The organism is Bradyrhizobium sp. (genome assembly GCF_016213215.1).
In the GTDB taxonomy this organism is placed as follows: Bacteria; Pseudomonadota; Alphaproteobacteria; order Rhizobiales; family Xanthobacteraceae; genus Bradyrhizobium.
Map to the genome: position 1 here is coordinate 1 of NZ_JACRAW010000006.1, position 56,064 is coordinate 56,064.

Sequence of the window (56,064 nt, forward strand, 5' to 3'; positions counted from 1 at the left end):
CCTCGGGGGACGTCTGCTAGTCGGCCTACATGCTGTCGTGGAAGCTCGCGCTCAAGGCTAACGCGCTCGACCGCGACGGCTCGAAGCTGTCGCAGCCGCTCAACTCCCAGCTCATCAGCGACGATGAGGACGAGGACGATGCAGTCGAGCAGCTGTTCGAGAAGCCGATGGCCGCGCGTGCCGCCCAGGTCTCCGAGAAGGTGGTCGAGAAGCTCGTCGAGCGCATCATCGTGATGCGCGAGCGCGAGAAGATGCCCGACCGCCGCAAGGGCTACACCCAGAAGGCCGTGGTCGGCGGACACAAGGTCTATCTGCGCACCGGCGAATATGACGACGGGCGCCTGGGCGAGATCTTCATCGACATGCACAAGGAAGGCGCGGCGCTACGCTCCTTCATCAACAACTTCGCGATCGCGGTCTCGCTCGGCCTGCAATACGGCGTGCCGCTCGACGAATATGTCGACGCCTTCACCTTCACCCGCTTCGAGCCCGCGGGTCCCGTGCAGGGCAACGACTCCATCAAGTACGCGACGTCGATCCTCGACTACGTCTTCCGCGAGCTCGCGGTAAGCTATCTCTCCCGCTTCGACCTCGCCCATGTCGATCCCAACGAGACCGGCTTCGACGCGCTCGGCAAGGGCGTCGAGGAAGGCAAGGAGCCGACCCAGCAGGCGGCGAAATACCTGTCGCGCGGCCTGACCCGCTCGCGCACCGATAATCTCGTCGTGGTGCGCGGCGTGCCGCAGGGCGGCGACGCCCGCAGCGGCGGCAACGTCACCGCCCTCTCCTCCCACGGTGCCACCTCCCGCGCCGGCGACGCGGTCGAAGGCGCCGTCGCGCTGAAGCAGGAAGCGCAAGCCGACCTCTCCCCGACCGAGAAGCTCGAGGCCCTATGGAGCAAGGCCGGCACCGCCATGACCGCCGCCCCGACCAAGGCCGAACGCCGCGCCGAAGCGAAGGCAAAGGGCTACGAAGGCGAGATGTGCTCCGAGTGCGGCAACTTCACGCTCGTCCGAAACGGCACCTGCATGAAGTGCGATACGTGCGGGTCCACGACGGGGTGTTCGTGAGGGGGCGCTGAGGAGGACGACGACGAAATCGTCATGCCCGGGCTTGACCCGGGCATCCACGAAAGGGCGGCCAAGAGGCCGCCCTTTTTCTGGGAACATATCCACAGTTGTGTTACAAAACCTTTCTCCTGATGCTTGAACAAGGAACAAAACGGGCCCATAAACGGCACATCCGTTCACCCCAATGATGCTGTCCCGCAGCCCAAAATGGCGAAAGCATTCATCTCCTATTCCCATCGGGACGAAAAAGCGCTCGAGCGTCTTCATACGCATCTCGCTACTCTGCGTAGGGAGGGCTCAATCTCTGCATGGTACGATCGAGAGATCCTCGCTGGCGACGACATTGATCGAAAAATCGATGCCGCACTCGCTGAGAGCGAGATCTTCCTGGCCTTGGTAAGCCCCGACTTTCTCGCGTCGAACTACTGCTATGAGCGCGAAATGGCGAGCGCTCTTGAGCGCCACGCCGACGGTTCGTTGCGTGTGGTCCCAATCATACTTGAACCGTGCGACTGGAAATCCACTCCTCTCGCGAATCTTAAGGTGTTGCCGAAGGACGGGAAGCCGATCTCAACATGGACGAACGAGAACGTAGCGTATCTGGATGTAGTAACTGAATTGCGCCGCATTACGTCAATCCAGACAGCCAACACTCCGCAAGAGGGAACCCGTGGGCAACGGCCAATCCCTGCAAAGCGCGAAGGGCGGCGATATCGGATCAAGAAAGAATTCGATTCAATCGATCGGGACGAGTTTCGTCACAAGTCCTTTGAGACGATATGTGAGTTCTTCCGCGCCTCGATCGACGAGCTTAACGAAATCGGCGAGTTGATAAGGGCGAGATTCGAACGAATCAATGGATCCGCATTCTCCTGTACGATCCTGAACAAGGCGAGCAGCAAAGAGGCGCATATAACAGTCCGGGCTGACGCCGGAGAGCATCTCGGTGGAGAGATGTCGTTTTCATTCGCGCGACGAGCTTCACCAAACACGGCCAATGGCTTTGTCCATGTCGAGGCGAACGACTACGAGCTCTATCTGCGGCTCGACAATTTCGCATCTAGGGGCCGAGACAAAGAAGCCCTGTCGGCCGAACAGGTGGCAGGTGAACTATGGCGCGAGTTCACTTCCCACGCGGGGATTGATCATGAGTAAGAACCTCACCTACCAGTGCCTGAACTGCGGCGAGAAATTCATTGCAAGCATACTAAGTGAACAAGAACAACGGGAGTATCGAGAACAGAAGCTTCCTTATAAACCGGTAAGATGCCCGAAGTGCGGACGATCCGACCTCAGGCAGCAATAAAGTATTACAATGAGTGATTTCGCGTCCCCTGAGTTGAGGCGGAGCGCTTATTACCAAAAGGTAAGTCTGGCCGGATTAGCGGACGCGATCACATCGGCAAACGTCGACAGTAGTCGTCAAATATCCCCCATCCCCACGGAACGCGCGTTCTGTAAGTTTGAACGAGAACGTAGTTAGGCAACCCCTCCATATGACAACGATTGAAGATAAAGCTTGCGACACGTGGGCGGAGGATCGCCTGGGCCGGGCCGAAGATGCCACCTTTCTGAAGTCCTTTCTCTTAAGTCGAGTGAACGAACGCAAGCAATCTAAGCTTCCATCATCCTACGTGCTCAATATCGATGCTCAATGGGGACAAGGTAAGTCCTTCTTTCTATCGAGGTTCGCTCGGATGCTGCGAACAGATGGCTTCCTTGTCGCCGAGGTGAACGCCTGGCAGGACGATCACGCCGATGATCCGCTTCTTTCTGTGATGGACGCCATCGACCAAGCCGTGGCACCCTTGGTGAAGCGTGAAACGCGCGCTCGCGATCGTTGGAACGAAGCCAAACGAGCTGGCGCGGCGATTGCTGTTGCCGCCGCGAAAGGAGCGACCGTCCAAGTAGCAAAGCGAGTAATCGGGTCCGGCATGGACGAAATCGGAAAGATTCTGTCGGGCGAAGGTCCGAATCTGGACAAAACAGCGGAAGATCTCGCAAAATCCTTTGGCGATATCATTGACGAGCAGGGGAAGGCTCTCTTGGCTACCTTTCGCGAGGGCAAACGGACCATTGCGCGATTTCGACAGAGCCTAAGTGAATTCCTTGAGGTGGCTGCTTCAAAAAATCAACCTTTGCCGCTCTTTGTCCTAATCGACGAACTCGATCGATGTCGGCCTCCCTTCGCAATTGCGATGCTTGAACGAGTCAAGCATCTCTTCGAAATGGATCAGGTTGTGTTCGTAGCTGCCACTGACACCGTGCAGCTCAGTTATTCCGTCAGTGCAGTTTATGGCGCCGAGTTCAATAGCCAAGGATATCTGGCACGCTTTTTCAATCGAACCTACTATTTTGATCGCGTGTCAAAGAAGGATTTTCTGGAAGGACTCTTTGCCAAAATGCCTCTAGACCCAACAAAGATCTCTCTTCCAGCACAGACGAATCTGGCCACTTACTTGAGTGAAGGGTTTGACTTTTTCGGACTTGCACTTCGAGACATCGAGCAAGTCTACGACATCCTCCGCAGCGTAACGACCGCCTGGAGCGGTCGTCTTAAAATCGAGATTTGTCTGTTGTTTCCAATCGCTGTCGCTCACCAACAACGGTATCCGGTTGCATTTGACGGCGATTTTGCCGCCGCGCTCAACAGACTTAGCCAAAAGCTCGGTGGTACCGCTACATGGACAATCAAATTTGGCTCAGATGATTACGGACGTCAGTCCGAATCGATTCCCGCAGTAATGTTGGCTACTGAATTCGTCAAACAATCAGAGCGGGGTTTGAATAAGATCAACCACGAAGTAACGGCAATGCACGCCAAGTGGGTTGTCCAACGTTTATCGGAGGAGTTTGCCATCGACTATGGAAATACATATCAAACTGGTTCCAAGCCGGAGTCGATAATTCGTCGATATCCCGATTTTGTCCGGAGCGCCGGCAGATTGATTCATCGCCACTAGCTTGCCTTGGACCCGTCCCGCCAGAAGCGATACGCATCAGCTGCTACAAATGGACGGAGCTATGGGTCACGCTAACCCGCCCTACTCACTGCAAGGGTCTTCACAAGACTTTTCAAGGGTGTCGCACATTCGAGTAGGCTGAGGTCATGATACGAGCCACCCGTTATGGAATTTGCTCTTGGTTAAGGATTACGGTGACAGTGCACTTAATCTGCCGATGGGTGAAGTGTAGTTTGGTGCACTGTCACCGTAAGCCGGGCGTAAGCAGGACAGTAGGCCGGATCAGCCGAAGGCATAATCCGCCTTTCGTTTGCAACAAATCGGCGGGTTACGGTGGCGCTAAACCGCCCTACGCGCTTGATGCTTTAGGGGCGATCAGCCCGTACGATGGGAGGGGCATACCCGCACCGCGCCAGCAAACCATCTGGAGCTTCAAGATTGCAGCCAATGGTTGCGCTGCCTATATCAGCCCTAGAGGACGCCGACCGATGGGCGAATTGATAATTAGTGTTCTACAGGTCGTTGGCCTGTTCACCGGAAGATGGTTGCTGCCGAAGGTGTCAGGCGGCCGGATAATCCTTATGCCGGATGATGCTCCGATCGGGTTGTTTCCCCTTGCTCCTTATGCGCGGTTGCCTAATGGCAAGATCGGCGTGGATGGTGTTTTCGTCGGCACGCTACTAGCGATGCTTTTCCTGATTGCTATGGTTGGATTGTGCTGCCTAATTCTTTAGCAAGCCCGTAGGATGGGTGGAGCGAAGCGATACCCATCAATTGCGGTGGGCAAACGTCAACGGGTTCCGCAACGGCTCACCCCACCCTATCCAAGGCAAGACCAGGTCACGGCTGTTCTTGCAGGATCGGTGAACCGAGTTCATCGAAACGAAAGAGCTGAAAGATCCGCTGGCCGTTGAAGTCGAGGATTCTCAAATCATCCGTCTCGCGCAGATTGCTCTCGACCGCCTGAAAATGCCCGCCGTAGCGCTCCCTGGCGAGCGACAATGGAACCTCAAGCGCGACGAACTTGCCGATCCCTTTGTCCTTAAGCACCTCAAGGAGTTTCTGATTGTGTAAGGACTCGTGCGACGTGAGGATGAGCAGCGGACCGCTCGCCGTGAGCAGCAAAAGCGATTTCATCGGACCCTCCTTCGCGGTTAGACGGAACTCACGCGTCATCTCCGCTTTAGGTAGGATCGGTTGAGCGCTCGCGAAACCCATCACCTCTGCCACTCGGCAGCAGGCGCAGGGCGATTGGCGTAATCCGCCGTTTACGCAGCCCTTAGTATGGGTGGAGCGAAGCGATACCCATCACTTGCGCCGCACGAAGATGGTGGGCTTCGCTAGCGCTCCACCCACCCTGCGCGCTCGAAACACAGTGGCGGGTTACGATAACGCTAACCCGCCCTACTCACATCATGTCGATTACGTCACGCCGCCTTGGCGACCTTCTCCGGCTGCTCCGCTTCCATCGCCCGCATATAGAGATCGAGCAGGGTTTCGCGCTCGTCGCGCTCGTCCTTGTCCTGCTTCCTCAGCTTGATGATCTCCTTGAGGATCTTCACATCGAAACCCTCGGCCTTGGCTTCCGAGAAGACTTCCTTCTTCTGCTCGTTCAACTCCTGCAATTCGGTGTCCAGGTTCTCGATCCGCTCGATGAAAGAACGAATACGCCCGCCGGGAATGGTGATGTCAGACATGGTGCCTCTTTGCTGAATGAGGTCGTGAAAATGACCGCAAAGAAATTGCCAATGTCTTAACCGAACAGCTCCGGCGATGCCGCGCTCGCGCGGCCGCATGCCGCTCCGCGCAGTCGGCCAATTCAAATCACAATAATTTGCAGAGCACTCCGCAGCCGTAGGATGGGTGGAGCGAAGCGATACCCATCATCTACGTTGCGCGGAAGACGGCGGGTTTCGCTTTGCTCAACCCACCCTACGCGCTCCGGATAGCCCGTAGGGCGGATTAGCGCTAGCGTAATCCGCCGTTACGGATTTGAGGCGGTGCAACGCGGCCTGCCATGGTCGGCTCTGCGCGCTGGAAGGATCACCATGAACGGAAATCGGTACTACGGGGTTCGGGTCGAGGGCGCGAAATATGGCGTGGGCTTCGGCTCGGCGCTCGCCATCGCGATCTCCTACACCAACAACCATTCGATCCTGTGGGCGATCATCCACGGCATCCTGGGCTGGCTCTACGTGATCTATGTCGCGCTGTTTCCGTGATATCTGCGCGTACGGTGGACCAGCGGAAGGCGTAATCCGCCACTCCCGCGCGCACAAGTCGAAGGGTTACGCTCCACTAACCCGCCCTACGCCCTGCGCGCCAATCCCGGACATCCACGGATAGAAAGGAGTGGCCGCAAGGCCGCCCTTCTTTACCGCTGCTCCCCGCTCATCGCGGCGAGCGGATTTCTCTTGATTTACCCGAACTCGACCCTACGGTGCGCCGCATCTGGAAAGGACGAGGCCGATAATGGACGACGCAATGAAGTGCCCGAAATGCAATTCCGAGCATGCCTATCAGGATCGCGATCTGTGGGTTTGCCCTGAGTGCGCCCATGAATGGAGCGCTTCGGGCGAAGCGTCCGCGGAGGCCCCGGCGGATGAGACGGGCGTGCGCGATGCCAATGGCAATTTGCTGACTGACGGGGACAGCGTCATCGTGATCAAGGACCTCAAGGTCAAGGGATCGTCCTCGGTCGTCAAGGGCGGCACCAAGGTCAGGAACATCCGCCTGCAGGAAGCGACCGACGGCCACAACATCGCCTGCAAGATCGACGGCATCGGAGCGATGAATCTGAAATCGGAATTCGTGAAAAAGGCGTAGCCCGCAGGATGGGTGGAGCAGAGCGATACCCATCAACCGCCACACACGGAAAGTGCGATGGGTTTCGCGTTGCTCAACCCATCCTACAGCTCTGCCGCCCTCACCGATGTGCGCCCGCCCTTAGTCCGTGAATCGATACGACGCCGTCGGCCGGTGTCGGGCGCCTGCGCAGCACGCGCGCGATGACCGAGGGACGGAACAGTGCGGCTGGCGGATCGATCATGTGCATGACGCGATAGAAGGCGAGCGCGAGAGAGGTATCGTCGGCGCATCGCTCGTGGAGCCGGCCGGTGTACCAGTGAATCAGCGCCGTCCCCCAGGGACGTTCGCCCATGGCCTCCTCGTGCCGGAAATCCTCCCCTGTCGTCGGCCCCCACGCGCTGTCGATGATGCCGACGATCTTTTTGTGGAAACACGCGGGCAAGCCATCGAGACCGGCCCCTTGGCGGGTTCGCTCCCGCAGGAGTTCGTCGAGCACCATTGCCTCGCGTGCACTGACCGTCATGCCCTGGCCGTAGATCGGATTGAAGCTGCACGCTGCGTCTCCCATGATCAGGAAGCGCTCGGGAAACGGCTTCACGCCATCATAATGGCGGCGAATGTTGGCAGGAAACTTGTGGGTGGCAATCGGCGTCAGCGGTTCTGCGGCCGCGATCGCCTGATAGACATCCGGCACCGCAAGCGTTCGCGCAAACTCCAGATATCCTGCTTCGTCGGTCGGCGGCTGCACGCCGTGCAAACCGCCGAGCGTGACGAGCCAGCGATTGCCTTCGACGGCAAATACGGCTGCCATCTTCTTGTCGGCGGCACGGGGCGAGATCATCAAAGCTTTCCAATCTCTCCTTCCAGCCCCCGGACGATAGAGCCTCGATGCGTACATGACGTCGACCTTCACGATCGACTCGGCGGGCCTGCGATATCCGTAAGCCTCGAGCCACTGGGGAGCGTGCGAGCCGCGCCCGCTGGCATCGACGGTCAGGTCGGCGGTCAACAGCGAGCCGCCATCCGCCTGAGAGCGAATTTGAACGCCGGTGACGCGGTTGCCACCGGGATCGAAGGCAAGCCCGTCAACGGCGGCCTCCAGGATGCGCACATTCGGCAGGACGCGCACGCGTTCGGCGATGTGCCATTCCAGGAACGGCCGCGTGAGCAACGTGCCGCCGATGCCGCTGTCGAAACGCGCCTTCCAGACTCCGAAATGATGCCAGTGGAAGTCGCGGCCCATGTCACCGGGAGCTGCGCCGCCGGCCACGAGCGCGGGGACCAGGTCAGGAAAGAGCCGGGACAGGATCTCCTGGCCCTTTGCCAGCACGCCATGCACGTGGTTGCCCTGGGGTACGCCTTTGCGCGCCTTCGGCTCCGTTGCGATCCCGTCACGCTCGATGAGGGTGACGCTCTCGAAGTGATCGGCCAGGACGCGCGCCGCGAGCAGGCCGGCCATTCCTCCGCCGATGACAATGGCCTGTTGTCTTGCGTCAGAAGAATTCCTGTGAGCCATCTCACCCTCCCTTGCGAACCGCTGACGAGCACGGCTGAGCGGCAACATCCGCTCCGGCGGCTGATCGCTGCTGTGGCGGTGATCGAGCGTGCAGCTTAAGCGTTGCCGGCTCGGGCGCGTGTGAGACAATTCACATCATGCAGGACAATCGAAGTTCCGCCGAACGTAATGCCGGTTCAGAAGGCCGTAGGGCGGATCAGCCGCAGGCGTAATCCGCCGCTCACGTGCGACAAGTCGGTGGGTTACGCTGCGCTAACCCACCCTACACACTACTCGCTACTCGCTGAATCGGCCGTTTGCCTCGTCGTTGCGAGCGAAGCAAAGCAATCCAGACTGCGTCCGCGGCGACAGTCTGGATTGCTTCGTCGCTGTCGCTCCTCGCAATGACGCGCCTGATGACCTCAGATGTTGGCTGTGGCAGCACGTAGGGCGGATTAGCCGAAGGCGTAATCCGCCACTCACGTGCGACAAGTCGGTGGGTTTCGCAAGCGCTCAACCCACCCTACGCACTACTCGCTACTCGCTACTCGCTGAATCGATCGTTTGTCTCGTCATTGCGAGCGAAGCGAAGCAATCCAGACCGCGTCCGCGGCGACAGTCTCGATTGCTTCGTCGCTGTCGCTCCTGCAATGACGCGACTGATGACCTCAGATGTTTGGCTGTGGCAGCAACGGGTTTCGCAGGCTCAACCCACCCTGCTGCCTGCCGGCGCTCAATCCACCCCGCCTCGTCGGGCAAATCACCCTGTCAATCCCCGTCGGCAAAAATATTTCTCTTTATCCGAATTCGGATTTCACGTATACGCATCTCGTCCCGCCCGACACGAGGGGCGTATCGCGATCGTCACGAAACGCGGGCCGGGATGCGGTGGACGCGGGTGCGTCGGCGCGATGTGTGAACCACGGGGCGGGCTTCCGTGAGTGGTTCGCCGCGCGCGGGACGAACGGCGCAAACGCGTACGGCAAAACCGTGTGGTCCTGGCTGCCGTTGCTGCAGTCAAGCCTGTGGAGGCAGCGTCGAACCGACCGGTTCGACGAGCCGTCAATTCGCGGGCGACGGAGGCAAGAACGAATTCGTCTCCGGGGAGATCACGGCATAAGCCGTAAGACCACTGCGCAGGGAAGGCCGGGATGTCCTCGGCTGTACCTGTGGTTTTCCTGCTGTGCATCGTGTGCACTTTGCAGCACAGCAGGCCATGGGTGCAGCGGGCACCCGGCCTTCCCTGCACCCTCTTCCGGCAAGTCTTCCGGCAAGAGGGTGATAAGGACAGCACAACTCGGGCGCATGGCGCCGCGGGAATGCGGTGTCATGTCCCCTCGGCTCTTGAAAATTGATCGGAGAAATTCTCGGGCCGTCATTGAACGAGCGCAGCGACCGAAGTGCCGCGCTTCGCGCCGGTCGAAAATTCCGCTTGAACATTGTTCAATTTTCGCCTACACGCATATTTGAACAATGTTCAAATTATGATGGAGCCGGAAATGCAAACCTCCTTCTCCCCTCTGGACGCCCGGAGCAGCGGCTCGGGCCTGCCTATGAAGCCGTGGAGCAAGCACGCACCGACGATCGTCACCATCGGCATCATCGTGATACTGGCGGTGCACGGACGCATCGCGCAGCCGGTCCACTACAACGAATTCGCCGACCTATCGGTCGTCTTCGGTATCCACCGCGCAGCCGACGTCCTTTCCAACGCTGGATTCGCCCTGGTCGCCGTCTGGGGCTGGCTGACCCTTCGGCCCAGGCGCGCCAGCGACCAATTGCGCGCCGGATGGCCCGGCTACAGGCTGTTTCTGATCGGACTGTTCCTTACCGCTTTCGGGTCTGCCTTCTACCACCTCGCCCCCGACAACGTCCGCCTGATCTGGGACCGGCTGCCGATCGCCCTGGCTTGCGCCGGCCTGCTCGTCGGAGTCCGCGGAGACACCCAGCCGGGATTGAAGACCGAAATCGAAGCGATCGTTCTCGGGTTTTTCGCCGTCGCCAGCGTCGCGTGGTGGGCCTACACCGACAGAAGCGGCGCGGATGACCTGCGACCGTACCTGCTGTTGCAGGGACTCCCGCTCGTCCTCATCCCGCTATGGCAGGCGATCTATCGCGCTCCGGGCACCGATCGCATCGCGTTCGCCGGCGCGATGGTGCTCTACGTCCTGGCCAAGGTCGCCGAGGTGCTCGACCACGAGATCGCGAACGCTCTCGGCTTCGTCAGCGGACACACCTTGAAGCATCTGATCGCGACGGCGGCCACGGCCGCCGTCGTCTGGGGATTGACCCGGCGGTTCTCCGCCCAGAGACGGTCTGGCAATGCTGAATGATCGAGACGCTCCTACGCGGCCCTGGTCCGCGCAAAGCGCGCGATCACCCCACCCAACGCGCTATTTGATCGTCGCGTTCACAGTGATTACCGACGTGCCGGAGGCCGTCGGCCCCTGACCCGTTGCCTTGATGACGAACGTATCGCTTCCCTTATATCTAGCCTTCGCCGTGTATTCGAAAGTCGAAATGTTAAGCCTTTTCAACTTGCCGTGTGCCGGCTTTTGAGAAATCTCCGAGGCATTCACCGTGCCGCGCATCCTGATTGGAAACAGGCAACTCCCCCCGGACACGAGGTCAATGTGGCCGGTCGAGTTCTCGCCCCAATCCGCTAGCGTTCCTGATATTGAACAATCAGAGGCGGCCCGCGCGAAAGACACGGACATCAAGCTTGATGCTCCAACGACAAGCGCAAGAGCGGCGATTTTAGACAACCGCATAGTAGCCATGACATGCAATCCAACCCACAGCTCACGCTGCGCCGGACAGGGTAGTGCCAAACGTGGCCAATCTTGTACCTATCATGCTGATCTGTAGGAAGAGGGTCAAAAAATAGGTACCCAATCGAACCCTCCCCCGCCGAGGCGGCAGGAGCAAGCGTAGCCCGAATGAGCGCAGCGAGATCCGGGGTGTTTGATCATACCGGTCCCGGATGTCGCTGCGCTCATCCGGGCAACATCCTACCGAGTCGTTACCTCGTTTGTATCGTCCTTGAGAGCGAAGCGAAGCAACCCAGACTGCGTCCGCGGTGACGGTCTGGATTGCTTCGTCGCAGTCGCTACTCGCAATGAACGAGACTGATGACCTCAGATGTTTGGCTGTGGTCGTGATGGATTTCGCAAGCGCTCAACCCATGCTACCCGCTCCCACCCTACGCGCTTGCCGCACATCATCACCTCGGTCCGAGGCGCATCGCTGCCGGCAGGGCCGAAGGCAATTTCCCCTCGCCCTGCAGCGCGGCCTGCATGGCAACGATGTAGCCATAGGGCCCCAGCCCCGCGATCACCGCCTTGACCGCAGCCGAAAGCCTGGAGTGCCGGTGCAACTCGTCCCGCGCGTGGATGTTGGAAATGTGGACCTCGAAGATCGGCCCTTCCAAGATCTTCAAGGCATCGAACATCGCGACGGAAGTGAAGGAATAGGCAGCGGGATTGATGATCAACGCGTCGGCTTCGGTACGCGCCGACTGAATGAGGTCGACAAGCACGCCCTCGTGGTTGGACTGGTGAAAGGCCAGTTGCGCGCCGGCGAACTTGGCGAACTCCTCACAACTTGCCCTGATCGCATCAAGCGTGGTCGACCCGTAGATGTGGGGCTCGCGCACGCCCAGGAGGTTCAGGTTGGGACCGTTGATGATCATGATACGCATGTGGGCTCCATGGCTGCTTCGATGTTTCCGACGGCGAATTCATCCTCGGTATCGCCAGGATGGCACACGACCGGCCCGGCATCCAAAACGCCGCCGCGACGAGGCGTCGCGGTGAAACCGTCCTTAATCGCGGGCGCTTGCCGTCATCGGGCCCGGCGGCCGGCCGACTTGAGGCGAACATTCGCCCGGAACATTGCTCTGGCGCAATCTCCTCACCTCGCCGGCCTCCTATCTGGCAGCAAAGCAAGCAAGATCAGATCAGATCAGAGGAGATCCGGATCATGTTCCTGGGAAAGTCGTTCATGGCGGCCATCGTCGCACTCGGCCTTGCCGTGGGCCCGCCTGCCCTCGCCGCCGAGCCGCACGCGCATGGCGGCGCGGCTGCGACCGTCCAGCTCCGGCTGGACCACGGCAAGAAATGGCAGACCGACGATGTCCTGCGCCGCGGCATGAGTGAGATCCGCACCGCCGTCGCGCAATCGCTGACGCCCATCCACAAGAAGACGTTCACGCCTGCGCAATACGACGCGCTCGCGGGGCGCATCCAGACCCAAATCGACGACGTGGTCGGAAACTGCAAGCTGCCCGAGGAGGCCGACCAGCAACTCCACATCGTCCTCGAGCAGATCATCGATGGCGTCGCGGCGATGAAGGGCGCGACCGGCCGCGATAAAGGCGCCGTGAAGATCGTGCGTGCGCTCGCTCAATACGGCAAGTATTTCGACCATGCCGGCTGGCGGCCGCTGGAACATTGACCGCAAGCGTAGCCCGAGCTTCGCTGTGTGATCCTGCAAGAGAGCCGGAGGGCGGATCAACCCATCGAGTCGGCGCGAGCGCGGCCCGGCTCCGGCGCAATCCGGCCTTCGCTCGCAACGCAAAGGCGGGTTGCGCGGACGCCAACCCGCCTGCGCCCTGCCCGCTTAATCGCGATCGTCGTCGTGCCCGTGCTCATGCTCGCGAGCTTCCTTCCGCTCGTGGTGCCGTTCACGGCTTTCGTGCCAACGATGGTGGCGGGATGCGGAGACGCGCTCGGAGCCCGGACGGGAGTGTTCCGTCATCTCATGAGAGCTATCCGGGGCCGGCCTCGCCCTGTCTTCGCTCGCCTGGGCAGCGGTCATCAGTCCGACCCCGGCGAGCACGGCGGTCACGATCAAGGTCTTTCGCATTTTCCTGCTCTCCTTCGTTCAAGCCGGCCGGACCTCCGGCCGCACGCCCGAAGATGGCACAGGCGCGCTGATCCCCGCCTGTCGATCCATGTCAGCAAACTGTCAGGGAACGCAGGGCGGACGGTAAAGCGTGATCCGCCGCGCGACAAATCGGTGGGTTACGCTGCGCAGAACCACCCTACCCGCTCGCGCCAGGCCGCATCGCTGATCGGCTGACCATCAGCAGGATGCCGCCGATCTGCGGCAGCAGCGCCAGCAGGACGAGGCGAAGCATGGCGAAATCGTCGCCCGATGGCCGCAGCACGCCATGGCTGAGCCACGCGACGAGCTTGATGGCGGCGTCGGTCTGGGGGTCCGCCGTCTGCCCGACCGAGACAATCGCGGTGTCGAGGATCTGGCGACGTTCGGCGACCGCCGCCTCGCGTTCGCGGCAGAACCTGCCGACGCCGTGCCCGCACTCCCGATCCCGCGCCCACATGGCGTCGCTCAATGCCGATTGGGCCGCCGCAACGGCGGGCGTCACGCGCGCCGCCCGCGCCGCCGCAACATCGGTGATGTTGACCGACGCGAAGCCGATGCCGGCGGTGACCGCAAAGACGAGGGTCATGGCCCAAACGGCCCATCCTGCAAGACAGGTGACAGGCTGGCGGGCGTGCCAAAGCGCGGCGGCACATGACGGCAGGACCAGCGCGGCGAGATCGGCGGCAACCCCGATCGCCATGAACAGCCACCCGGCGATGTCGCTCGATCCAAGCGACCGGGCAAACCAGCCGTTCGTGATGATGCCGACTGCAGCGAGCGCGAACGCCGCGACCGCCAGGAGGATCGCGGCGACCGGCGAGCGGGACGGCGCGATGGCGCGCAACGCGACGGTCGGGGGCGGCGTGTCGGGCGATTCGGCAACGGTGCAATCCGGCGCCGGGAAGTCCGCCGGTATCAGCAGTTCGGAAGATACTGATTCGGGATCGGGCGAGGCAGCGGGCCTGGCCCTTTGCCGCTTGCGCGGCTTGGAGGCGCGGGCACGTCTGGCGCGTGAAGCGCCGCTCCTGGCCCTTTTTGGCCGATGCAGGGCGATAATGGACGCAACAGAGTCTTCAGCCATTGGAAACCGCTCATTCGGTTGCGGTGATCAGGCGCGGCGGCGTGGTGCGAACACGCTCGTCGCGCCGGTTTGATTCATGTTCGATTCACGGCGCGCGATTCATCGCAGAACGGTGACACCGTTGACGCACGGGATCAAATCGCAGGACCGAGTTCCATGGGGATAATCGCTGCGGCAATTCCTGTGGCGGTGACCCCATTGCGTCTTCCGGCCACAACAGATCGTGGGATGGGTGGGGCGAAGCGATGCCCATCAATTTTGATTTTCGTCGTGATGGGTTTCGCAAGCTCGACCCTCCTACGCGCTGCGAGCTCATTGAATTGATATTGAAGGCAAACACTAAGTCATTGTTAGCCGTACTGGCACGCACGTTCGAAAGTGAATTTGAATTTGATCCCCTGGCTGCATAACATTCGCAGCATGGCCGGCAGCATCTGGACAACTGAACAATTCACCTGCCCCGGTTGCGGGATGAACTACACTGCGACAAGAGAGGAACACCCGGACAAGCGGTCTGGTCGTTTCCGATGCAGCATTTGCAAGGCCGAAGTCCACGCCTGGTCAGGCCGTCAAAGCTTCTTTAAATGGGAAGCGATCAAGACAAAGACGCCCGTATTCGGAAGACGGTTTGGTCCGAGCGATTGGTAATTCGGGCTCGCCGCGCCGGCATTGCTCAACCTCCGGGACAAGAGCTACTCAATCGGCGCGCCGTTCGTCTCGTCATTGCGAGCGAAGCGAAGCAATCCAGCTGCGCCCGCGGAAACAGTCCGGATTTGCTCCGTTCGCTGTCGCTCCTCGCAAAGATGGGGTGGACGGCCCCCGACGGGATCAATGTGCCAGACTGGTGTTGTTGTAGCCGCGGGACCGGCGCCCGCCGGGCGAATCGCCCTGTCAACCCGCGCATGCGAAAACATTTCTCTTTATCAGAATTCGGAATTTGCCGTATATACGCCTCTCCCGCCCGATTGAAGAGGAGCGTATCGCGATCGTCACGAAACGCGGGTCGGGACGCGGTGGACGCGGCAGCGTCGGCGCGAGGCGGTCGCGCAGGGCGGGCGGAGGATTGAGCCGAACCCCGTGAGCGCCCCGGCAAAGCGCAGGACGAACGGCGCTCAATCCGTTTCGCTTTGAGGCTTGGCGCGGCTTGCCGCGCCGAAGCCCTGGCGCAGGCGGGTGGCTGCGTCCTCGAGCAGCCATCGAACGTGGTGTGGTGAAGGCCGCTCACGCAGCCAATCAAATCAAACGAACCTGTAGCCGTTTGGTGAACCGTAATCGTCCTCACGACCACAACAGATCGAGCGCCTGATCATGACCGACCGCCGGAGCGGGCCGTGGCCGCAAGCCCTGGAGAGAGCCTGATGTTTTCGAGAATCCTGACGGCCAGCCTTCTCTTGTCGATTTCAGCAACGGTTGCTTCGGCGACCGCCGTGGAGTGGACTCTAACCAAGGCCCCGCTTGAGCTGGTCGGCATGCCAACCGACCAGGGCGAGGAGCCTGACTACGTCATTCGCCTGACCTGCAAGAAGGGCGCGGTGGTCCAGATCGGCCTTGGTGCCTACAAGGATCTCGGAAATGGAAAGGCAGAGCCCTTGTCCGTGACGCTCATCAGCGCGACGCAAACCGTGGCCCTGAGCGGAAAACCAGCCCCCAGCAAGAACTGGAACATGACAGCCTCCAGCGAACTGCGGACAGAAATGCCCGTGAGCAGCATGGACAAGCTCTCGGCCGTGTTCGCTACGGGAGAGCCGATCACGGTGTCCGGCGCAATCACGGACGTGTGGACCGTCAGCGCAAAGAGGAAGAAGAAAGCGGCTCTGAAGAGTCTTTATCGGGCCTTTGGTGAAGGGTGTTCAAAGAAATAGGACCGCGGGCAACTAGCCCGCCGGATCCGCGCAGAGGCCCCTTGACCGGCCACGGCGTACTTCGCCATCGCCTACACACGTCGGCGGGTTGCGCTTCACCAACCCACCGATCACCGGGGTCCGAGGCGCACCGCTGCCGGCAGGGCCGACGGCAGTTTCCCCTCCCCCTGCAGTGCGCTCCATGTCTGCCTCGATGCCAGGATGGTCCAAGCGACGGAATGAGCAAGCGTAGCCCGGATGAGCGCAGCGATATCCGGTACCACACTCGATCATCACCCGGATGTCGCTTCGCTCATCCGGGCTACTCGCTAGGCCGCTCGCTTAGTCCGCAGACCTTCATGCGGGTGGCGACGATCACCACGTCGGTTCGACTTGCGAACATACGTGATGAATGCCTCGGGGTTCTCAAGTTTGATTTTGAGAGCCGCGAGTAATGCGTCCTCGGCTTCGATCGTGAGCGCCTTGGCGCGCGTCCCGAGTCTTAATCCGACCGTGTAAGTCGTCATGGCAGTTTCCTTGATCCGGGATTTCACCGTACCTCAAACGGCGTTCTGCCGAAACAGCAGGCGTGGCCGGATGAGCGCAGGACCGGTCGGCGGATCAGCCGAAGGCGATCACCGCAGAGGAAACGATATCGCGGCCGCTCATGGAACCTCCATGCCGCACAGATTCCGAGACATTTCGGGCCCAAATCATCAAGGCCCCGAACTCGCAGATCGGGCGCGATTTATCGCACGATGACGTGCTTGAAACCCAAGGCAGGGGTCTCCAGTTGTTCCGGGTGCGGTGCGGTGGCTTTGCGACCGCGGGCATCGTTGTGGGGGCGTTTAAAGGCGGCACTTCACCGATACCGATCGAGATTTCCACATGACCAACAACACCCGGTTCAACGTCGGCTACGCAATCGCCGCGATCTTCGCGGTCTTGTTCATCCAGTACCTGATCTCGACGGCCAACCAGGTCGCTGTGATCCCCTACAGCGAATACCAGCAGCTGTTGCGCGAAGGCAAGGTCGACAGCGTCGGCGTCTCCGATCGCACATTGCAGGGCACGCTGAAGGAGCCGCTGTCTGGCGGACAAAAGCAGTTCGTGACCACGCGCGTCGATCAGGACATCGCCCAGGAACTCGAGAAACACAGCGTCCGCTTTACCGGGCGGATCGAGAGCACCTTCCTGCGCGACCTTCTCTCATGGGTCATGCCGGTGCTCCTGTTCTTCGGCCTGTGGTGGTACATCGGCAAGCGCATGGCGGAAGGCGGGGGTCTAGGCGGCGGCTTGATGTCGATCGGCAAGAGCAAGGCCAAGATCTACGTGGAGGCCAATACCGGAGTTACCTTTGCCGACGTCGCAGGTGTCGACGAAGCCAAAGACGAGCTTCGAGAGGTCGTCGACTTCCTGAAGAACCCCACCGACTACGGCCGGCTCGGCGGCCGCATGCCGAAAGGCGTGCTGCTGGTCGGCCCGCCGGGTACCGGCAAGACCTTGCTGGCGAAAGCCGTGGCGGGCGAAGCCGGGGTGCCGTTCTTCTCGATATCCGGCTCGGAGTTCGTCGAGATGTTCGTCGGGGTGGGCGCGGCACGCGTGCGCGACCTTTTCCAGCAGGCCCACGAGAAGGCGCCCGCGATCATCTTCATCGACGAGCTCGACGCTCTCGGCCGCGCCCGCGGCATCGGCCCGTTCGCGGGCGGGCACGACGAGAAGGAACAGACGCTCAACCAGTTGCTGGTCGAGCTCGACGGCTTCGACTCGCGCTCCGGCCTGGTCATCCTCGCTGCGACCAACCGGCCGGAAATCCTCGATCCTGCGCTGCTCCGCGCCGGACGTTTCGACCGCCAGGTGCTGGTCGACCGTCCCGACAAGAAGGGGCGCATCGAAATACTGGCCGTTCACATGAAAAAGGTGCGGCTCGGAAAGGATGTCGAGCCGGAGGCCGTGGCCGCATTGACCCCGGGATTCACGGGAGCCGATCTCGCCAATCTCGTCAATGAGGCGGCACTGCTCGCGACGCGCCGTGGAGCCGAGGCGGTCAGCATGACCGACTTCACAAACGCGGTCGAGCGCATGGTCGCCGGGCTTGAAAAGCGCAACCGCCTGCTCAATCCCAAGGAGCGCGAGATCGTGGCCTATCACGAGATGGGCCACGCGCTGGTCGCGCTCTCGTTGCCGGGCGTCGATCCCGTACACAAGGTGTCCATTATTCCGCGGGGCGTCGGCGCGCTCGGTTACACGATCCAGCGCCCGATCGAAGACCGCTTTCTGATGACCAAGGAGGAACTCGAGAACAAGATGGCTGTGCTGCTTGGCGGCCGGGCGGCCGAACTGATCGTATTCGATCACCTGTCGACGGGCGCGGCCGACGACCTGCGCCGCGTGACCGACATCGCCCGAAGCATGGTGACGCGCTACGGAATGTCGGAAAAGCTCGGTAGCGTCGCCTACGACCGCGATCCCGGCAATTTCCTCGCCGGAGCCGACCGGCCCTATCCCGTTCGCGAGCGCGACTATGCGGAAGAGACGGCAGCGGCCGTCGACCGTGAGGTGAGAGCCATCGTCGACCGCGTTTTCCAGCGCACCCAGGGTATGTTGAACGCACGACGGGCGATTCTGGACCGCGCGGCGAAGAAGCTGCTGGAAAAGGAGACGCTGGAGCAGAGCGAGATCGACATGCTGATCCGGGAGATGCCGAGGGAAGGTCTGCGCGCGATTTGAACGCGACGTCTTCGCCGCGCCTTTCGAGCGCATAAGCCGTAAAGCCGCCGCGCAATACAGGCGGCCCGGCACACAGCCCCCGCCGAAGGTGTGCCGGGCCTAGCCAGTTTGCTGGTCGAGTACCGAACCGGCGTGCAGCTGTCATAACGCACGCCCGTCATCTTGAGAACATGCATGGCTGCAACACTGTCGAATTATCGTTTGCCAGTCTGGAACCACGCTCGTGGTGTGGGGCCGCGGCAAGCCTTTAGCATGAGTCAAGCGAAGTCCGGGACCACTCTCGTTCTCACCCCCGGGATGCCGCTCATCGGCGAAACTCGATCATTTCCCCGAAGACTCTGTTCCAGGCGCGTGATCGGCCGTGTCGATCTTCAGGGCCTTGAATACGTCGGCTGCGATCTGGTTCAGTTTGGCCAAACTCCTTTCAATATCGCTCTGCATCCGAGCAAGCTCACGGGATTTCTGGTACTTTCTGAATTGGAAGATCTGTGCCGTCATGGGACAATTCTCCGGGATCGGAATTCTCTCGATGCCGTGCCAGAGTAGTCGGCAAAGAAGCGACTACCTATCCGCCAATTCAGGTGGGATGATTGCACCCTTTCCGGCTACATCCGTCCCATCCACCAAACAGTCGCGGGCAGCCCCGTGACCCGCCGCACCGCTACTGAATTGGCTGATCATCGGTTGGCGAAGGCTTCTCTTGCGACGAACAGACGTCATCGGCGTCACAATCTTCTTCCGGCTGCAGCGCATGCTGATGGCGCAACGTGGACGTCCACGCGGAAGTCATCGCAGCGATCAGCAAGCGATTGACGGCCGTCATTGCGAGCTCTGCTAGCGACGAGGCGTAACTCATTACTCACTCCGTCCCGCTGATTGCGAATGACTGAATATAGGACTTGGCGTTCAGCATGACTGTCGTCCGCTTCACATTTGCGCACGATCAGTTCAGCTGCCGAGGCGATATCGCTGCCGGCACAACGAGGCGGGCCTCACATGTTCGCGAGGATCGTCCTCGCCCATGCGCAACGGCGAAGCTGTTGTCGCTGGAGCGCGCCTCCGGCGCACGCGTCTCGAAGCGCGAGGACTCGCCGCGTGTTCCGCAAGAGTGATGCCTGTCCTGCGATCAGCAAGCGTGGCCCGGATGAGCGCAGCGACCGGGACCGCCATCAGCACTCCGGATCTCGCTGCGCTCCTCCGGGCTGCTCGCTGCTTACCCGCCCTGCCCGTTGCTTGGAGCGGCCGAAGAAACTGGCTTCAGTCGAGCGAAAAGTCCGGTGGTCTGGAGGTTCCACCGGACGATCGCAAGTACAATTTGGCGCTAGAAACCTGCCCAGTGTGGTTGGCCTGCTCGGTGCCGTCTGTACGGTAAGCGACATTCGCTGCTTGCAGGCCGCAAGCAGTTGTAAAAACGACACAGCGCGGTTCTCTCCGCACTGGGTTATGGGCACAGGCACCAGCAAACGCGGTCCCGATGAGCGCAGCGAGAACCGGGATCCGGTCCATAACTTCACGCGGATATCGCTGCGCACATCGGGCTACTCGCGGACTTGCAGGATTTCCTGCAGTCGTCGCAGCATGGTAGGGATGGTGGAAATGGAGGAAGAGCGATGGCGCGCCGAAGGGCACACGCGGCAGCAAACACCGGCGGGATGGCCTTCGGGCGAAATCTCATGGTGCTTGGGACCGCCATTCTGGCGATCGGCGCCTATGGCGTCATCCAGGGTGCGATGACGTTGACGTGGCCACGCGTCCCGGCGACCATCACCAGCGCGGAGCTGTTGCGGCAGAGCGCTCCAACCACAAGGGGCGTCGGCGGCGCCAGGGAAGAGAGCTGGAACAGCTTTCATGTGCTGTATCGCTATCGGGTCGGCGATCGGGAATACGTCGCCGGAGGCGTTGAGCCTTACGACTACGGAATGCAGAACTCTGCCGGCGCGGCGAGGATGAAGGAACGTCATCCGATCGGTTCGACCAGCGATATCGCCTATGACCCGGATGATCCCGCCATCGCCTATCTGGAGCCGGGTCCGAGCTCGTTCGCGTCAGTGCTGGCCGGCATCGGGGCGTTCATTACACTGGCCGGCTTCTGGGTACGTCGCAAGGCCGCAGCAGGCATCGGCACCATGAACGAGCCGGGCGCAACCGAGGCAATCGCCAGGAGCCGCCACGAGGGCGAAGCACTCTAGTGCAGAAGGAGCCGATTGGCGTTAACGGGGCTTCTCGCTCATGATGCGCCGACCACCTTGTTGCCCAACAAGCCGGGCGCAAACGCCAAGGCTGTCATGTTCAAACAGAAGTTCGGTGCCGAGCTCCTTGGCCAGCGCTCGCATGAGCCGAAAGCCCAGCCCTCCATCCGTGGAGGGATCGAAGTTCTCGGGGAAGCCGACGCCGTCGTCACTCACTTCCACGACGAAGGAGCCATCCTCTTTCGTCTCGCAGCGGATATGAACCTTCACGGGCAAGCCCGTCGGATGTGCATATTTGGCAGCGTTTGTGAGCAGCTCGGCAGCAATAAGCGAGACGCAAAGTGCATCTCGCGGGTTGATATAGCCCTCGCACGAATTGGCGACTTCCACCTTCATCCTTCCTTGCGGAACGAGCTTGCCGATCAGTGAAGAAACTTGTTGCAGGAAATCGCCAATATCTATGCCGTTGTTGTTGGCAGCGGTCGCCAGATACTTGTGGAGTTTCGCCGTGACCTCAATGCGTGCCGTGACTTCGCTGAGCAACACGCAAACCTGGTCCGCGGTGAAGGTCTTGCCGCTCTTGCTTAAGGCCTTACGCTGAAGACCAATAACCGCGCTAAGGCTCGTCAGGTTGTTTGCTATCCGATGATCCGCCTCAGCGATGCGAACCATCCCATCTTCAGCAGAAATTGACATTTGTCGCTCCCCTCAGGGCTCAGGGTGCGCCTCATGAAATCGGCAATCAATAACGCAATAGCTAGTTCAATGAGTTACCCGGACATTCGACTGTTTCTGGGCTTTGATTGCAAAAGGTCATCATTGAGACTAATAGGTGTAGACAGTAAGAAACCTCATTCTAGGGCGGTCACGGCGCTTCAGGTCATTTTTCCAAAGGGACAGTGAGATGGGAGATCTCAACCGTGGCGAGCGCCTCCAAATCATGCTCACGCAAGAAGAGCTCCGCACGATCGATACGTGGCGTTTTCAAAAACGGATGCCGAGCAGAGCTGCCGCGATCCGGGAGTTACTCAAGCGAGGACTTGCTGCCGATGGCTTTACAGAAATCGAAGACGGCCAGAAGTCCAAGGACTTCTCCGTTCTGTCGGAGAAACCTGCCAAGTAGCTGCCAAGTAGCTCGCCGGCAATTCCGTGCTGGGTTTCAGGTCCAACTCAGCCCACCGTGAACGCTTATTCGTCGCAAGAGAGAGTTTCGGTGGAGCAGCGCGCAGGTTGAACGCGAGGAAGCCGCGCCGCGACCAATGCACGACCCGCGCGCCACTACGCCTGCCGCTTCTCGCGCTGATGAAAGCCCGCCTCGCCAAGATCCTGCTTGCCTGCGCCTTGCTGCTCGCCGCGGTTTCCTGGGCAAAGCCCGGCTATATCGATCTCGACATTCGCCTGGCGAACCAGCAGGGCGGCGGTGCGTTCTGGTGGGAGCAGCACTATTCGGAGCTCGCCTATGCCGATTCACCCGGCGTAAGCTACGTTCACCGGCAGGTCGGAACGGCCTACACGGACCGATATGGCTGGAAGACGAGCGAGGATGCGCTCGCCTTTTTTGAGCAGCAGCTCGCCACGCGCGGCTGGCGCCGGGTCGAGCCCGCCGGCAGCGATCCGTCGCTCCCGGAAAGTCGGCTGCTTTCTCCGGCGAACCTCCGCCGCTACATCAGCACTGACCGGCCGGACGCCGGCGTTCTCGTGGCGGTTTGGCCCGTCGGCGGCTCGGTCGAAGGTTTCCATGTCGTGCTGACGACGACGAACACCTCATTGCTGAAGCGCTTGTCGGCCGGCCTGGACTGAGAGCTTTGCTGTCCGATCCTGCCCGCGACGAGGCGTCGCGGTGAAACGACCAAAATCTCGCACCTTTCTTTTTGCGAATCGTTCGCAATTTGCAATGATGTGCCCCGGTCGCCCACACAGTTCACCGGAAACACCAATCAATGCGCCTGCTCCATTCCTTGTCTGTCTTCGCGCTGATCTGCGCCACCCCTGCCGTCACATTGGCCGCCGGCAATCTGGCCGGCCAGGAGCCCATCGTGGTCACGGTTGAACTCGGCCGTCCGGGAGAGCATGTCTTCGTCCCCAGCAAGCTGCGCTTCGAGACCGGCAAGCTCTACAAGCTCGTGCTGAAGAACCCCAGCAACGATCCGCACTATTTCACCTCGCATGCTTTCAGCCAGATGGTCTTCACCCGCAAGGTCCAGGTCACCCAGGCGCGCGACGGCAAGACCGTTACCCTGGCCGAGTTCAAGGGCGCGATACGCGAGATCGAAGTCTATCCGGGGCAGTCGGCGGAATGGTGGTTCGTGCCGGTGGCATCCGGTCGAGCAACGGATTTACGCTGCGGTATCACCGCCAGCGATGGCAAGAGCCACGCCGATCATGGCATGGTCGGCGAGATCGTCATCGAGTAACTGTCCGCAACTTCGGACCGGAACGCGGCCCGGTGACAGGCTCCGGCGTAATCGATCATCGATTGCGGCACGTCGGCGGCTACCCTGGCGACAACCTGCCCTACCCGCTCACGTCTTCAGTTTCATCCTGCCCATGAAATCGCGTTTGCCCAGCGGCGCGCCCTTGTTACGCAGAATGGCGTAGGCAGTTGTCGCGTGGAAGAAGAAGTTCGGCAGCGAGAATGACATCAGAAATCCTTCCGCCGTGAACGGCAACGAGCGGTCGCCGAGCTTGAAGACGACGTCGCGGCCAATGACCGCGTCGACGGCTTCGGGAGTCCATCCTGAGAGTTCGTTGCGCGCTTCCGCTACCAAAGCCTGAAGCGCGGCATAGTCTTCGGATTTGGGAGATGGTGGAACGAATACACCGTTCCTTGCCGCCTCCATCGCGCCGCGCGAATGATGCGCGAGCGAGACGACCTGGAAGCGGAATGGCAGCATGTCGGGCGCCAGCCGCGTTTCGACCACCTCGGCCGGATCGGTGCCCGTCTCGCGGAAATGGGCGAGACTCTTGTCGAGGAAACCACTGACCGCCCCGAGGATTTGAAGATAGTTGGCGACAGTTGCGTCGTAGAGCGAAAAGGCCATGGGTCCCCCATTCCGTCGTTGTTCTTGTGCGCTACATTTCTCTTAAATTCGGCCGATTGCAAGCGGCGCGCCTGCCGCGAGAACTCGGCCGACGACGCGGAGACAGCGTCGGGCCGAGATTCACGCGGACGTTGGCCAATCCGAGGCAAACGATATGACATACAGGCCGCGATCGATGGATGGTTGCGCCGATGCTGGGGAGACGACAGACCGATCTCCCGCAGCGTCCTTTCGCTGTTGTTAACCGAGCGGCCGGCTGTTTCCGCGTAAGGCGTAGAGCTTTCTTAACAACTTACACGCGAACATATCGCAATTACAGCAAGTGACTTATGGCGCGCCATAACCATGGCGCGCCGCATGGAAGTTGTTTTTTGCGCTCTGGCGAAGTGAGCCAGAGAAGGAATACCCGACGTTCTCACGGCTGGTGGCGTTGTGCGATGCTCGGTCAGCAATCACTTCTGACAGAATTGGAAGAGACGGCATCCAGGGGAACACCTGAAAGCCGCCTGCGCGCTCTTTGGCATGCGACCGATCTTCTGATTGCCGGCACCTACTCCGAAGAGCAGATCTGGATTTTCGGAACGGTCATCGATCGACTTGCGCACGAGATCGAGACTGTTGCACGCGCCAAGCTTGCGAACAAGCTGGCCACCAGCAGGAACGCTCCCCTTCAGGTCATCGAGCGCCTGGCTCTGGATGATGACATCGAGATCGCCGGACCTGTCCTGATGCACTCGGAGCGGGTCGATGTCAGGACGCTCATCGTGAGCGCAAGATCGAAGGGTCAGCCGCACCTGCTGGCCATATCGAAGCGAAGATCCGTTCCGACTGCGGTCACCAACGTTCTGATCGTGCGCGGCTCCGGCGAGGTCGTCGGCACCCTGGCGGCCAACAATGGTGCGAGCTTTTCCGAGTTCGGATTTCTGAAGCTGGTGCAGCGCTCGGAAGGAGACTCGGTCATCGCCGAACAGCTTGGGCTTCGCAGGGACATTCCCCGCCACGTTTTCCAGCAATTGATAGCGAAAGCTTCCGAGGAGGTCAGGACAAAGCTCGAGCGCGAGCGTCCGGAAATGGCGACGGAGGTCGGGGATGTCGTCACCCGTCTCGCCGGGACCATTCACGCGAAATTTGGCCCGGCATCAAAGAACTATTTCGCGGCGAAGCGGATCGTGGCCAAGCTTTATGAGAGTGGCGGACTGGACGAAGACAAGGTGTTTGAATTCGCTCACTCTCTCAAATTCAACGAAACCGCCGCCGCGTTGTCGCTCTTGTGCGGACTACCCGCTCACGTTGTCGAGCGTGCCTTGATCGACAAGAACAGGGAAGTCGTTCTGATCCTGGCGAGAGCCATGACCTTTTCATGGCAGACGACCATGGCGTTGTTGTTTCTGGGAGCTCACAATTGTCGCATAACCGCCGGCGATCTGGACAGGTTGCAGAAGGACTTCCTGCGCCTGACGGTTGACAATTCCAGGCAAGTGCTGGCTCTCTATCGCTCTCGCAGAGAACTCGGTAGCGAGTGACGCCGCTTGATGTGCTCGCCAGTCCTGACGCTACTTGCCGAGGTGCTGAATGAGACCCTACACGCGAAGTGAAAAGATGAGGATCCTCGCCGGGGCCATTACGGCGGTGGTGATGACAAGCCTTATCGCCGTTATCGCGTTGGCATTCCTGATCGCGCCTCGCCGGTAGACCGCCATCGTGGCCCTGCGTGCGGCACCGGCCATTAACCGCTCGTTAGCCCTCCCTGCCGCAGCATCCGGATTACGCATTTCGCTGCACAGCGCGTCCGGGGAGACGGGATGACGAGAATCCAGCACCTTGAGGAGCAGGCGGCCCGCGCCGAGCGCCTGGCGGCGAGGATAACAGACGCGCTGACCATCGAGAAGCTGCTGTCCTTCGCCGCCGACCGGCGCCGCGAGGTCAACGCGATCAGTGCAGGGGCCGCGATGACGAGGATGGGCGGGCGGATCAGCAATGCATAGCCCGCCACTCGTTCGGGCAGGCCGGCGCGGTTGCGACGACAAAAAAAGCCCGTCGGAGCAACCGGCACCGACGGGCTTAGGCGGTTCACTAAGCCGGCCGGGGAGCTGGAGGCCGACGGGCTTGGTTCACGTGGCCAGCCTCGCTCGCTCCCGCCGGAAGTTCAGTCCAAAACTGAACATTGCTCCAGTCCGTGCTTGGTCGGCTGAACATAAGTTAAGCGAAATCGCTGTTCGTCCAAAAGGCGTGGGCTGTGCGAGCAGCATCTTTGCTCGCCCTTCGTTCAATTCCGTGCCTGCCCGGCGCTCTCATCGGCTGACCTGCCCTGTAGCGCCGGTCCATGCCGTTCCTCAGCACGTCACCAGTTCCGTGTGACCGAATCCCTTGGAGTAGTCGAGCACGGAAATCACCGTCGGCGTCAGGCGAAACAGGCGGATCTCGGAAGGTTTCGGCATCGGCAGGTCCATCGCCTTCTGCTCCGGATATCGCGACATCAGGAGATTGATCGCCTTCTCCGCTTCGGCCGGGTCGGTCACGACTTGCGCCCGGGCGGCCATGGACAGGCCGGTGATGTCCATGACTTGGGCGGGATCATCATCGATCGCCAGCGATACCCGATCGTCCCGCGCGAGATTGTTGGCCTTCTGGCTGTCGATGCCGCACAGGAAGTAGATGGCGAAGCCTTCGTTGGCATAGCCGACCGTCGTCACCTGCGGCCAGCCATCGGGCCGCAAGGTCGCGATCCGCATGGTGCGGTGCTGATCCAATAGCGCCTGGATCTCCTGTCTGATTGCGTCATCCATCGCGCGCCTCCACGTCTCGCTGCGTTACGCAACGCGACCGGAAACTTCGCATGGCGATTTGACGCAAACAGGGCGAATTCGCGCGCCTGGCCGATCCTCTCACAGCGCCAAAGATCCAGTCGGTGCGGGACTAGAGAAAAGGCCGGCGGGAGCTATGCCGCCGGCCTTCTCTTGCAGCTGCCGGCTCTGGTCCGGTTCCGCTGCAAATTCAGCTGCCTAAGCCTGACATCGGCATGGTAAATAAAACGTTAATGACCCGACTTTGAGGTAAGTCACAGATCGCGATCGTCACGAACGCGCGGGATGGGATGCGGTGAACGCGGCAGCGTCGGCGCGGGGAAATGGCAGACCGGTGCTCTCCGAGGCCTGAGCCGGGATGCGTGAGCTATCACCGACGTACAGGACGAACGCCGCTCATCGCTGCGCTCTGACTCCTCACGAAAAACTTTCGGCAGTTCCACTGTGCAGTTTTGAACCTTCGCCGCGGTGCGGCGTTGCGTTTCGGGAACTCTGAGTCCCCCTTGCGCGACCTTGGGGAGGAAAACACTATTGCCCGATGTGCCGGTTGTTTTGGCGGTCGAGGATGAGGAACTGCTCCAGGGCATGGTCCACGACGCCTTAAAGGATGGCGGCTTTGACCTCGTGATCGCGGCGTCCGGCAAGGACGCGCTGGCGCTGCTCACGAGCGGCGGGGTGAAGTACGCGGCGCTCGTGACCGACATCAATCTGAAGGACAGCATCAGCGGCTGGGAGGTGGCCCGGCAAGCCAGGGAAATCGATCCGTCATTCCCGGTCGTCTACATGACCGGCGCCAGCGCCGACCGATGGCCGTCGCTGGGTGTGCCCAACAGCATCCTCCTGCAGAAACCGTTTGCACCGGCGCAGCTGGTGACGGCCGTGTCCCAGCTTCTCAATGTCGCAGCATCGCCTTTGTCGCCCTTATAGCTCGCAGCGTCCCTGCGCGCCCGAGATAACTAATGCACCGTTGCCCACTCAGGTGGAGCAAGGTTTGTCAGCTCATAGACATGTTGCAGCTCGGCTTCGAGCCGCTCGTTCAGCAATAGCAGCGCTTGCAGCGCGCCGTGAACATCCCCGTTGCACTCTTCAATAAGTCCGTCGATCAGGTCGTTGATTGACACGGTTGTCCCCTCTGCACTCAGGTCAATAAACCGGTCCTATGCGGCGAAACTGAGTTTACTCCCCGTAATCCACACACCCATCAAGCTGAACCGAAACTGAAACGGTACCGCAGTTCCTGCTCCGAAAGTGTCGCATTCGCATGAAGGTTGACCATTTCCGCGAGTGCACGCAGCTCCCCTCGAGGTGTCAGTCACGCCCGCTCGCAAGGCCGTCCTCCTCGTAGCCGGCGTTGCCTTTGCGCAACGACTGCCACTGCTGGTCGTCGTGGCAGCAGATGACGGTCGCGCCGGATTCCTCGATCCGCCTCACCTCCTCGAGCGACTTCTGAAGCGCTTCAACATTCCACGTCTTCGCCTCCAGTTCATCGAATTCACCGGCGATGCTGTCCGTCGTCCACGCGAATGCACGTGCCGGTGACAGCATCGGATGCCGGGCTCACCAGGTAAAGCAGGGTGGAGTCCAGTTGAGCCGGATCGCCGAGGCGTTTGCGCGGAAAGTGCTGCGTGATATCGCCCACCCGACTGAGCATGCCGTCCATCATCTCGGAAGCGAACGCCCCTGGTGCAATCGCATTGACGTTGATCCCGAACCGCGCCCACTCCACCGCGAGTGCTTCAGTAATGCGAACGACCGCAGCCTTGCTCACGGAGTAGAGTGCGGCCCCGCCACCGGAGTAGTCAAACGCCGCCGCAGAGGCAATGTTGACGATCCGCCCCGGCTTACCTGCTTCGATCAATCGCCGCGCTACCTCGCATGAGAGCACGAAGGGCGCGCGTATGTTGATGTCGATGACCCTGTCGATAAGGTCCAACGGCATCTTGTGCGCCCGTTGGGCGTCGGGAATGCCGGCATTGTTGACCAGTATGGTGACGCTCCCCAGCTCCAACTCGGCCAAGGCAACCGCTCTGATCAGCTGCTCTGCGTCGGTCGCGTCCATCTGGATTGGAACAGCTTGGCCGCCCGCTTTCCCGATTTCGTTCGCCAGCGCCTCAAGCCGTTCGATTCTCCGCGCCGCCAACGCCACTTTGGCTCCGCAACTCGCCAACACCTTCGCGAAACGGAGACCAAGCCCGGATGAGGCACCAGTGACGAGTGCGGTCTGGCCCGTCAGGTCCGTCGAAGCATTCGGAAGTGGATAGGCCATTTCTCGGGCTCTCCCTCTGATTGAGACGTTGGTGCTCTTGATCTTTCAATGTGAGGCCGCGTTCTCGCCACCTTTCATCACACTGCCCGGCCGACTCAAGACGTCAGATCACCGCCGCCAGCCGCGTCGCCTGGTCGATCGCGCGCTTGGCATCGAGTTCAGCCGCCTCGAACGCACCGCCGATGAGGCTCGCCTTGATGCCGCGCGTCTGAAGATCGTCGTAGAGCTTGCGCAGCGATGTCTGCCCCGCGCAGACGATGACAGTGTCGACGTCAAACAGTTTGAATTCCCCGTTGACGCGGGTGTGCAGGCCGGCGTCATCGATCTTGAGATAATCGACACCGCTCAGCAAATGCACGCCGCGCCGCTGCAGTACCAGGCGGTGGGTCCAGCCGGTGGTGCGACCGAGATTCCGGCCGACCGCGTCGGCCTTGCGCTGCATCAGGAACACCTCGCGACCGGAACTCGCGACGTCGGGCTTCACCCCGGTCACGCCACCGCGCGGATGATTCCTGAAGTCGATACCCCATTCCCGCGCGAAAACGTCAATGTCCAGCGCGGCCGATATCCCGGCATGTGTGATCAGCTCGGCGATGTCGAAGCCGATACCACCAGCACCGATGATGGCCACCTTCCGGCCCACTTTGCGGCGACCAAGAATGGCGTCGATGTAGCCCACGACCTTGGAATGATCGATACCTTCGATATTTGGAACGCGCGGCTCGATGCCGGTGGCCACGATGACCTCGTCGAACCCTTCGGACTTGAGCGCGTCAGCGTCGACGCGCGTATTGAGGCGGAGCTCGACACCACGCACCGCGATCATGCGCCGGAAGTAGCGGAGCGTTTCCTCGAACTCCTCCTTGCCTGGGATCTTCCGCGCAAGGTTGAACTGACCGCCAATCTCGGGACCGGCCTCGAACAGGGTTACGTTGTGGCCCCGTTCGGCCGCGGTCGTGGCGAATGCCAGACCCGCGGGTCCTGCGCCGACCACAGCAATGCGCTTGGGCACGGACGTTGGGTTGAAGGCCAACTCCGTCTCATGGCACGCGCGCGGGTTGACCAGGCAGCTGACCAGCCGCCCGGTGAAGGTATGGTCGAGGCAGGCCTGATTACAGGCAATGCAGGTATTGATCTCATCCTCCCGCCCCTCCGCCGCCTTGCGCACGAGCTCGGGATCCGCGAGCATCGGACGCGCCATGGAGACAATATCGGCGTCCCCACGCACTAGAACGTCTTCGGCCACTCGCGGCATGTTGATGCGGTTCGACGTGATCATCGGCACACCCAGCTCCCTGCGCAGCCGGCCAGTCACCTGGGTAAAGGCAGCGCGAGGCACCATTGTAGCGATCGTCGGTACGAAGGCTTCGTGCCAGCAGAAATGGGTGGAGATGATGTTGACGCCGGCGGCGACCACCGCCTTGCCAAGCGCTATAACCTCCTCCCTGGCGAGCCCGCCTTCCAGCATGTCCATGGCGGAGATACGGAAGATGAGGATAAAATTGGGGCCAACCGCTGCACGCACGCGCTTGATCACTTCGACCGGAAAGCGCATGCGGTTCTCGAACGAGCCGCCCCAGCGATCGGTTCGGCGGTTGGTCTTCTCGACCAGAAAGGTCGAGATAAGATATCCGCCCGAGCCGATGATCTCGACGCCGTCATAACCCGCCGACCGGGCGAGTGCGGCGCAATTGGCGAAATCGGCAATCTGCTTTTCGATGCCGGCCTCATCGAGCTCCTGAGGTACAAAGGCGCCGATCCGCGACTTTACCGCCGAGGGTGCGACGCACTCCGGCGTGCGCGCAAGAGGACCCGCGTGCAGGATCTGCATGCAGATCTTCACGTCCGGGTCGGCCGCATGAACTGCCTCCGTAACGAGGCGGTGCTGCGCGGCTTCCTCGGGGGTGGACAGTTTCGCGCCGTGGCCGCTCGCCTCAAAATTCGGCGGGATACCGCCGGTGATGATCATCCCGACGCCGTTCTTCGCGCGTTCGGCGAAGAAGACGGCCTGCCTGGCGAAGCCGTTCTCGGCCTCCTCGAGCCCGGTGTGCATCGAGCCCATGAGCGCGCGGTTCTTTAGCTTCGTGAACCCGAGATCAAGTGGAGAAAACAGCTTCGAATATTTCTGGCCGGCAATCGCAATCATCGGACGCATCCCCTCCCCAAGCTGCTCGTACCCGAGCATCGTACTGCGAGCTCCGCGACAATTCGCATAGGCCGGCCCCCGCAATAAGCCAGCGCATCTTCAGGGGCGCGACGACTCCTGAGCCGTGCCCCCATTGACTCCCAAACCAAAATGGCGGTCCCGCACCAGCCACACTTGCGTCTAGTAGCTGGCTATGACGCCGTTCACTTAAGGGCGGTTCATCACCGGCAGGCCAATCAACAGTCCGCATGGCGCGTTCGGCCGCGTTTGTGCACACGGCGCGAAAACAGGCGCGCGCCTGTATCAGGCGGTCGCCGCCGATATCTGTTGCCGTAATGAGTTCTGCCGCCGCTTTGCCCAGGAGCGCCGTTTCTGCGCGGCCGTCATCCCTTGGATCGGCTCACTTGGCTGCCGGCGCGCGCCCATTCGTGGAGAACCGAAGCGGCGCAGCGCGCCTTGCGACGACTGGGACGGTGATCAGGTCAGGTGGAAAGCGGACTCCTGGAGCTGCGCAGCCGCTACCCCCTTCAGCGTAATGGTGTTCAGGGCGGTTGCGTCGGTGATGATCGTATTTGGACCGGAATCGGTCGCCGCCGCCAGAATCTCGGTGATGCTGCCGAACAGGCTGTGGCTGATCTCAATCCTGTCATTGTTGGGATCGAAATCGCCTATCGTCGCGGCTCCGAAGCCGGCATTAAACACGAAGGTGTCGACCCCGCCGCCGCCGAAAATCGTTACATTGTTGCCGACGTTGTTGAAGGTCTCGTCCGCGTCAGTACCGCTGACGACGCTCAACGCCGACGTGTTCTGTGACGTGTTGGCTCCGACGATCGAGATCGTCAGCTCCTGGTTTCCGACATCGCCCTGGCCATCATTGACCTGCGTGTTGAAGCGAATGGTAAGCTCGTCACCGGACTTCAGGAAATCGAGATCGGCAACGGCGGGATTGTACGTCCACTGCAGGGTCTGCGTTCCGCCATTCGTTTGCACGGTATCAAAGGTGATGCTGGCGGCTTGGATCAGCGCCGTCACATCGGCGCCGGCCGGCAGCGTCGTCGACCCGTCGGATCCGGCGAATTCGATGGTGGCGTCGCCGATCACAGATCCGGTCAGCGTGTCTCCGACATCGGGATCGTATACCGTGAGCGCTCCCGAGATCGGCGCCAGGAGCTTTGCATGGATATCCCCGAATGATCCGGCAGAAATGTTCTCGATCTCGAATGCGTTTGCGTTGCCCGACTGCAGTACAACCCTGTCGAAGGGACCAAGGCCGGCGAATTGCACGTAACCGTTCCAGTTGAACACGCCCGGGTGTCCGCTCAAGAGTGGAAGGATATCGACGCCGGTATAGGATGCAACCAGGGTCGCCCCATCGTAGAAGGAGATGGTGTTGAACGGATCCACCGTGCCCCAATACAGGCCAAAGGCATTTTTCTCCGAGCCGAACGTGATCGTTTCGGTACCACCGGCGCTAACGCTCAAGAAGTTGGTCGTATCCGGGTTTCCCGACGGTCCGAGGAACAGGGACACGCCGACGCCGGGAATCGTTTCGTTGATGACTGCCGCAAGTCCTGATCCTGAGAATGTCGCATCGAGCACTGCGCTGTAGAAATTGCCATGAATGGCATCGGAGCCGGCCGGCAGGTTGTCGAACGTTTCGGTACTCAGGCCGAACGAGTTTGTACTCGCCCCCGCCGCCAGCACGAACGGATTGACAATGACGGACTGCTTCGGCGGGTTGATCTCATTCACGATCGTCGGCGCATCGTTGATTCCGGCAACGACCAGCGTCACGGTCGCAGTCGCGGTTCCTCCATGACCGTCATCTATCGTGTAGGTAAAGGCATCGGTCGCGGTCCCGCCGGCTCGGAGTGCCACCAGTGCAGCGGAGTCCGTTGGATCGAAGACGATATCGGGACCCGACAGCGTCACCGTCGCACCTTTGGCGCTGGTCCCGCTTACCGAAACGATCGTTGCCTGATCCCCGCTGTCCGGATCTGTATCGTTCGCAAGCAGGGTACTCGCAGCAATCGTCAGCTTGGGATCCGCGCTGGCGCCGGCCTTGACCTCGCCATCACCCGCTTGGGGCAATGGCAACACGTCATCATTCGCGGTCGGGCTGTCATTGCTTCCGCTGACGCTGATCAGCACCATCTTTGGAGTGCCGTCCACGGTGGTCACCGTGAATGTGTCGGTCAGCGTGCTGCCGACATTGATCGCCTGCACCGCGCTGGCGGCATTATTGAGCGTGTAGATCCACGCGCCCGCCGCCGTCATCGTGAAGGTGCCGAAGCCGCCCGCGCTCGCCGTTGGCGAACTGACCGCCGTGAAGGTGTCGGGCGGATTGTCGACGTCGGTACTGGTGAGAGTGCCGGCCGCGCTCGGCGTGGCGAGCGTGGCATTCGCAACGCCACCAGCCTCGATCACTGAACCGGTCGCGGTCCCGGCAATGATGGCCGCGTCGTTGGCACCGTTGATGGTGATCGTGAAGGGCTGATCGCCCGCGAGTATGCCGTCCGATACCGTGATACTGAAGCTCTCGGTCGTGGGCGTCGTCAGCGCGTTGATAGCGCCACTATCGGGAACGAAGATGTAGGCGCCGCTCGTGCTACTGACGAAAAGCGTGCCATACGAGCCAGTCTTCGACACATCATATGTCACCCCATCCATTACGGTGGCGCCCGCGGCCCCTCCGCTGATGCCGTAGGTCAGTGTGGCATCGGTCAGGGGACTGGTGCCTACGAACGTTCCGCTGGTCGCGGTGAAGGTGTCAAACACAATCGTGTCAATTTCGATCGGCCCCGCCGGCGCATTCAGTGTCGGACGTATGATCAAGAGCTCAGGGGGTGGGACGACGACCGACGGCAGCGGTGGGAGCGGATCTTGCGCCGGCGGGGCTTCGACCGGCTTGAAATTGATCGGTTGCAGCGGCAGCGGCGCAAAGAAGTCGGGTGTGCTCGACCCGGAGCCACCCAGCCCTTTCTCGGAGGTGGCATGCACCTCCTGTTGGGCAAGCTGTAACTCCTCCATTCGAGTAGAAGTATTCGCGACTTGGTTCACGCTGACCGACGAGCCAGTCCTGCTTAGGACAATCGTCTCTCCGGGGTCTTCAACAATGATGCGTCGCGGGATCGCCTCCTTGGTTATGAGCTCGAACACGCCGTGCTCGAGGTCTTTATATGTGATGCTGTCGTCATCCAGGAAAGTGACATTCGGATCCGCGGCCTGGGCGTCCTTCACGATCGAGAAGACCAGTGCTGCGAGCGACAGCATGCCGATCCCGGCGGAATTGGCCCGGCCGCGAATGGTTCCAAAAGGCGTGTCGACCCTGAGGGAACCGGCTTCTGCCGCTTGGCCGCAAATGAAAGCGAAGATCCCTCTGGTCACCGTGAACAGGACCGAATGCGAGGTGCCGTTCGGGTCGCGGACGAATTCGTCTAGCGCCACGCGACTGCTGCACGACAGGTTGAGCACGGTGCCGTCGATGAAGCGGATCCCGATCCGCCCATCGGCCGCGGTCTCGATCACGTCACCTTGGCAAACAGGATCGCCAACCATCACTTCAACGGCAACGCCGGCGGCACGCCTGAGGGTACTGCAACCGCTCGCCGTCTCGACGCTTCCGATCACTTGGGGAACCAAGGCCTCCCCGGCCTTGCATTCGTCCCCGAACTTGCCGTGAGGCCCAATCAACATTGGCTTCGACCTCGCCTGCCGAGCAACTAAAGCCTATCGCGGCGCCGCGTATTCTTCCTCAGACTTTTTGACGCGCCGTGATGTCACGATATTTGACGACGGCACTTCTACGCTGGCTCGCCGAAACGTCCTGATCCGAAACGACCCAATCATCTCAGGAAGCGAGCGCTACGTCGGGAACTGCCTCGTCGCGATGCGCCGCACTCCCATCAAGTATTATTGAGTTAATCTAAGCGTCCGAAATGTGACATTCTAGCGGCATGTGCGCCAGCACTCGGGAGAAGATGTGGTAGACGTGCGACATAGATAGGATGGACTAGTCTATAAGGACTAGTCGACCATGGTTCATAATGCGATCTAAGTTCCCCCGTGGCGGCCGTACGATCAAGATCTTCTCAGGAAGGAGGGGATCATGTGCACACACACACTTTCTGTCTTGGTGACGAGTTTCGCTTTGTTGCTGGGTGGTTTCTTGCCTGGTCCGGCTCAAGCGCAGATCAACTCTGCCAAACCCGCCGCTCAGGACGTCGCATCGAAACCCATTGGGAAAGTCGTGACCGTCACAGGGTCGGTCACAATTGATCATGCCGGTGCTGTCGTCGTTCAGGCAAGTCTCTCCGGTCAAGCCGGTCAGACGAAGGTTGGTGACCTCGTCTATTTGGGCGACATGGTCCAGACCGGAGCCGATGGACGGGTCGGCATCAACTTTACTGATGGCACCTCGTTCAATCTGTCCAGCAACGCCCGCATGGAGTTGAACGAGTTCGTGTACGACCCAAATGGAAAGTCCAACTCGACCTTGTTCAACCTCACCAAGGGAACGTTCACTTTCGTTGCCGGAAACATCGCGAAGAGTGGCGACATGAGGATCGACACGCCGGTCGCAACCATGGGCATCCGAGGCACCACGCCGCACGTCGAAATTTCGGACGACGGAACAGCCAGATTTTCTACCCTGATTGAACAGGGCAAGAGCAAACCCACGCCAAGGAGAGCACCTGCGGCGCAGAAACCCGAACAAAGCACCGACCACAAGTTAAACTTGAACATCTGTCGCGGGTGCTAGGATAGCTTCTTGGGCAAGCCTTTCACATTGGGCACACTTTTCACAACAAGGCATCTATCGGGCGTGCGACGCCCGCGCTGATCAACGACAGCACCTTCCCTAATTCCACAATCGGAACCCCTGATATGGAATTTAGTCCAAGAGCGGGCATCATCGACGGCGTGGCGTCCATGCTGATCTTGCTCTCGCTGGGGTCACCGGCGGCGGCGCAGAATGCGCAGAAGGACAGCTATTTCAGGAATATTGAGTTGTGCAACGGCTCTGATCACACCTCGCTTGAACCTCGGATCGATGGTTGCACGGCGCTGATCGATGCAGGTCAAGGCACTACGGCTGCCTTGGCTATCGCCTACAACAATCGTGGCGTCGCCTACACGGCAAAGGGGGACTACGACCGCGCCATCCAGGACTTCGACCAATCGATGAAGCTGAACCGCATTTACGCCAAGCCCTTCAACAACCGCGGCGTGGCTTACCTGAGGAAGGGCGAGTATGAGCTCGCGATCCAGGACTTCGACGAAGCGATCAAGCTTAAGCCAAACTACGGCGAAGCGTTCGCCAACCGCGCCGGCGCCTACCTTAAGCGAAATGAGTACGATCGCGCGGCTCGGGACTACGACCAGGCAATTCGCCTTGAGCCCGCTTTGGACACCGCTTGGAGCGGACGCTGTTGGACCCGGGCCGTCCTGGGTGCGCTGCAGCCGGCGCTGGAGGACTGCAACAAGGCGCTTCAGTCGCGGCCGAACAGCGCCGCCACGTATGACTCGCGTGGCCTGATCTACCTGAAGATGGGCCAAATCGACGCGGCTATCGATGACTATAGCTCTGCGCTGCGCATCGACCCGAAGCTGGCGAGCGCGCTCTATGGGCGCGGGCTTGCCAAGCTGAAGAAGGGCGACAAACCTGGCAGCGACACCGATCTTTCAACGGCAACGACAATCCAGGCCAGGATCGGCGACGACTTCACGCGTTATGGGGTGCGGTAGAAACAAGCCATCATCTTCGGGATAGTCTCGCGGCCGCCCTGCGGAGGGCGGTCCTGCGGCTCCGCCGCAGAGATTCACGATCGTCAGACGGCGACAGGAAGTCCCGGCCTCGGCTCCTGGTGAGTGAGGGTCTATTTGAACTCGACATCGGCAAGCACGGGACAATGGTCTGAATACGCGCGCGCGTCGCGGTCTGTCCACGCGGTCCGAATTCGACCTCCGCGCGCGACGTAAATCCGGTCCAGCCGCAGTACCGGAAAGCGCGAGGGAAAGGTGCGCAGCCGTGTGCGGCTCGGGCAGGTCTGTGCCAGCACCCGCCTGACGGATTTCACCCAGAACCAATCATTGAAATCGCCAACCACAACCGTTCTCGTCGCCCGGATCAGGCTCGCAAGGGCCTGGGCCTGCGCATACCTCTCATGGATGCTCAGCCCAAGATGAGTCGCAACGACCCTGACTTCTCCAGGCGGCGCCTGTATGCGCGCCGAAATAGCCCTCCGCGGCTCGCGCTCTCGATAGGAAACATCGATAACGGCTGGTGCCTCGGAGAACGGAAAGCGGCTCAACAGCATCTGTCCGTAATCGCCGTCCTCCGTGACAATCGATCTGGCGTCGATCCGGTGGTCGCCGACCGCAGTCGCCAGCCGGGCAAACGGATCATCCTTTCGTCCCCGCGAATCGATTTCCTGAAGCGCGACGACGTCCGGCGACCATTTGCGAATGACCGCGCAAACGCCGTCCAGATCGAATTTGGGATTGAGAGTGAAGGTGCCATGAACATTCCAGGTCATGAACCGCAGCGTACTCATCAGGTCTGCCGCCCTGCCAGCCATGTCACGAGGAACTGAGCTCCGAGACAAATCGCAATCCAACCTGCGATCGCAAGCGCAAGCAGCAACGCGCTGGTCCATGACGCACTTCTCGCCAGATCTGCGATCTGGGATCCCAAGGCGGCCATCGCAAGAATTCCCGGAGTCATGCCAAGGATCGTGCCGATCAGGAAATCGCGGGCACTCAACTTGCTGGCGCCTGCCACGACATTCACGATCGAAAATGGTGCGACCGGCACCATCCGGATGATGGCAACGGCTAGAATCCCTCGGCCAACAATGCGGCCCTGGACACGAGAGGCGCGTGGCCCGAGAAGTCGCTGCAACCGCCGATGACCGAGCGCCCTGCCAATCGCAAACAGGATCGCTGCACTCAGGAGCACGCCTGCGGTCGCGCTGAGAAATCCCAGCCAGGGCCCGAGCGCCGCGGCGGTCGCCGCGATGAGGACAAGAACGGGAAAGATGACGAGCCCGCCAATGACAAACGCCGCAATCGCAAGCAGCGGGGCGACGGTAGATTGCGAATACGGCGATATCAGCGAGGAAATGAAACCGACGTCGGCAAAATCGCTCAAGGAAGAGTAGTACCAAACGAGGGAGAGCCCGATAAGCGCAATGGAGATGCCCGATACTCCCAATATGGTCTTGGCAGTCCACATGCGGCTTGCGGCTCGCTCGAGATTGAGGGGTTGCTTGGGGTCGGCGACGGGCTGGACCAGACTGGCCACGCTACTTGTCGGGGGGCACGTCTCAATTGGCTTCAGTGACTTCTGTCTGCCGCTGGCTGATATCTTGTCCAGAAATGCAAAGAGGTCGGCTTCGTTGTTCTCGATTTCCTTCTCACCTGCTCCGCAGAAATGCCCGATGAGCTGCCGACGCAGACCAGCGACGAACTTCCGATGATCATCTGATGACGCCTCAAAGACGAGATCGCACTCGGTATCCGCGCCCATAGATCGATTGTTGAGGTTGGCCGATCCGATCCGCAAGATGTCATCGTCGACGATCATCAGCTTGCTGTGAACCATAACAGCGGCTTCCGATCGCTCGTCTCGCGACGACGGGTGCACAATGCGAATTCTCTCCATGACATCGGCCGCAACGAACCGGTCAATAAAACCCCCGCGCCCGTTCTGCATCGACTGCGACTCGAGCCAGGACGAATGCAGCTTGGGCGTGACGATCAGGACGCGCAGGGAGGGAACGCGCAGCATTCGCTCCGCGAGGATACGCGCCAGGTCGGTCGCACTGGTGAACTGGTTCTCGATATAGATGAATCGGTTGGCCGCATTGATGCATGCCTCGAACAGTCGTTCGACCTCGTTCACGCGCCGGCGGCTCGCCGTCTGTATCTCCGTCCTGGCCACTCCCGTCGGGATGCCCTCGGCGTGAATGGGCACCGAGACCGGCCAGCGATCGCCCGGCACCGGTCGGGGGCCCTCGATCGCACAACCAGCGGCCTGCCACCTTTGTTCAGCCAGCTCAGCCAGTGTCGCGGCAGCCTCTCCATCGACCATGCACTGGACGTCGTGGAAAGGCGGATACGCCCTGCCCTCGGGATCGCATCGAAGCGGGTGAACAGGCAAGTGCTCGCTGGTGTCCCAGCGGCGGATTGTGAGATCGAGACCACCGACGAATGCGACCGAATTGTCGATTGCAACGATCTTCTGATGCTGGGCCGAACCCAGTGGAAGGCTGGAATCAAAACAGATACGAAGGCGATCCGGAGCTCCCGACGTGAATTTTTGGACCGAGTTCCACTCGCGCTCGGCTGCATAAAGGGCGGCAAAATCCCAGATCAGAATGTTTATCCGAAGCTCGGGTCTATTCGTCAGCAGCTTCCGAAGGAAGGGACCGAGCTCTTCGGGAAAACCATCGTCGGCTCGCGCGGAGGCGCCGACGAGCCGGGTTTGGCTGTGGATGTCCCAGCCGATGATGTACACCTGCTGCCTTGCGAGCAGAAGCGAACTCCGCAAAGCCCCGAAGTACGCCGCAGCATCGTTCAGGACGGCCAGCCTTCCTGCCTCGCAACGTCTCCAGACGGTATCGCCCGGAACAAGTATAGATGAACTCTGGAGCACTCGGCACATCAGCTTGATCAGCACCAACCGCCCGAAATGGTGACGAATAATCCCGAACTCAGTGCCGCTCATCAACACTCTGACGGCATTGCTGTTCCTGATCAGCTGCCGGTTCCGGTTCCATCGCGTCCCTGCCCCAATACAGCGTTCCGCAGCGGGAACTCACGCTCGAGGATTGCCGATGGCGTCGCTGCCTCGATGTCGCACTTGGAGGGGGATTGGCTTGATCGGCACGGCACCGGGACGTTCGTTCCCAAGACCGGGCGCCGCCAACCTACGGCATTTCTAAGCGCTCACCTTCAGCTTCGGGGCCGCCTGTATTGCCTGCCAGACGCGAAAGGGCGTTGCGGGCATGTCGAGATGCCGGACGCCCAGCGGCGTTAGCGCGTTCATCAGGGCGTTCATGATGGTGGCGGGCGCGGCGATTGCGCCGGCCTGACCGCTTCCCTTCACGCCCAGCCGGTTGGCGCGGCTCGGAAACTCAGATGTCAGTCTGCCCTCGAACGCAGGAAGATCGCCCGCCCGCGGCAGCGCGTAATCCATAAGCGAGCCTGAGAGGATCTGGCCTGTGTCCGCATCGAACAACGCGTGCTCAAACAGCGCCTGGCCGATACCTTGCGCGACGCCCCCATGTACCTGCCCGAGCGTCAGGCGCGGATCAAGCAGCCGACCGTAGTCATCGAAGATGACGTAGCGGTCGAGTGTCACCTCACCCGTAGCAGGGTCGATCTCGACTTCAGCGACATGGCACCCGTTGGGAAAGGTGTATTGGTCGCAGAGATGGGTTGCCTTGTGCGCCAGACCGGGCGCGACATCGTCGGTGGTCACCTGGTATGAGGCTCGCGCCACCTCGTTAAGGCTGATCTCCTGCCCGGTCGCGGCCACGCGCAACGTGCCTGCTTCGTAATGGATGGCATCGACACTGGTCTGCAGCAGTCGCGCGGCAAGCCGCCGCGCGTTCTCGATCAGGCCCTCGGCCGCGAGCAGCAGCGCGGTGCCGCCCTGATGCATGGAGCGTGCTCCGCCATGCCCGCCCCCGCTGTCGAGATCGTCCGTATCGCCCTGCCGAAACCGGAAGCGCTCGAGCGGCAGCCCAAGCGTGTCGGCCGCGATTTGCGCATAAGTGGTCTCATGGCCCTGGCCATTGGAATGCGTACCGACCTTCAGATCGACAAAACCGTCTTCGCCGAAACGCACTTCCGCCACTTCGTTGGGCTGGCCGCGCGCGGTTTCGAGAAAACAGGCATAGCCGAGCCCGCGCAACCGGCCCCGCGCGCGCGAGCTTTGCCGGCGAGCCTCGAATCCTGTCGCCGCGGCGACGGCGTGATCGATCGCATGAGCAAAGCTGCCCTGCTCGACCGAAAGGCCCATTGCGCTGCGATGGGGAAAACGCCGAAGGATGTTCTTGCGCCGCAGCTCCAGCGCATCCATCCCGAGCTCAACGGCGGCGATATCGATGCAGCGCTCGATCAGATAGTTTGCCTCGGGCTTGCCGGCGCCGCGATAGGCATCGACCGGCGTCGTGTTGGTGAAGACGCCTCTGGTCTGAAATGCGATCAGCGGGATGTCGTAGACGCCGCCCGTCGCGCTCGCCATTGCCATGGTCGGCACCCCCGGCGCCAACGTCGAAACATAGGCACCCATGTTGGCGAGGACCCTGGTTTCGAGCGCCAGGAAGCGGCCATCCCGATCGAGCGCAACGCGAGCCCATGCGATGCTGTCGCGGCCATGCGTGGAGGCTACGAAGTCTTCGCTGCGGTCCGCAATCCACCTGACAGGCCTGCCCAGTCGGCGCGCCGCCCACAGCACCAGCACCCATTCGGGATAGAGGACGTTCTTCATCCCGAAGCCTCCGCCGACGTCGGGAATGCTGACGCGAAGCTCCTGACGCGGAATGCGGAACACGAAGTCAGCGAGCAGGTCGCGGATCATGTGCGCACCGGCTGCCGAGGCGGTCAGGTGCAGACGGCCGCTCGCGGCGTCGAACTCGCCGAGAGCGCCACGTGTTTCCAGCGGCGCGGCCACGACCCGGTTGTTGACCAGCTCGCATTCCACGACACGGGGAGCGTGACGGATCGCCGCTTCTACCGCCCCGACCTCGCCGCGGTTGAATTGGAACGCAATGTTGTTCTCGGCCTGCGGCCAGATCGACGGGGCTTCCGGCAAAACCGCTTCTGCCAGGGAGATGACCGGCTGCAGCGGCTCGTAGTCCACGACGATGGCCTCGCCGGCATCGCGGGCGCTTTCGGCGCTTTCCGCGACGACGAACGCGACGGGCTCGCCGACATAACGAACGGCGTGCCGCGCCAGCGCATGACAGGGCGGAATGATGAGGGGCGCTGCCATCGGGATGCTGGTCGCCGCGCAAGGCAGCGGGCCGATATTGTCGGCGGCGATATCGGATCCGGTGAGCACGGCCGCAACCCCGGGCTTTTGACGCGCCGCAGCGACATGGATCGCCATGATGCGCGCGTGCGCATGCGTCGAGCGGACGACTACGCCATGAAGAGCGTTTGGTGCGGCGAGATCGGCAACGTACCGCCCGCGCCCCTGCACGAAGCGCTCATCTTCAAGGCGGTTGATGCTGCGTCCCAACAACGGCGCGGTCATATGAAGGTGTATGGAACCTGAGCGCGGCAAAGGCAACAGCAGCTGCGCTGGACATTTGCGCAACACGCCAGCGCGGACTTCTGCGCCGATTTAGGCCGCAATGTCATGCAGGTTTCCGGCTATTATGGCTGAGTTGATTCGGTCGCGGATTGCGGAAGCGCGAGGATATTCGTGATGCGATTTTTCAGGCGGGAGCTCGGCCCGGTCGAGCGCTTCGAGAATGCGTTGAGGGATAAGCAGGCGGCGCGGCGGAAGCTGGTCGAGCGGTTGAATGCGGCAGAGGCGGAACTCGTAGCGAAACGCGCCGCCGCCGAGCGGCTGGCAGTAGGCGGCGCCAGCGATGCGCAGCTCGAGCGGGCCGAAGCGAAGATGCGCGCGATCGAGGACCGCGCCAGAACGCTGCGCGCCGATGTGGCGGAACTCGACGAGCAGGTCGCCTTGACCGAGCGGGCGTTGGCGGAGGCCACGGCGCAGCGCGGCCGCGAGCTGCTGGCGGACCAGATCGAGACGATGATCATGGCGATCGAGCGGGCTGCGCCCGGATTTCGCTCCGCCGCAGCCGCGCTCGTCGAGGCGGTGACTAAAAGCGCGGCATCCGTGCCGGAGGCAACGAAGTTTTCGGCGAGCGTCGACGCGGTGGGCCGTGAGATCCTCGCAGCCGCGGACCTGGTATGCTGGGAGCTGCGGACAATCGCAGTCCGCACGCGCGCGGGCAACGGCAACGTAATAGCCGGCGCGCCGGCCGAGCCGGAGCGACCGGCAGATTTGGACACCGAGCGGCAATTGGTCTACTCGCTCAACCCGCTGCTGTGGCGCGAAGGAAGCGAGCTGCGAAGATATCCGGCGTTCGCGCTGGTTGAATTGCCGAAAGCGCTGCTGCCGGTCGCACTGCAGCATCAGCACGTCGACCATCTGGGTGCCCGGCGCGTGCAGACTCTCATGCACGTCCACGGCAGCGCAGGCTCTCAAGGCGATCTGCTTGAGGACGCGCAGTTCGTCGATCTCGATGCGCTCGCTGTTGCGGACGACGCGGGTGCCCGGGTCGACGTGGCCTGAACCGCACTGATGCCGCTCGTCGCGGTGCGCGTGCTCATGGCAGCGCATCGCGGGCTTCAGATTGCTGGATGAGCAATGGGAAGCGCGACAGCAACGGCCGAAGATGAATTTGTCATCGCGCTGTGCCTGGGTCGGTCCGGCCTGCGGTTTCCTCGCAGCGCGGCGCCTCGTCGCTTCCGCTCGTGACAGCGAACATCCATTTCGACCTGAAGCGACCAGTGGATCAGGGGCCGGCACCGAATAGCCGTACCCCCGTCATCTAACCTCCCAGCTGTCGCCACGAATCGGGTTCACGCAGGCGTTACCATTAGGGGGGAAGGTGGTTATGCAGACCCACACAGGCAGCTCGACGGAGACCAAGGCAGAGATCGAACGGCTGCGGCTGGAATTGGCGGCAATCAACCAGCGAATCGTTGAGCTTGAGAAACAGCATCCAGAGGCATCGAAGTTGGACGCGTTGAGAGCAAGCGCGCTCTCGATCGCTCGGCAGATCGATGATCTTCGCTGCTCGACTACGACCGAACTGAGTGAGCTTCTGGCCAAGTAGATTGGTCGCTCCGTCAAGCCTGATGGCTTTGCCCGGCTCATCGCCGCCGGTTTTATCGATCAGAGCCCGTCGAAACCCGCGCTGTCAGTCCAAGAGCCTATGAGCCCGTCGGTTTGAAACGGAAGGCTCAAAATGGTCGCGCCATGGGGCGCCCCCATCTGAGCAACGGAGGAAAACTATTTGCGACGGCCAAGGCGCTCAGTTCGCTCGTCTCCAATGCGATCTTTTGCGCGAGCATGACATCACCCTCGACGAGACCGCCGGCAGGCACGAAACACCAGCCCATTCCGCACCGGCCTGCAGCGTCGATTTCGTACACGTTGGCGGAGGTTCCCTGACGGATGCGATAGCGCTTTCCCGTGTCGCACCCGATCACGTCGAAATACCCTTCCGCATCGAACTGAGCGCGCTGCTCCGCCGGCAGCCATTCGCGCAAGAGGCGACGCCCGCGAGACTGGCTAGTCCTCTCCAGTAGGAAAGTCCTATAGAGCGCCCGCAGTGCCCGCACCCGCAGACCTGTGTCTAGCCAGCGACCACAACCGAACATGACGTCTTGATACTTCAACCGCCCACAAGGCGCGGAAAGAACAATGTCTCCTCAGCAGTCGGGTCAAACGATCTGATTTTCGAGACTTCGCCCGAGCCGGTTCGGACGGCCGCAGTGAAGCCCTTTGCCGTCAATTCCTTGAACCGCTTCTCGGCCTTTGCCAAGGCTTCGGGGTCTGTTTGCGTGAAGTAGTGCCGGCTGTCGCCATTATGGTCCATAACGATTTGTGTTGCCATGTGAGGGTCCTCGTTCCCACCCGAAGAAGGAATGTTGATGACCGGCCCAGAGTTCCTTCTTTTCCGATCATTCTTGGCACTTTCGCCATGCAGGGCACGAATTTTTCCTCTATGCACCAACACGGCTCTACGGTCCTTGAGACTTGGAGGCCTGCGGCTGCGCTCGGGCCTGGTTCGGTGTCGGCACCGGTTTAGCCCTGGGGGCGAAAGTCGCCAGGGGCGGAGGTCCGGGTGGCCTGGGCCGCAGGTTCTGCTCCGAAGTGCGGGCGATTTCTTCCTGGGTTGCCTCAAGCTGTTCGGCCGAATTCGCATTCTCGCGAGTTATTTGTGTCTGCACCGCCTTGAGCTGATCGGCAAATGACGCGAAGTCGCGAGCCATCTGTGCCTGCCCCGCCTTGATCTGCTCGAGCACTGCGGCATTGTCGCGAGCCAATTGTTCTTGTGTTGCCTTGAGCCGCTCGGCCAATTCCGCATTATCGCGAATTAGTTGTTCCTGGCTCGCGTTGAGCTGCCTGATCCTTTGCTCCGCGCCCGCGAGATCGCGCGCCAGGGTCTGGATCTGCGTCGCCAGCTCGGAAGATATCGGGGCCGCCGGTGCAACTGCGTCGAGTGCAGGGGCGCTCGGCTGCACCGCAGCTTCCCGCTTCACCAGCAGCTGTGACACCTGCTGTGACGCCCACCGACCCACATTCAGTCCGGCGCTGTGGGAACTCAGTTGCCAAGCCAAAACAGCAAGGCAGACGCACGCTGCCAGGAACAAAGCGACAATGCCCCCCCGCCCTGGCCTGCCGAGCGTAGGCCGCTTCTGCTGAACCGGGCCATGGAACTCGGACTCTTGTTCGAACCTGGAAGGCTTTTCCTCTTCGGGCGCGGAATGCTCATCCGTGCGCCCAATCTGCTCGCACGCCTCCTTGATCAAGGCGATCGCGACCTCGCGCCGTTCAGCGTGTTGCATGTCCGGCGCGGAGTTCATTGGCATTTCTTTCCCATGTCAGCCAAGGGGAGCAGCCGTCGGTTTCACTGAGCCGCCCAGTGTGTCAACGAAGCGTGGCCTAGATAGGGCGCCTCAATGTCAGTTGAACCGGAAGAACTTTTCGGCCCAGCCGCCCAGCTGGATGCGAACCGGCCATTGGCAGCCTTCTGTGTCGCCCGGCAAGTCTCGGCAAACGAACAGCCGCTGTCGATGGCGGATCTCGTTATCCCCGGCCGCGCATTTCTTGACTGGGCTTGATATCCTGAGAGCGGCCGTAGATCGCGACGGCGACTATCAACACCAGGGTCAGTACTCCAAAGAGAGCGCGGTAAGCGGTTTCAGTACGGGCGCCGTCAGCCAGCGGTTCGAAAGCGCCGACGACCATGCCCGAGAACGTTTGCAAGCAAGCTACGCCCAGCATCACCGACGTGTTGATCGTCGCTATGCCGCGCCCGATCAGCCGGTCCGGGAAGATCGCTCGGCCATGGGTCATCACCATCGTGCTGGATGCACTAAAGAAGCCGATGGCAATGACAGCGCCGACGGGGAGCCAGATCGGTGGGGTCGGTGTCAGCGCAAGCGTGGCGAGGATGGAGACGATCACGATGTGACCGCCTATGGCGATCCATTTGCGCGTGTCCAGAAGGCGGTCCAGCGGGCCGAAGGCAAGCATCCCGACCTGGTAGGCAATCACGGCCAGCAGCAGGACGTTGCCAGCCTCGATTGGAGTTAAGCCATGCACCTCCCGCAGGAACGGACCTCCCCACAAACCCTGGACGGTGAAAGTGCACGCGTAGCTGCAAAAACTCAGCACCAGGATGGGCTTCAGGCGGGGGCTGCTCAGCACCTCCAGAAGGCCTTGCAGCATCTGGCGTATTGGCTCCGGAGTTCGGGCCAGGAATGGATGGCCGGGCGGCGCGTCGCGCACCAACACCCATATGGCGATCGCCGCGACTGCTGTGAACAGGACGGCAGCGCCGAACACGATGCGCCAGCTGGCGGCCTGAGACGCCCACGCCAGCGGCGTGGTCGCAATCAAGTTGCCGAGCAGGCCAATGGCGAGGACCATGGCGGTGAGCGTGGAGAAGCGATCCGGCGGAAACCAGCGTGAGATCACCACCATACTGCCGATGAGCATGGCGCCGAAGCCGGCACCCATCAGCACACGGCCTGTGAGCAGAACGGGCCAGGTCGGCGCCATGGTGAAGATGATGCCGCCGATCGTGGCGAGCATGAGCATACCGGCCACGGTACGCCGTGGACCGAAGTGGTCGAAGAAAAAGCCGCAAGGTATCTGCATGGCAGCGAAGCCGAAGAAGAAAGCGCCCGTAAGTGCTCCCAGGGCTTCCGGTCCGATGCCTAAGTCGCGCATCAGTTCCAGGCCAATCGTAACGTTGGAAGCGCGGAAGAAATGGCTCGCCACATACGCGGTGGCCAGCGTTGTGACGATGACCAGCCCCCGGCGGTGGGGAAATGAGTGCCGCTCGGAGGGCCGCATTGCTCGAGTGATGTCCCGCTTCTGGCTGGAAATATTGGACCTTATGCGTGCTGGAAGTGCAGTTCAAGGTTGAGGAAGATGGGAAGGACGATCATTCAGATCCATCGAACTGTCCTGCCGCCGACGCCGGCGGCAGATCAAACGTTATCCGTCAATCAAGTCTCAGTCGACCGACACGTTCGATTCCGCCGCCGCTTCCGCTTCGCACCACGACGATCTCGCCGGTCGCCGGCAAGATCCCCGTGAGAGCCATAATGTTCGCACCATGCGTCACGACGAGAAGGATGCCGTTCCCGGTCCATTTACCGACGACCGCGCGTCCACCGGCGACGAGGAATTCTCGCTGATCGCTGAGCACGACCACATTGCCGAATGTCGGCTCGGCTTCGACCGGCCCCAGCTCCAGCAGCGTGGCTGTCTCCTTGCAGCGGCACCACGGCGAGCTGAGGATTCTTTCGACCTCAATTCGTTCCGATTTGAGCCGCGCTCCGATCCTTGCGGCGTCGGCGCGTCCCTTGGCACTGAGGTTACGCTGGGTGGCGCAGTCATCGAGCCGGAACCCCGGCGGATCACCAGTGCCGCCCGGGGCGTCGGTATGACGCATCAGGGCAACATGCCGGCCACCGCGCAACGCGGCCCAAGCCTCGGCCTCGCCGGCGCGGGCGGTGTCCGCCGCGGTTGAGAGGCTGAGAAGGATTGCAAAGATGGCGAAACGACTCCGGGACACGGCAGCGGCTCCCGTCAGAAATACGCGATCAGGCGCCCGGCGCAGACGGCGCCGAGCCACAGCAGAAGCGAGGCGAGCGCAGTGACTTTTGCGCCGCCGGACGCCTCGCCGTGCCAGTGCGCCACGCGCCGCCACGGACCGGCATGCGCGATCACCACGTTGACCAGGGCCGCCGCGATCAGCAGCAGCTTGGTCTGGAATGCAGGGTTGCGCACGACATGCGCGGCATCGGCGCTGAACAACAGGAACCCCATGCTGATCGCGAGCAGAAAACCAACGCGTGACAGTGGCAGCAGTAATTGCGCCATCGGCTGGATCGCAATGGCGCTTCCCAATCCGAGCAACCTCAAATCAAGCGCCAGAATAGATCCGACCAGCATGACAAAGCCGAGGATGTGCAGGATCTCGACCGCGGGATAAAGGGAGGGTGAGCTCCGCATCACATGACCCAGCGCGCTTTCCTGCAATACAAGGAAGATCGACGCAGCCGGCTGATGTTCCACTCTGGTCTATCGCAATTCTGTGCGCTTGCCGCCGAGAACGATGTACTCGATCCGCGCCTCGTCCGGATTGCTGGTATGAGCGTAGCCGAACACGGTGCAGGTCTTTCCAGGCGCGATCATGTCGGGCGTGACGCCGCGCCGCTCCATGCGCGAAGGCGGCGCGAGGATGAAGCGCCAGTGCTTGCCGTCGACCTCCATCTCGATCTCGCAATGCGGATTCTGGTAAGTCGATTTCAGGATCTTGCCGGTGATGGTAAATGACTTCGACGTGTCGTATCCGCCCCAGCCGTGATGGGCGATCGCCGCGCCCGGAGCAAGAGCAGCCGCCAGCGCCAGGAACAGGCGACGGGTCATTGATGTCATGCGCTGCCTCCGGCGCTATGAAAAACAAACCGGTGCTGGTGAACTCATAGCGCTGTTTGCGTGGCCGTTCAAATGACAACCGGGTGACGCAGACCTAGCGCGCGGTGAAACTGAGATGCTTCGGCGCGGCATGCTTTTCGAGTCATCGAATTGAACCTAGGATCAGGGACTTTCGCAACATCGATGGCTGGGATCTTGCCTGACCACCGCGATGTGCGCCTGCACGCGGGAAGCGAAGCCAGCGCCGCACAGCACCTGTGCTGAGCTTTGCGGCATCGCATCGCAACCTGCCCACGCGCTTTGTCGTACGCCGAACCTTCCGCCGACGAACCCGGCGCTAGCCGCTCGCTCGGCCTGAGCGGCCGGGCTTCCGTTCGATGGAGTCCAGCGGCAGGCTCAAGAGCCGGTCGAGCACCACGATCAACGACGCCATCAGATCGACGCCAACGACCCTCTCGAGGTCGCGGTAACACGCGTCAACAGAAGGCGCTACCTCGCGAACCAGCGCGTGCCCTTTGCCGGCAAGGGCCACAAACACCTTGCGCTGGTCCTCTCTGCTGCGCTCACGCGTGACGTATCCGACTTCTTCCAGACGCGAGAGAATGTTGGAGAGGCTGGGTCCGGAGATCTGGCACAAGGACGAGATCTCGTGCTGTTCGAGCCGATCGTGATCGCTCACGACCCGCAATATGCGCCACTGCTGCTCGGTCAGGCCAAAGCGATGAAAGATCGGACGGAAATGCTGAAGGAGCGTCTCTCGCGCCTGCAACAACATCATCGGAAGATTCCGCCGCCCGACGATACCGTTTTTGCGGGCTTCTGCCATTTTCTTCATGGAAGTTACTTGCTCTCCGCGATGCCGGTCTTGACTCGTTAAGATCATAACGATTATTATCTTAACAATATGTTCGATACTGGGGAGGAGTCCATGGGTAAGATCGTCCTGGCGGCCAAGGTCGCGCACGTACCCTCGATCCTGATCTCGGAACGGGAAGGACCGCTGAAGGGAAAGCGCGACGGCGCGATCAAGGCGCTGCGCGAGCTCGGCAGGAGAGCCCGCGACCGAGGCGCCGACACGTTCCTTGTCTTCGATACGCACTGGATCTCGAACTTCGGCTGCCACATGAACGCCAATGCGCGTCATCGCGGCACTTATACGAGCCATGAAGCGCCTCACATGATCCAGAACATGGCTTACGACTATCCGGGCGATCCTGAACTCGGCGACGCCATTGCGGCCGAGGCTGGCAAGGACGGTCTCGAGGTGCTGGCGCACAAGGTCGAGACACTCCCGCTCGAATACGGGACGATCGTGCCGATGCATTACATGAACCAGGGCGGCTGGGCGCGCGTCCTGTCGGTGGCGGCACCGATCTTCGCCAGCGTCGAGGAGAACCGCAAGTTCGGAGGCGCCTGCGCACGCGCCATCGCGGCGTCCAACCGCAAGGTCGCTGTCCTTGCCTCCGGCTCACTGTCGCACCGCCTCGTGTCCAACGATCAGGTCGGCGACGGTCAGTGGGAGCAGGTCGGCAGCGAATTCAACCGGCAGATGGATCTGCGCGTCCTCGACCTGTGGAAGGAGCGCCGCTATGCCGAATTTGTCAGGATGCTTCCCGAGTATTCGACCAAGTGCAACGGCGAAGCCTTGATGGCCGACACGCACATGATGTTCGGCCTGCTCGGCTGGGACGCCTACAAGGGCGAGACCGAGGTGCTCTGCCCCTACTTTCCGTCCTCCGGAAGCGGGCAGATCATCGCCGAGCATCATCTCTGAACGAGCGCCGGCCGGGACAGCCGGTAAGGAACCGCAAGCCGGATTGAGCGAAGCGAATCCGAGACCGCTCTCGCTTCGCTCGTCGGGCGGCCAGCCACGGTCAATGCACTCGATGCACGACGTGCGGGCGGCCGAGATGCAGCAACCCCTGAACGGCCGACAGACGATCTTCCAACGCGGCAATCGTGGCTCTCAGATTGTCACGTCGCTGATCGAGAATCCGGCTGGCGGGATCGGACAGCTTGGTCTTCGCCCGTTGCCGACGGATGTCGAGCATCGACCTGCGAAGGCCTTCGATCAGAGCCGTCAGGCGCTTCGCCTCGTTCGACATTGACCGTGATGCGACAATGTGGCGGCGCGTTTCCAGGTGATGGTGTCTCATCCATGATTCCTCCCATTGCCTACCCCCGTGAAGAGGTTGACCGGAAAATCTTACCGCCCACAAAATCCAGCTCCGACGAATTGGATCAAATTGCATGCGCTTGTCGGTGGGACCTCGTGACCAAGGAGCGGACAGGTCGATTAGGGGGATCGCGGCACTATCCAAGAAAGTGCCGATCCGATCGCTTCCCGGAGTTCGTCGATGAGAGGTCAAGGACGATCATCCGCTCGCGTCGCCCGCGACCTGATACACGGCGCGCTCGAAGGCATCGAACGCCTTGAGGACCACAGGATCGACGAAGGGCAGGATCTGCGTCATGAACACGCCGGCGATCTTCGCCGCCGGATCGAGCCAGAAATAGGTGTTGTTGAGGCCCGCCCATGCGAGGCTGCCCGCGCTCCTTCCGCCCGGCACCGCTTCGACATTGATGAGGAAACTCAGGCCCCATTTCTTGACAATGCCGGGCATCAGGTCGACGTCGCAGGACAGTTGCGGGTTCTGGGTTGGCAGCGGCTGCACGTTGAGCGCGCCCATGTGGTTCGCGCCCATCAGGGCGACGGTCTCTTCCTTGAGGATGCGCGCGCCCTCCAGTTCGCCGCCGTTCATCAGCGCCCGCAGGAAACGCAAGTAATCGGACGCGGTCGAGAACAGGCCCCCGCCGCCCGGGTAGAACTCGCGCGCCCCCGCCGCGCCCGGCGGCTCGGTCATGACCTCGAGGGCGCCATCCGCCTTGCGCGCATGCACCGCGGCCATGCGGCCGGCCCATCCGGCTCGTGCGATGTAGCTGGTGTCGCGCATGCCAAGGGGGCCGAGAACCTGCTTCTGTAAGTAAGTCTCGAGATCGAGGCCGCTCACCGCCTCGATGAGACGCCCGACCATCTCGATATTGACGCCGTATTCCCAGCGCTCGCCGGGCTCATTGGCGAGCGGCACGGTCAGCGCCAGCAGCTTGCCGCTGCGCATCGGAGGAATCTGCTTCTCCTCCATGTAGCGCGCGATCCTGTCGTTCCACATCTCGTAGGCAAAGCCGGCGGTATGCGTCAGCAGGCGCCGCAGCGTGATTTCGTTGCGCGGGGGCCGCAGGACGGGACCGTTGTCGTCGAAGCCGACAAGGACCATGGCCTCGCCGAGAAACGGCAGGACTTCCCTCGCCGGCTGATCGAGCGAGAGCCTGCCCTGCTCGACCAGCTGCATGGCGCCTGTCGCGGTGATCGCCTTGGTCATCGATGCGATGCGAAACAGGGTGTCGGTCGTCATCGGCTCGGGCTGTGTCACTGCCCTGCGTCCATACGCCCCTTCGAAAATCACCCCGTCGGCCGTCGCCGCCGCGGCCACGAGTCCCGCAATTCGGTCGGGCCCGAGCGCCGCCTCGAGCGCCTGCCGGATTGGTTGAATGTCACGCATGAGAGCCTCGCAGGAACCCGGTCGATCCGCGCCCGGAAGCAGGCAGCGCGTCGGCCTGGCCGGATGAGAATTTGGTACTGGATAGCACGGCCGAGGGCCAGTTTCCGGTTGCGCCGCCCTCGGTGCGGCAAGCCGGGGCACCAAAGCCGGAGTTAAAAGCGTTGCCAAAAAGCAGCAACGCTTCGCCGCCTGCACGCATGTCCGCGCTATGCACAGGGATCGGTATTGTCGCGGTCTTGACTTCTCGAAAAATATTTCGGGCGAGAGTCGCAAACCGAACGGACAAAAGCTGCGATCCTCGACCATAGTCGTATCAGGGCTGGTCGAAGCTCATCCAAACAATGCTGGAATGCGGAAGCGGGACAACTGCCCCGCCTCCTGTGTGCTCCGCGCTGCAATGCAGCGGCTCGGGGAATGATCGCGCTTGGGAAAAAAAGGATCTTTGTGCAGTGAGTGAAAGTGAAATGAAAGCTACAGCGAACGAAACGAACAGCTTTGCGATCCCACCCTTCGAATTTCCAAAAATGGCGCTGCCTGAACTTGGCGAAATCGCCGAGCGGGGGCTCGCCCGCGCACAGGAAGGCTGTGAGAAGATGAAGAGCGCGTCGGAAGCGGTAACGGACACCCTGCGCCAGACCTATTCGAGCAATGCCAGCGGCGCGACCGACTATGGGCTCAAGGTGATCGAGATTTCGAGCGCCAACACCACCTCTGCGATCGATTTCTTCGCCGAGCTGCTGGGCAGCAAATCGATGACCGACGTCCTTGCCGTGTCCGCGGCGCAGGCGCGCAGAGCCTTCGAGACCACCTCGGCGCAGAACAAGGAATTGTGGGAACTCGCCCAGAAGGTTGCAAACCAAACCAGCGAGCCGATCCGGAGGCACGTCGCCAACGTCCTTCAGCAGGCCAAATAGGCGCCCCGTTCGATTCACGTCCAAGGTTCGCTCAGGAGGGAATCCGGCCGGTTGGACCAAGCGCCACGAGCACTGCCCCCACGTGCTCGAACGAACAACAGGTGCTCGACGCCCCCCAAGTCCTCGCACCGCCACAAGAGGCGCAATCCAACCGGCCGGTCTTTTTTTGCTCAACATCAATAAAGAGAAAAGTAAGGGAGGCTCACATGGGTATGGTGATGATCGAGTGTCCGCAAACCGGGCGCGCAATTCCGACCGGCATCAAGACCGACCGCGACAGCTTCATGCGGAGCGCGGTGTTCTTCTCGCGCACCCGCTGCCCGTTCTGCGACACCGATCACTCCTGGTTCGCGCCCGAAGCCTGGGTTCAGGAGTCCGGCAGCTGGGCGATCCCGCCCCGCGCGGGCTCCATGGCTGATGGTCCCGATACAGCTCATCAGCGATGAACGTGACGGAGGGACACCATGGCGCAGACGCAAATCCCGCCTGAAACCTCTCCCTTCCTGCTGCAGGCCAAGGACTTTCTTAAACGGGCACGCCGACTGAAACCGGGCCCGGCCCGCAATGAACTGCGCGAAGTGGCAAGGGTGCTGCGCCAGGTCGCAAGGCAGCAAACGCAACATGGATTCGCGCCGCCCCCGGCGGAGCCACACTGATCGGGACTCCCGCTATTCCTTCGGTCCGGAAGCGGCTTTACGCTCCGGGACGGTCGCGTCTGCCTGCAGGGGCGCCGCGGCGCGCGGCACCGCGGACAGCTCCTCGTCATAGCTGCGGCCGAGCCTGGCCTGCATCACCGCATAGCATTCGCACGCAACGTTCTCGAGCCGGTTGCGGTCGATCTCGATGAATCCGCGCCGTTCGGATCTGATTGCCCCGGCGGCGCGCAGCCGGCTCATCGTCAGCGTCACCGTCGTCCGCCGTACACCGAGCAGCTGGGCGAGGGCCTCCTGGGTCAGCGGAAGCACGTCGGCGGCAACACGGTCGTGAAGTTCGAGCAGCCACCGCCCCATGCGCCGTTCGACCGAATGCAGCGCGTTGCACGCAGCGACATGCTGAAGCTGCAGGAGCTGCGTCCGGACGTGGACGTGCAACACGTGCCGGATGGCGGCGCTGCGGGCAAAGGCCGACTGCAGTTTCGGGACAGGAATCTGCAACGCGGTGCCCGCCACGCGAACCGTCGCGGTGACAGGCGAGCGAGAGGGGCCGAGCACGGCGAGCACGCCGACTGCGCCTTCGGGGCCCATCAGCGTGGTCGCGACCGTATGTCCGTCGGGCATGTCGACCATGAAGGCGATGGCGCCGCTACTGGGAAAGTAGACTTGGTCGATCTCATCGCCCGAGCGCAGCAGCACCGTGTCGACACCGAACGCGACGTTCTGAAGGTGCGGCTTCAGCAAATCGAAGTCCGCACGGGGCAACGCCGCCAAGAGCCGGTTCGCTTTGCTCGTCGGGCGCACGGGCAGGGTTCTTCTCTCAAGTAATCAAAACAAAATTAACGTGGACAGTGGGAACTGGTTCCTCCCGATACAGCTGCCCCGAACGCCACCCGCCCAGATGTTGTCTTCCGGACGGGTCCGGCCGGGGTGGGGCGTGGCGTCGATGCGCGCCGTGCTCGCGAGGAACCTTTGATCGAAACGCGAGTTCCGCGGGAACGTCGCACCAGCCGCAGGGCGGAGCCGCCGACGAAATGCGCCGGCTACAGCCTACCCCGCCACATGCCGGATCGCCGCACGGGCGAGGAAGCGCAGTTTTTCGTTGAGCGGGAAGCGGGCAAAGTTGGTCTTCACCGCACCTTCGGTGAACGCGGTGCGCTTGGAATAATCGATGCGCACGGCGACGATCACCGGCCTGCCCGTGGCCGCGGTTCTCTGGGCCTCGGCGATCGCGCCCGCGATCTCACCGTTGTCCTTCATCGGCACGTAGGCAGCCCCAGTGGCGAGCGCGACGCCCTCGATGTTGAGCTTGCCGATCCTCGTGCACGGCTTGCGCCCGTAGGGAATGGCCTGGGCCTGGCCGATCTGCGCGAGTTCGCCGTCGTTGAAGATGTAATAGATCACCCCGAGGTCGTTGGAAGAGGCGGTGACGATCTCCATGCACGTCATCATGAAGGCGCCGTCGCCGACGACCGCCTGCACCGCGCGGTCGGGGAATGCGAGCTTGGCACCGATCGCCGCCGGCACTGCATAGCCCATGCAGTTGAAATCGGTCGGCAGGATCACGCTTTTCGGCGCATGAATCGGCATCAGCTCGGCGGTGAGAAAGGTGTGATTGCCGTCGTCGATGGCGAGAATCCCGTCATCCGGCATCTGGCGCCGCAGTTCGTCGAAGAACCGCACGGGGTTGACGAGACCGCTGGCGTCGTTGCGATACCAGCTCTCGTGATACGCCGCCTTGTCCTTCCTGATCTGCTCGCGGATCGCGCCCTGCCCTCGCCGCACTCCCCTCGCCTCGAGCTCCTTGAGGAGCTGCTTCAGCACAACGCCGGCGTCGCCCGCGATGCCGACCTTGGCCGGGTAGTTGGCGCCAAAGACATCGGGATTGATATCGATG

General features: G+C 61.5%; 58 protein-coding genes and 1 pseudogene (1 of these 59 only partly in view). 26 read left to right on the top strand and 33 right to left on the bottom strand.

From position 1 onward, the window contains the following. Positions 1-20 precede the first annotated feature (20 nt). The 5 genes and pseudogenes from HY852_RS00795 to HY852_RS00810 form a co-directional block, all read left to right on the top strand. Positions 21-1,070, top strand: a pseudogene (locus HY852_RS00795) (vitamin B12-dependent ribonucleotide reductase); the annotation flags it as partial. 207 nt (positions 1,071-1,277) lie between these two features. After that, positions 1,278-2,225 (top strand): toll/interleukin-1 receptor domain-containing protein, encoded by a 948-nt coding sequence (locus tag HY852_RS00800; RefSeq protein WP_291601723.1) that lies wholly within the window; start codon positions 1,278-1,280, stop codon positions 2,223-2,225. After that, complete coding sequence (locus HY852_RS27880; protein ID WP_367116302.1) at positions 2,218-2,376, top strand: zinc-ribbon domain containing protein; 159 nt, start codon at positions 2,218-2,220, stop codon at positions 2,374-2,376. Before HY852_RS00800 ends, HY852_RS27880 begins: the two co-directional genes overlap by 8 nt. Positions 2,377-2,566: 190 nt before the next feature. Next, positions 2,567-4,033, top strand: a complete 1,467-nt coding sequence (locus HY852_RS00805; protein WP_291601727.1) for a P-loop NTPase fold protein — start codon at positions 2,567-2,569, stop codon at positions 4,031-4,033. 488 nt (positions 4,034-4,521) lie between these two features. Continuing rightward, entirely contained in the window at positions 4,522-4,767 is a 246-nt protein-coding gene (locus HY852_RS00810; RefSeq protein ID WP_291601729.1) for a hypothetical protein, read from the top strand. Positions 4,768-4,873: 106 nt separating this feature from the next. On the opposite strand, the gene HY852_RS00815 is transcribed toward HY852_RS00810, so the two are convergent. Further along, entirely contained in the window at positions 4,874-5,170 is a 297-nt protein-coding gene (locus HY852_RS00815) for a cytosolic protein (protein ID WP_291601732.1), read from the bottom strand. Positions 5,171-5,460: 290 nt separating this feature from the next. Next, entirely contained in the window at positions 5,461-5,730 is a 270-nt protein-coding gene (locus HY852_RS00820) for a DUF2312 domain-containing protein (RefSeq protein ID WP_291601735.1), read from the bottom strand. A 351-nt stretch (positions 5,731-6,081) separates the two neighbouring features. Here HY852_RS00820 and HY852_RS00825 point away from each other — a divergent pair, with 351 nt between their 5' ends. Both HY852_RS00825 and HY852_RS00830 read left to right on the top strand, forming a co-directional pair. Further along, positions 6,082-6,255 carry a hypothetical protein gene (locus HY852_RS00825; RefSeq protein ID WP_291601737.1) on the top strand — a complete coding sequence of 58 codons (174 nt, stop codon included), beginning with the start codon at positions 6,082-6,084 and terminating at the stop codon, positions 6,253-6,255. 250 nt (positions 6,256-6,505) lie between these two features. Beyond that, positions 6,506-6,859 carry a zinc ribbon domain-containing protein YjdM gene (locus tag HY852_RS00830; RefSeq protein ID WP_291601739.1) on the top strand — a complete coding sequence of 118 codons (354 nt, stop codon included), beginning with the start codon at positions 6,506-6,508 and terminating at the stop codon, positions 6,857-6,859. Positions 6,860-6,959: 100 nt separating this feature from the next. Here HY852_RS00830 and HY852_RS00835 read toward each other — a convergent pair whose 3' ends face one another. Continuing rightward, entirely contained in the window at positions 6,960-8,357 is a 1,398-nt protein-coding gene (locus HY852_RS00835; RefSeq protein WP_291601742.1) for an NAD(P)/FAD-dependent oxidoreductase, read from the bottom strand. A 1,478-nt stretch (positions 8,358-9,835) separates the two neighbouring features. Here HY852_RS00835 and HY852_RS00840 point away from each other — a divergent pair. Beyond that, complete coding sequence (locus HY852_RS00840) at positions 9,836-10,669, top strand: hypothetical protein (protein WP_291601744.1); 834 nt, start codon at positions 9,836-9,838, stop codon at positions 10,667-10,669. Positions 10,670-10,729: 60 nt separating this feature from the next. Here HY852_RS00840 and HY852_RS00845 read toward each other — a convergent pair whose 3' ends face one another. Together HY852_RS00845 and HY852_RS00850 are read right to left on the bottom strand one after the other, a co-directional pair. Then, a complete protein-coding gene (locus HY852_RS00845; protein ID WP_291601747.1) occupies positions 10,730-11,116 on the bottom strand; it encodes a hypothetical protein in 387 nt (128 codons plus the stop codon). Positions 11,117-11,559: 443 nt separating this feature from the next. After that, on the bottom strand, positions 11,560-12,036 hold the full coding sequence (locus HY852_RS00850; RefSeq protein WP_291601749.1) for a type II 3-dehydroquinate dehydratase: 477 nt from the start codon (positions 12,034-12,036) through the stop codon (positions 11,560-11,562). A 302-nt stretch (positions 12,037-12,338) separates the two neighbouring features. On the opposite strand from HY852_RS00850, the gene HY852_RS00855 reads away from it, so the two are divergent. Continuing rightward, entirely contained in the window at positions 12,339-12,791 is a 453-nt protein-coding gene (locus tag HY852_RS00855; RefSeq protein ID WP_291601752.1) for a hypothetical protein, read from the top strand. Between the two features lie 165 nt (positions 12,792-12,956). On the opposite strand, the gene HY852_RS00860 is transcribed toward HY852_RS00855, so the two are convergent. Both HY852_RS00860 and HY852_RS00865 read right to left on the bottom strand, forming a co-directional pair. Then, positions 12,957-13,202 carry a hypothetical protein gene (locus tag HY852_RS00860; RefSeq protein WP_291601755.1) on the bottom strand — a complete coding sequence of 82 codons (246 nt, stop codon included), beginning with the start codon at positions 13,200-13,202 and terminating at the stop codon, positions 12,957-12,959. A 178-nt stretch (positions 13,203-13,380) separates the two neighbouring features. Further along, positions 13,381-14,304, bottom strand: coding sequence for a hypothetical protein (locus HY852_RS00865; protein WP_291601757.1), 924 nt, complete (start codon positions 14,302-14,304; stop codon positions 13,381-13,383). Between the two features lie 1,358 nt (positions 14,305-15,662). Here HY852_RS00865 and HY852_RS00875 point away from each other — a divergent pair. Next, positions 15,663-16,166, top strand: a complete 504-nt coding sequence (locus HY852_RS00875; protein WP_291601759.1) for a hypothetical protein — start codon at positions 15,663-15,665, stop codon at positions 16,164-16,166. 308 nt (positions 16,167-16,474) lie between these two features. Here HY852_RS00875 and HY852_RS00880 read toward each other — a convergent pair whose 3' ends face one another. Next, the gene (locus HY852_RS00880; RefSeq protein WP_291601760.1) at positions 16,475-16,672 is read right to left on the bottom strand and encodes a hypothetical protein; all 198 of its coding nucleotides are present in this window, start codon (positions 16,670-16,672) and stop codon (positions 16,475-16,477) included. 361 nt (positions 16,673-17,033) lie between these two features. Here HY852_RS00880 and ftsH point away from each other — a divergent pair, with 361 nt between their 5' ends. Next, complete coding sequence (gene ftsH / locus HY852_RS00885; protein ID WP_291601762.1) at positions 17,034-18,875, top strand: ATP-dependent zinc metalloprotease FtsH; 1,842 nt, start codon at positions 17,034-17,036, stop codon at positions 18,873-18,875. Between the two features lie 321 nt (positions 18,876-19,196). Here the strand turns inward: ftsH and HY852_RS00890 are convergent, their stop codons facing one another. Both HY852_RS00890 and HY852_RS00895 read right to left on the bottom strand, forming a co-directional pair. After that, entirely contained in the window at positions 19,197-19,373 is a 177-nt protein-coding gene (locus tag HY852_RS00890) for a hypothetical protein (protein WP_291601764.1), read from the bottom strand. A gap of 163 nt (positions 19,374-19,536) precedes the next feature. Next, positions 19,537-19,731, bottom strand: coding sequence for a hypothetical protein (locus HY852_RS00895; protein WP_291601766.1), 195 nt, complete (start codon positions 19,729-19,731; stop codon positions 19,537-19,539). Positions 19,732-20,485: 754 nt separating this feature from the next. On the opposite strand from HY852_RS00895, the gene HY852_RS00900 reads away from it, so the two are divergent. Next, the gene (locus HY852_RS00900; RefSeq protein ID WP_291601768.1) at positions 20,486-21,064 is read left to right on the top strand and encodes a DUF3592 domain-containing protein; all 579 of its coding nucleotides are present in this window, start codon (positions 20,486-20,488) and stop codon (positions 21,062-21,064) included. 21 nt (positions 21,065-21,085) lie between these two features. Here HY852_RS00900 and HY852_RS00905 read toward each other — a convergent pair whose 3' ends face one another. Continuing rightward, positions 21,086-21,760 carry a sensor histidine kinase gene (locus HY852_RS00905; protein ID WP_291601769.1) on the bottom strand — a complete coding sequence of 225 codons (675 nt, stop codon included), beginning with the start codon at positions 21,758-21,760 and terminating at the stop codon, positions 21,086-21,088. Between the two features lie 208 nt (positions 21,761-21,968). On the opposite strand from HY852_RS00905, the gene HY852_RS00910 reads away from it, so the two are divergent. The 3 genes from HY852_RS00910 to HY852_RS00920 all read left to right on the top strand — a co-directional run bounded on the left by HY852_RS00910 (position 21,969) and on the right by HY852_RS00920 (position 23,478). Beyond that, positions 21,969-22,187 carry a hypothetical protein gene (locus HY852_RS00910; protein WP_291601771.1) on the top strand — a complete coding sequence of 73 codons (219 nt, stop codon included), beginning with the start codon at positions 21,969-21,971 and terminating at the stop codon, positions 22,185-22,187. A 107-nt stretch (positions 22,188-22,294) separates the two neighbouring features. Continuing rightward, positions 22,295-22,864 (top strand): hypothetical protein, encoded by a 570-nt coding sequence (locus HY852_RS00915; protein ID WP_291601773.1) that lies wholly within the window; start codon positions 22,295-22,297, stop codon positions 22,862-22,864. 140 nt (positions 22,865-23,004) lie between these two features. After that, positions 23,005-23,478 (top strand): hypothetical protein, encoded by a 474-nt coding sequence (locus HY852_RS00920; RefSeq protein ID WP_291601775.1) that lies wholly within the window; start codon positions 23,005-23,007, stop codon positions 23,476-23,478. 108 nt (positions 23,479-23,586) lie between these two features. On the opposite strand, the gene HY852_RS00925 is transcribed toward HY852_RS00920, so the two are convergent. Next, positions 23,587-24,105, bottom strand: a complete 519-nt coding sequence (locus HY852_RS00925) for a DUF1993 family protein (RefSeq protein ID WP_291601777.1) — start codon at positions 24,103-24,105, stop codon at positions 23,587-23,589. A gap of 437 nt (positions 24,106-24,542) precedes the next feature. Here HY852_RS00925 and HY852_RS00930 point away from each other — a divergent pair, with 437 nt between their 5' ends. Together HY852_RS00930 and HY852_RS00935 are read left to right on the top strand one after the other, a co-directional pair. Further along, complete coding sequence (locus HY852_RS00930; protein ID WP_291601779.1) at positions 24,543-25,628, top strand: DUF2336 domain-containing protein; 1,086 nt, start codon at positions 24,543-24,545, stop codon at positions 25,626-25,628. Positions 25,629-25,907: 279 nt separating this feature from the next. Continuing rightward, positions 25,908-26,090: a hypothetical protein gene (locus tag HY852_RS00935; RefSeq protein WP_291601781.1), complete on the top strand. Its 183-nt coding sequence runs from the start codon at positions 25,908-25,910 to the stop codon at positions 26,088-26,090. 348 nt (positions 26,091-26,438) lie between these two features. Here the strand turns inward: HY852_RS00935 and HY852_RS00940 are convergent, their stop codons facing one another. Then, positions 26,439-26,891, bottom strand: coding sequence for a pyridoxamine 5'-phosphate oxidase family protein (locus HY852_RS00940; RefSeq protein ID WP_291601783.1), 453 nt, complete (start codon positions 26,889-26,891; stop codon positions 26,439-26,441). Between the two features lie 549 nt (positions 26,892-27,440). Here HY852_RS00940 and HY852_RS00945 point away from each other — a divergent pair. Beyond that, positions 27,441-27,836 (top strand): response regulator, encoded by a 396-nt coding sequence (locus tag HY852_RS00945; protein WP_291601785.1) that lies wholly within the window; start codon positions 27,441-27,443, stop codon positions 27,834-27,836. Positions 27,837-27,865: 29 nt separating this feature from the next. Here the strand turns inward: HY852_RS00945 and HY852_RS00950 are convergent, their stop codons facing one another. From HY852_RS00950 to HY852_RS00970, 5 genes are all read right to left on the bottom strand, one after another. Beyond that, the gene (locus HY852_RS00950; protein ID WP_291601787.1) at positions 27,866-28,030 is read right to left on the bottom strand and encodes a hypothetical protein; all 165 of its coding nucleotides are present in this window, start codon (positions 28,028-28,030) and stop codon (positions 27,866-27,868) included. 187 nt (positions 28,031-28,217) lie between these two features. Beyond that, complete coding sequence (locus tag HY852_RS00955; protein ID WP_291601788.1) at positions 28,218-28,454, bottom strand: hypothetical protein; 237 nt, start codon at positions 28,452-28,454, stop codon at positions 28,218-28,220. Then, a complete protein-coding gene (locus tag HY852_RS00960; RefSeq protein WP_291601790.1) occupies positions 28,402-29,175 on the bottom strand; it encodes an SDR family NAD(P)-dependent oxidoreductase in 774 nt (257 codons plus the stop codon). Before HY852_RS00960 ends, HY852_RS00955 begins: the two co-directional genes overlap by 53 nt. Before the next feature lie 103 nt (positions 29,176-29,278). Next, positions 29,279-31,321: an NADPH-dependent 2,4-dienoyl-CoA reductase gene (locus HY852_RS00965; protein WP_291601792.1), complete on the bottom strand. Its 2,043-nt coding sequence runs from the start codon at positions 31,319-31,321 to the stop codon at positions 29,279-29,281. Positions 31,322-31,798: 477 nt separating this feature from the next. Beyond that, the gene (locus HY852_RS00970; protein ID WP_291601794.1) at positions 31,799-34,951 is read right to left on the bottom strand and encodes a VCBS domain-containing protein; all 3,153 of its coding nucleotides are present in this window, start codon (positions 34,949-34,951) and stop codon (positions 31,799-31,801) included. Positions 34,952-35,429: 478 nt separating this feature from the next. Between HY852_RS00970 and HY852_RS00975 the strand changes: the two genes are divergently transcribed. Together HY852_RS00975 and HY852_RS00980 are read left to right on the top strand one after the other, a co-directional pair. Then, positions 35,430-36,083 carry a FecR family protein gene (locus tag HY852_RS00975; protein WP_291601796.1) on the top strand — a complete coding sequence of 218 codons (654 nt, stop codon included), beginning with the start codon at positions 35,430-35,432 and terminating at the stop codon, positions 36,081-36,083. A gap of 125 nt (positions 36,084-36,208) precedes the next feature. Continuing rightward, on the top strand, positions 36,209-37,069 hold the full coding sequence (locus HY852_RS00980; RefSeq protein ID WP_291601798.1) for a tetratricopeptide repeat protein: 861 nt from the start codon (positions 36,209-36,211) through the stop codon (positions 37,067-37,069). A 131-nt stretch (positions 37,070-37,200) separates the two neighbouring features. Here HY852_RS00980 and HY852_RS00985 read toward each other — a convergent pair whose 3' ends face one another. The 3 genes from HY852_RS00985 to HY852_RS00995 form a co-directional block, all read right to left on the bottom strand. After that, positions 37,201-37,878, bottom strand: coding sequence for an endonuclease/exonuclease/phosphatase family protein (locus tag HY852_RS00985; RefSeq protein WP_291601800.1), 678 nt, complete (start codon positions 37,876-37,878; stop codon positions 37,201-37,203). Then, positions 37,878-40,052 (bottom strand): VTT domain-containing protein, encoded by a 2,175-nt coding sequence (locus tag HY852_RS00990; RefSeq protein ID WP_291601802.1) that lies wholly within the window; start codon positions 40,050-40,052, stop codon positions 37,878-37,880. Before HY852_RS00990 ends, HY852_RS00985 begins: the two co-directional genes overlap by 1 nt. A 213-nt stretch (positions 40,053-40,265) precedes the next feature. Then, positions 40,266-42,590 (bottom strand): xanthine dehydrogenase family protein molybdopterin-binding subunit, encoded by a 2,325-nt coding sequence (locus tag HY852_RS00995; RefSeq protein ID WP_291601804.1) that lies wholly within the window; start codon positions 42,588-42,590, stop codon positions 40,266-40,268. Between the two features lie 174 nt (positions 42,591-42,764). On the opposite strand from HY852_RS00995, the gene HY852_RS01000 reads away from it, so the two are divergent. Together HY852_RS01000 and HY852_RS01005 are read left to right on the top strand one after the other, a co-directional pair. Then, a complete protein-coding gene (locus HY852_RS01000; RefSeq protein ID WP_291601806.1) occupies positions 42,765-43,646 on the top strand; it encodes a hypothetical protein in 882 nt (293 codons plus the stop codon). 325 nt (positions 43,647-43,971) lie between these two features. Further along, the gene (locus HY852_RS01005; RefSeq protein WP_291601899.1) at positions 43,972-44,193 is read left to right on the top strand and encodes a hypothetical protein; all 222 of its coding nucleotides are present in this window, start codon (positions 43,972-43,974) and stop codon (positions 44,191-44,193) included. A 127-nt stretch (positions 44,194-44,320) separates the two neighbouring features. Here HY852_RS01005 and HY852_RS01010 read toward each other — a convergent pair whose 3' ends face one another. The 8 genes from HY852_RS01010 to hpaR form a co-directional block, all read right to left on the bottom strand. Further along, complete coding sequence (locus HY852_RS01010) at positions 44,321-44,740, bottom strand: hypothetical protein (protein ID WP_291601902.1); 420 nt, start codon at positions 44,738-44,740, stop codon at positions 44,321-44,323. Positions 44,741-44,754: 14 nt separating this feature from the next. Then, positions 44,755-44,976 carry a hypothetical protein gene (locus HY852_RS01015; protein ID WP_291601903.1) on the bottom strand — a complete coding sequence of 74 codons (222 nt, stop codon included), beginning with the start codon at positions 44,974-44,976 and terminating at the stop codon, positions 44,755-44,757. Positions 44,977-45,103: 127 nt separating this feature from the next. Then, on the bottom strand, positions 45,104-45,949 hold the full coding sequence (locus tag HY852_RS01020) for a hypothetical protein (protein WP_291601810.1): 846 nt from the start codon (positions 45,947-45,949) through the stop codon (positions 45,104-45,106). 223 nt (positions 45,950-46,172) lie between these two features. After that, positions 46,173-47,447: an MFS transporter gene (locus tag HY852_RS01025; RefSeq protein ID WP_291601813.1), complete on the bottom strand. Its 1,275-nt coding sequence runs from the start codon at positions 47,445-47,447 to the stop codon at positions 46,173-46,175. Positions 47,448-47,598: 151 nt separating this feature from the next. Then, a complete protein-coding gene (locus HY852_RS01030) occupies positions 47,599-48,174 on the bottom strand; it encodes a histidine phosphatase family protein (protein ID WP_291601816.1) in 576 nt (191 codons plus the stop codon). Positions 48,175-48,188: 14 nt separating this feature from the next. Further along, complete coding sequence (locus HY852_RS01035; RefSeq protein WP_291601818.1) at positions 48,189-48,677, bottom strand: hypothetical protein; 489 nt, start codon at positions 48,675-48,677, stop codon at positions 48,189-48,191. A 6-nt stretch (positions 48,678-48,683) separates the two neighbouring features. Then, positions 48,684-49,040 (bottom strand): DUF6152 family protein, encoded by a 357-nt coding sequence (locus HY852_RS01040; protein WP_291601821.1) that lies wholly within the window; start codon positions 49,038-49,040, stop codon positions 48,684-48,686. A gap of 337 nt (positions 49,041-49,377) precedes the next feature. After that, complete coding sequence (gene hpaR, locus HY852_RS01045; RefSeq protein WP_291601824.1) at positions 49,378-50,004, bottom strand: homoprotocatechuate degradation operon regulator HpaR; 627 nt, start codon at positions 50,002-50,004, stop codon at positions 49,378-49,380. Between hpaR and hpaD the strand changes: the two genes are divergently transcribed. After that, positions 49,969-50,814 (top strand): 3,4-dihydroxyphenylacetate 2,3-dioxygenase, encoded by an 846-nt coding sequence (gene hpaD, locus HY852_RS01050; RefSeq protein WP_291601826.1) that lies wholly within the window; start codon positions 49,969-49,971, stop codon positions 50,812-50,814. The genes hpaR and hpaD overlap by 36 nt on opposite strands. A gap of 100 nt (positions 50,815-50,914) precedes the next feature. Here hpaD and HY852_RS01055 read toward each other — a convergent pair whose 3' ends face one another. Further along, positions 50,915-51,196 carry a hypothetical protein gene (locus HY852_RS01055; RefSeq protein ID WP_291601828.1) on the bottom strand — a complete coding sequence of 94 codons (282 nt, stop codon included), beginning with the start codon at positions 51,194-51,196 and terminating at the stop codon, positions 50,915-50,917. Between the two features lie 219 nt (positions 51,197-51,415). Beyond that, positions 51,416-52,600 carry a serine hydrolase gene (locus HY852_RS01060; RefSeq protein ID WP_291601830.1) on the bottom strand — a complete coding sequence of 395 codons (1,185 nt, stop codon included), beginning with the start codon at positions 52,598-52,600 and terminating at the stop codon, positions 51,416-51,418. A gap of 464 nt (positions 52,601-53,064) precedes the next feature. Here HY852_RS01060 and HY852_RS01065 point away from each other — a divergent pair, with 464 nt between their 5' ends. From HY852_RS01065 to HY852_RS01075, 3 genes are all read left to right on the top strand, one after another. After that, the gene (locus HY852_RS01065) at positions 53,065-53,514 is read left to right on the top strand and encodes a phasin family protein (protein WP_291601832.1); all 450 of its coding nucleotides are present in this window, start codon (positions 53,065-53,067) and stop codon (positions 53,512-53,514) included. A 206-nt stretch (positions 53,515-53,720) separates the two neighbouring features. Next, positions 53,721-53,960: a hypothetical protein gene (locus HY852_RS01070; RefSeq protein ID WP_291601834.1), complete on the top strand. Its 240-nt coding sequence runs from the start codon at positions 53,721-53,723 to the stop codon at positions 53,958-53,960. 18 nt (positions 53,961-53,978) lie between these two features. After that, positions 53,979-54,170 carry a hypothetical protein gene (locus tag HY852_RS01075; protein ID WP_291601836.1) on the top strand — a complete coding sequence of 64 codons (192 nt, stop codon included), beginning with the start codon at positions 53,979-53,981 and terminating at the stop codon, positions 54,168-54,170. Positions 54,171-54,182: 12 nt separating this feature from the next. On the opposite strand, the gene HY852_RS01080 is transcribed toward HY852_RS01075, so the two are convergent. Beyond that, a complete protein-coding gene (locus HY852_RS01080; RefSeq protein WP_291601839.1) occupies positions 54,183-54,911 on the bottom strand; it encodes a Crp/Fnr family transcriptional regulator in 729 nt (242 codons plus the stop codon). 306 nt (positions 54,912-55,217) lie between these two features. After that, positions 55,218-56,064, bottom strand: the final stretch of a protein-coding gene (locus HY852_RS01085; RefSeq protein ID WP_291601843.1) for a thiamine pyrophosphate-binding protein. It continues 884 nt past the right edge of the window; only the last 847 of its 1,731 coding nucleotides appear in the window; its start codon lies off the right edge, out of view — the gene reads right to left on this strand; it ends in the stop codon at positions 55,218-55,220.

Coding starts and splice junctions, on each gene's coding strand:
- HY852_RS00800 (WP_291601723.1), top strand. CDS start 1,278: ATGGCGAAAGCATTCATCTCCTATTCCCATCGGGACGAAAAAGCGCTC.
- HY852_RS27880 (WP_367116302.1), top strand. CDS start 2,218: ATGAGTAAGAACCTCACCTACCAGTGCCTGAACTGCGGCGAGAAATTC.
- HY852_RS00805 (WP_291601727.1), top strand. CDS start 2,567: ATGACAACGATTGAAGATAAAGCTTGCGACACGTGGGCGGAGGATCGC.
- HY852_RS00810 (WP_291601729.1), top strand. CDS start 4,522: ATGGGCGAATTGATAATTAGTGTTCTACAGGTCGTTGGCCTGTTCACC.
- HY852_RS00815 (WP_291601732.1), bottom strand. CDS start 5,170: ATGAAATCGCTTTTGCTGCTCACGGCGAGCGGTCCGCTGCTCATCCTC.
- HY852_RS00820 (WP_291601735.1), bottom strand. CDS start 5,730: ATGTCTGACATCACCATTCCCGGCGGGCGTATTCGTTCTTTCATCGAG.
- HY852_RS00825 (WP_291601737.1), top strand. CDS start 6,082: ATGAACGGAAATCGGTACTACGGGGTTCGGGTCGAGGGCGCGAAATAT.
- HY852_RS00830 (WP_291601739.1), top strand. CDS start 6,506: ATGGACGACGCAATGAAGTGCCCGAAATGCAATTCCGAGCATGCCTAT.
- HY852_RS00835 (WP_291601742.1), bottom strand. CDS start 8,357: ATGGCTCACAGGAATTCTTCTGACGCAAGACAACAGGCCATTGTCATC.
- HY852_RS00840 (WP_291601744.1), top strand. CDS start 9,836: ATGCAAACCTCCTTCTCCCCTCTGGACGCCCGGAGCAGCGGCTCGGGC.
- HY852_RS00845 (WP_291601747.1), bottom strand. CDS start 11,116: ATGGCTACTATGCGGTTGTCTAAAATCGCCGCTCTTGCGCTTGTCGTT.
- HY852_RS00850 (WP_291601749.1), bottom strand. CDS start 12,036: ATGCGTATCATGATCATCAACGGTCCCAACCTGAACCTCCTGGGCGTG.
- HY852_RS00855 (WP_291601752.1), top strand. CDS start 12,339: ATGGCGGCCATCGTCGCACTCGGCCTTGCCGTGGGCCCGCCTGCCCTC.
- HY852_RS00860 (WP_291601755.1), bottom strand. CDS start 13,202: ATGCGAAAGACCTTGATCGTGACCGCCGTGCTCGCCGGGGTCGGACTG.
- HY852_RS00865 (WP_291601757.1), bottom strand. CDS start 14,304: ATGGCTGAAGACTCTGTTGCGTCCATTATCGCCCTGCATCGGCCAAAA.
- HY852_RS00875 (WP_291601759.1), top strand. CDS start 15,663: ATGTTTTCGAGAATCCTGACGGCCAGCCTTCTCTTGTCGATTTCAGCA.
- HY852_RS00880 (WP_291601760.1), bottom strand. CDS start 16,672: ATGACGACTTACACGGTCGGATTAAGACTCGGGACGCGCGCCAAGGCG.
- ftsH (WP_291601762.1), top strand. CDS start 17,034: ATGACCAACAACACCCGGTTCAACGTCGGCTACGCAATCGCCGCGATC.
- HY852_RS00890 (WP_291601764.1), bottom strand. CDS start 19,373: ATGACGGCACAGATCTTCCAATTCAGAAAGTACCAGAAATCCCGTGAG.
- HY852_RS00895 (WP_291601766.1), bottom strand. CDS start 19,731: ATGAGTTACGCCTCGTCGCTAGCAGAGCTCGCAATGACGGCCGTCAAT.
- HY852_RS00900 (WP_291601768.1), top strand. CDS start 20,486: ATGGCGCGCCGAAGGGCACACGCGGCAGCAAACACCGGCGGGATGGCC.
- HY852_RS00905 (WP_291601769.1), bottom strand. CDS start 21,760: ATGTCAATTTCTGCTGAAGATGGGATGGTTCGCATCGCTGAGGCGGAT.
- HY852_RS00910 (WP_291601771.1), top strand. CDS start 21,969: ATGGGAGATCTCAACCGTGGCGAGCGCCTCCAAATCATGCTCACGCAA.
- HY852_RS00920 (WP_291601775.1), top strand. CDS start 23,005: ATGCGCCTGCTCCATTCCTTGTCTGTCTTCGCGCTGATCTGCGCCACC.
- HY852_RS00925 (WP_291601777.1), bottom strand. CDS start 24,105: ATGGCCTTTTCGCTCTACGACGCAACTGTCGCCAACTATCTTCAAATC.
- HY852_RS00930 (WP_291601779.1), top strand. CDS start 24,543: ATGCTCGGTCAGCAATCACTTCTGACAGAATTGGAAGAGACGGCATCC.
- HY852_RS00935 (WP_291601781.1), top strand. CDS start 25,908: ATGACGAGAATCCAGCACCTTGAGGAGCAGGCGGCCCGCGCCGAGCGC.
- HY852_RS00940 (WP_291601783.1), bottom strand. CDS start 26,891: ATGGATGACGCAATCAGACAGGAGATCCAGGCGCTATTGGATCAGCAC.
- HY852_RS00955 (WP_291601788.1), bottom strand. CDS start 28,454: ATGCTGTCACCGGCACGTGCATTCGCGTGGACGACGGACAGCATCGCC.
- HY852_RS00960 (WP_291601790.1), bottom strand. CDS start 29,175: ATGGCCTATCCACTTCCGAATGCTTCGACGGACCTGACGGGCCAGACC.
- HY852_RS00965 (WP_291601792.1), bottom strand. CDS start 31,321: ATGATTGCGATTGCCGGCCAGAAATATTCGAAGCTGTTTTCTCCACTT.
- HY852_RS00975 (WP_291601796.1), top strand. CDS start 35,430: ATGTGCACACACACACTTTCTGTCTTGGTGACGAGTTTCGCTTTGTTG.
- HY852_RS00980 (WP_291601798.1), top strand. CDS start 36,209: ATGGAATTTAGTCCAAGAGCGGGCATCATCGACGGCGTGGCGTCCATG.
- HY852_RS00985 (WP_291601800.1), bottom strand. CDS start 37,878: ATGAGTACGCTGCGGTTCATGACCTGGAATGTTCATGGCACCTTCACT.
- HY852_RS00990 (WP_291601802.1), bottom strand. CDS start 40,052: ATGAGCGGCACTGAGTTCGGGATTATTCGTCACCATTTCGGGCGGTTG.
- HY852_RS00995 (WP_291601804.1), bottom strand. CDS start 42,590: ATGACCGCGCCGTTGTTGGGACGCAGCATCAACCGCCTTGAAGATGAG.
- HY852_RS01000 (WP_291601806.1), top strand. CDS start 42,765: ATGCGATTTTTCAGGCGGGAGCTCGGCCCGGTCGAGCGCTTCGAGAAT.
- HY852_RS01005 (WP_291601899.1), top strand. CDS start 43,972: ATGCAGACCCACACAGGCAGCTCGACGGAGACCAAGGCAGAGATCGAA.
- HY852_RS01010 (WP_291601902.1), bottom strand. CDS start 44,740: ATGTTCGGTTGTGGTCGCTGGCTAGACACAGGTCTGCGGGTGCGGGCA.
- HY852_RS01015 (WP_291601903.1), bottom strand. CDS start 44,976: ATGGCAACACAAATCGTTATGGACCATAATGGCGACAGCCGGCACTAC.
- HY852_RS01020 (WP_291601810.1), bottom strand. CDS start 45,949: ATGAACTCCGCGCCGGACATGCAACACGCTGAACGGCGCGAGGTCGCG.
- HY852_RS01025 (WP_291601813.1), bottom strand. CDS start 47,447: ATGCGGCCCTCCGAGCGGCACTCATTTCCCCACCGCCGGGGGCTGGTC.
- HY852_RS01040 (WP_291601821.1), bottom strand. CDS start 49,040: ATGACATCAATGACCCGTCGCCTGTTCCTGGCGCTGGCGGCTGCTCTT.
- hpaD (WP_291601826.1), top strand. CDS start 49,969: ATGGGTAAGATCGTCCTGGCGGCCAAGGTCGCGCACGTACCCTCGATC.
- HY852_RS01055 (WP_291601828.1), bottom strand. CDS start 51,196: ATGAGACACCATCACCTGGAAACGCGCCGCCACATTGTCGCATCACGG.
- HY852_RS01060 (WP_291601830.1), bottom strand. CDS start 52,600: ATGCGTGACATTCAACCAATCCGGCAGGCGCTCGAGGCGGCGCTCGGG.
- HY852_RS01065 (WP_291601832.1), top strand. CDS start 53,065: ATGAAAGCTACAGCGAACGAAACGAACAGCTTTGCGATCCCACCCTTC.
- HY852_RS01070 (WP_291601834.1), top strand. CDS start 53,721: ATGGGTATGGTGATGATCGAGTGTCCGCAAACCGGGCGCGCAATTCCG.
- HY852_RS01075 (WP_291601836.1), top strand. CDS start 53,979: ATGGCGCAGACGCAAATCCCGCCTGAAACCTCTCCCTTCCTGCTGCAG.